Origin of the sequence: Paraburkholderia sp. RL18-085-BIA-A (genome assembly GCF_046027075.1) — a bacterium.
Lineage (GTDB): Bacteria > Pseudomonadota > Gammaproteobacteria > Burkholderiales > Burkholderiaceae > Paraburkholderia.
The window spans coordinates 1-57,671 of sequence record NZ_JARESU010000016.1 but is presented as its reverse complement, the minus strand read 5'-3'; the positions used below and the strand labels follow the sequence as shown (position 1 = coordinate 57,671).

Sequence of the window (57,671 nt, the reverse complement as noted above, 5' to 3'; positions counted from 1 at the left end):
CGGTCGAGGGCTTGCCGCCACTGGAGACCAGCGAAGAAGTGGAAGCCGCGTTGCGCGCGAATCCGGCCACGCGGCGCGACCTTGTGATCGACGGCGACGTGGACGCGGCGCTCGCGCAAGACCCGGCTCGCACGCTCGAACGCACTTACGTGTGGCCGTTCCAGATGCATGCGTCGATCGGGCCGTCGTGCGCGGTGGCCGACTATCGCGACGGCGCGTTGAAGGTCTGGTCGGGCACGCAGAATCCGCATTCGCTGCGCGCCGACCTCGCGTTGCTGATGGCGATGGACGAGGCTTGCATCGAGATCGTGAGGATGGATGCGGCGGGCTGCTACGGCCGCAATTGCGCGGACGACGTCGCCGCCGACGCCGCGCTGCTGTCGCGTGCGAGCGGCGCGCCGGTGCGCGTGCAGCTTTCGCGCGAGGACGAACACGCGTGGGAGCCGAAGGGCGCCGCGCAGTTAATGGACGTGCGCGGCGCGTTGAGCGCTGAAGGCGAGTTGGCCGCGTATGACTTCGCGACGCGCTATCCATCGAACGACGCGCCCACGTTGGCGCTGCTGTTGACCGGCACGATCTCCGCGCAGCCGCAAGTGTTCGAGATGGGCGACCGCACGGCCGTGCCGCCTTACGACTACCGCAGCATGCGCATCGTCTGCGACGACACGCCGCCGATCGTGCGGGCGTCGTGGCTGCGCGGCGTATCCGCGTTGCCGAACACGTTTGCGCACGAGTCCTTCATCGACGAACTCGCGGCGCAAGCGGGCGTCGACCCGGTCGAGTTCCGGCTGAAGCATCTGACCGACCCGCGCGCGATCGAACTGGTGAAGGCCGTCGCCGACAAGGGCGGCTGGCAACCGCGCGAAGTTGCACAACCCGCGCAACCCGCGCCCCAGCAGGAAGGCGACATCGCGCGCGGCCGAGGCATCGCTTACGCGCGCTACGTGCACAGCAAATTCCCCGGCTTCGGCGCCGCGTGGTCCGCGTGGATCGCCGATATCGAAGTGAATCGCAAGAGCGGCGAACTCGCGGTGACGCGCGTGGTCGTCGGCCAGGATAGCGGCACGATGGTGAACCCCGATGGCGTGCGTCATCAGATTCACGGCAACGTGATCCAGGCGACCAGCCGCGTGTTGAAAGAGCGCGTGACGTTCGGCGGCAACGCGGTGACGAGCCAGGAGTGGGGCGCGTATCCGATCCTGACCTTCCGCGAAGTGCCGGTGATCGACGTGGTGATGATGCCGCGTCACGGCGAGCCGCCGATGGGCGTCGGCGAATCCGCGTCGCTGCCCGGCGCGGCGGCCATCGCTAACGCGCTGTTCGATGCGACCGGCGTGCGCTTTCGGCGGCCGCCGTTCACGCCGGAAACGATCCGCGCCGCGCTTGCCGATGCGCAGGCCGAGGACGCGGCGGCGCGCAAGAAGAAGCGCTGGCGTCTCGGTTTGCTCGGTGCGTTCGCGGCGGGCGCGGCCGGCTGGCTCGGCGCGCTGTCGTTCGCGCCGCAGCCCATCGCGCCGATCACCCCGCCGCTCGCGAGCGCGTTCGCGCCCGACCTGGTGGCGCGCGGCAAACTGCTCGCGTCGCTGGGCAATTGCGCGGTTTGCCATACCGCGCGCAACGGCGTGCCGAACGCCGGCGGCAAGCCGCTCGATACGCCGTTCGGCACCGTCTACAGCTCCAACATCACGCCGGACGGCCAGACGGGGATCGGCAACTGGTCGCTGGAAGCCTTCATGCGCGCGATGCGGCAAGGCATCAGCCGCGATGGTCATCGGCTGTATCCGGCGTTTCCGTACACGTCGTTCAAGAACACGTCCGACGACGACCTCAAAGCGCTCTACGCGTACCTGATGTCGCAAACGCCGGTCCGCTCCCGCGCGCCGGAAACGCAGTTGCGGTTTCCATTCAACGTGCGTCCGCTGATGGCCGCGTGGAACGGCCTCTTTCTCGGCCGCAACACGTTCACGCCCAGCGCGACGCAAAGCGCGCAATGGAATCGCGGCGCGTATCTGGTGAACGGCCTCGGCCATTGCAGCGCGTGCCATACGCCGCGCAACGCATTCGGCGCCGAGAAAACCGGCGCGGCGTTCATGGGCGGCGGCAGCGCGGAAGGCTGGGAAGCGCCCGCGCTTTCCACGCTGTCGACTGCGCCCGTGCCCTGGAGCGAGGACGAACTGTTCAGCTATCTGCGCTTCGGTCACGCGACGCTGCATGGCGTGGCGGCTGGGCCGATGGCGCCGGTAATCGGCGATCTGGCGGCGCTGCCCGACAGCGATATCCGTGCTATGGCCATGTATCTGGCGTCGCTCAATCCGCTGGAGCCCAATGCCGATCCGGCCGCGACGGCGCGTCAATACGAGCAGGCCAGCACGATCACCGGCGCGCCGGCGGGGCTCGGCGCGCGGCTCTTCGACGGCGCGTGCGCGGCCTGTCATCACACCGGCAGCGGGCCGCAACTGTTCGGCGCGCATCCGTCGCTCGCGCTCAACACGAATCTGCACAGCGCGAGCCCGGACAACCTGATTCGCGTGATTCTCGACGGCATCGGCTCGCCTGCGCGGCCCGAACTCGGTACGATGCCGGCTTACCGCGACAGTTTCAACGACGCCCAGGTCGCCGAACTCGTGTCGTATCTGCGTCAGCAATTCGCGGGCGGCAAGCCGGCATGGCAGGACGTCACGGCGAGCGTGGCCCGAATCCGCGCGATGCCAGCGACGCAATGAGCCGTCCGCTGCCCAATTACAAGCCCGATTAAAAACCCCGGCATTCACGCAATCCTTCTGATAACGGAGAAACGCATGACCACGCGCGCAGGATGGATCTCTCGCCTCACGGTGTCGACGGTGTGCTCGCTCGCCGCGCTCGGCGCGAGCGCACAGCAGACCATCAAGATCGGCGAGATCAACAGCTACAAGGCGCAGCCCGCCTTTCTCGGGCCTTACAAGAATGGCTGGAACCTCGCGCTCGAACAGGTGAACGCGGCGGGCGGCGTGCTCGGCAAGCAGCTCGAAGTGGTGTCGCGCGACGACAACGGCAACCCCGGCGACACGATCCGCGTCGCGCAGGAACTGATCGCTCGCGAGCAGGTGCAGTTGCTGTTCGGCGGCTTCCTGTCGAACACCGGTCTCGCGCTGACCGACTTCGCCAAGCAGAAGAAAATCTTCTTCCTCGCCGCCGAACCGTTGACCGACAAGATCGTCTGGGCCGATGGCAACAAATACACGTATCGTCTGCGTCCTTCCACGTACATGCAGGTGGCGATGCTGGTGCCGGAAGCGGCCAAGCTGAAGAAGAAGCGCTGGGCGCTGGTGTACCCGAACTACGAGTACGGGCAATCCGCGGTGGCGACCTTCAAGAAGCTGCTGACGGCGGCGCAGCCGGACGTGCAGTTCGTCGTCGAACAGGCGACGCCGCTCGGTAACGTCGACGCGGGCGCCGTGACCCAGGCGATCGCGGATGCGAAGCCCGATGCGATCTTCAACGTGCTGTTCGGCGCGGACCTCGGCAAGTTCGTGCGCGAAGGCAATACGCGCGGACTCTTCAAGGATCGCAGCGTGGTGTCGTTGCTGACCGGCGAGCCGGATTACCTCGATCCGCTGGGCGCGGAAGCCCCGACTGGCTGGATCGTGACCGGCTACCCGTGGTATTCGATCGATACGGCGGCGAACAGGAAATTCGTCGATGCGTATCAGGCCAAGTATCACGACTATCCGCGGCTCGGCTCAGTGGTCGGCTACTCGGCGCTGATGTCGATCGCGGACGGCATCAAGAAGGCCGGCTCGGTCGATTCGGACAAGCTCGCCGCCGCCTTCAAGGGCCTCAATGTAGAGACGCCGTTCGGGCCGATCATGTATCGCGCGCAAGACAATCAGTCGACCATGGGCGCGTATGTCGGCGTGACCGGGTTGAAGGACGGCAAGGGTGTGATGACGTCGTACCGGTATATCGACGGTGCGAGCGTTCAGCCGTCGGATGCCGAGATCAGGAAGCTGCGGCCCGCTGACTGAAGGCGTTACGAAGGCGGCACGTTATCCTCGTGTTATCGACGTGTCTCGTGCCGCCAGCGCTACGAAAAACGAACCAGTCGCGCAAGACGCAAACAAACCGCGCCCGGCTACTCTTCCGCGTCGTGCTCGATGACAAAGCGCCTCAGATAAGCGAGCACCGCGGCTTCGACCGCGCGGTGATCGGCGGTGCTCTTCGAGCCCGCATTCTCCTCATCGCCGAACAGAGTGGATGGCGCATTGTGCACATCCACCTCCTGGCCTTCGCGAAACACGCGAATCTCGTGAACGTCTTCCGCGTATTCGGCGACCCAGTGCACGCCTTCGATATGCGCACCTGCGCGAACGGTAGGTATCTTCATGGACGTCTCCCGTCGGGCCGGACTACGGCGCCAACCCTTCCTAACACCATACGCCGTCCCGCTGACGGGCGCGAGTCCCGCCAGGCGTTTTTGCCGGAGTTTGGCGGCGATTCGCGCGCTGGCGTGAATTTATAGCGGCTGCCGGGGGCCCGCGGCAATTCCGTGCCGAGGCGTGAAAAGACGCGGACCCGCCCGGCGCACTGTGCTTCGCGGTGAAGCTCACGCGTGCCGGACCGCTCCGGCATAGCTGTTGCTGCATCACAGAGGCCACAGTCAAACTGGAGAACCGTCATGCCCGAACAGAAAACCCTCAAGCGCGCCGCAGCCGACAAGCGTGCCGGCAAGTCAGCGAGTACTCAGGCAGGAGAGTTCGTCAAGGAGCAGGTCGACAAGGTGCGTGCCGGCAAGCACGGCGTCAGGTCGGCGAAGCAGGCGATCGCGATCGGCCTGTCGGAGGCGCGCCGCGCGGGCGTCGCCGTGAAGTCCCCGAAGAAGGGCACGACGAGCGAAGCGACGCGCAAGAAAGCAGAGAAGGACAGCGCCGCCGGACAGCACAAGAGCACCGCGCGAAAGAGCGCGAGCACGGAGTCGACGGCGAAACGCTCGCGAGCTTCGAGCAATGCGCTGAAGCGCGAGAGCAGCGCCGGTGCGTCGCCCTCGGCGATGTCGAAGCAGGCGAAGTCGGCGGCCGCCAGGCGCCCGGCGGCCAGCCGCTCGGCGGCGGCGAAGAAGGCCGCCGCGACGAAGGGTGCGGCGGGTCGCTCTGCGGCGGCAAAAAAGGCGGCCCAGACGCGGGCGTCGCGCACGCATCACTGATGCTTGCCGGCATGGGTGCGCCGCGTGCGTGCCCTCCGGCAAACCTGCGTGCCGCAGCTCCCAAAAGAAAAGCGGCGCATGCAAATGCATACGCCGCTTTCATTCCTGCCCTGCTGGGCGGTCGTTACTGGACGGTATCCAGCACCTCGCCCACAGTCTTGAAGATGTGCGCGATCTGCTCTTCGTTGATGATGAGCGGCGGCGAGAACGCGAGGATGTCGCCCGTGAAGCGCACCAGCACGCCGGCCTCGAAGCACTTGACGAACGCTTCATAAGCCCGCGCGCCGGGCGCGCCGTCGCGCGATTCGAGTTCGATGCCCGCGATCATGCCGAGGTTGCGCACGTCCTTCACGTGCTTCGCGCCGCGCAGCGAATGGGCCGCGGCTTCGAACGTCGGGGCCAGCGTGGCCGCGCGCTCGAACAGGCCTTCGCGGCGATACAGATCGAGCGTCGCCACCGCGGCGGCGGCCGCTGCCGGGTGCGCCGAATACGTGTAGCCGTGGAACAACTCGATCGCGCCTTGCGCGCCGCTGTTGACGATCGTGTCGTGGATCGTGCGGCTGGCCGCGACCGCGCCCATCGGGATCGACGCGTTGTTGATCGCCTTCGCCATCGTGATGAGATCCGGCGTCACGCCGAAGTATTCGCTCGCGGTCGCCTTGCCGACTCGACCGAAACCGGTGATCACTTCGTCGAAAATCAGCAGGATGCCGTGCTTCGTGCAGATTTCGCGCAGCTTCTGCAGATAGCCTTGCGGCGGAATCAGCACGCCCGTCGAGCCGGCCACCGGTTCGACGATCACAGCGGCGATCGTCGACGCGTCGTGCAGCGTGACGATGCGCTCGAGTTCGTCAGCCAGATGCGCGCCCCACGCGGGCTGGCCCTTCGAGAACGCGTTGTGTTCGAGGTTGTGCGTGTGCGGCAGATGATCGACCGCCGGTAAGAGCGCGCCGGAGAAGGCCTTGCGATTGGGCGCGATGCCGCCGACCGAGATGCCGCCGAAGCCCACGCCGTGATAGCCGCGCTCGCGGCCGATCAGCCGGGTGCGCTGCCCTTCGCCGCGCGAGCGATGGTACGCGAGCGCGATCTTCAGCGCGGTGTCGACCGATTCGGAACCGGAGTTCGTGAAGAAGATGCGGTCGAGACCGGCCGGCATCAGCTCGGCGACTTTGGTGGCCGCTTCGAAGGCGAGCGGGTGTCCCATCTGGAAGGTCGGCGCGAAGTCGAGCGTCGAAAGTTGCTGGGTGATCGCGGCAACGATTTCTTCGCGGCCGTGGCCGGCGTTCACGCACCACAGACCCGCGCAGCCGTCGAGCAACTCGCGCCCGTCCGTGCTGCGGTAGTACATGCCCTTGGCCGATTCCAGCAGGCGCGGCGCGGCCTTGAACTGACGGTTGGCGGTGAAGGGCATCCAGAAAGACGACAGGTCATCGATGACGGGGCGCGAAGTCATGACTATCTCCTCGAAGTGGTGGGGCGTCCCCCAAGGGGACTTCTGTTGGGCGTGACGAAACTGTAGCGTTCGCGGTTTAATGGCGGCATAAACAGTTGACGTAGTGTGGCGCTAACTGTGCTGGTGGATTGGCGCCAACTGTGTCGATGGATGCGACGCGCCGTCTGGTGCTGATCAGCGCCGATTCGTGTTGCGCTCCTGGCCGCTCGCTGCCGACTTCATTTTTTTCCCGGATTTTGCCGTGACCATGATCGAACTGGAACTTGAGCGCGACCGCCGCGCCGCTCCTACGCTCGTCGAGCAGGTGGTGCAAGGCTTCGCGCGCGCCATCGAGGCGCAGACGCTGCGCGCGGGCGCGCTGCTGCCATCGGTGCGGCAACTCGCGCACAGCCATGAACTGAGCACCTTCACCGTGACCGAGGCATATAACCGGCTGGTGTCGATGGGCCTCGTGGTCGCGCGACGCGGCTCCGGCTACCGCGTGGCCGCGCGCGCTCCGTCCCCGCGCGCCGCCGTCACCGAGTGGCAGCCGCCCAGCCTCACCGCGACCTGGCTGCTGTCCGACGTGTTCGCCGACCATTCGGTGCCGATCAAGGCGGGCGGCGGCTGGCTGCCGAACGAGTGGATCAACGAGACCGGCTTGCAGCACGCGTTGCGCGCAACCAGCCGGGTGCCGGCCGCGCGCCTGGGCGACTATGGACATCCGTACGGGTTCGCGCCGCTGCGCGAGCGGATCGCCGAGCAACTCGACCGGCGCGGCTTGCCCGTCGACGTCTCCAATGTCCTGCTCACGCAGGGCGCGACCCAGGGGTTGGATCTGATCGTGCGCACGCTGCTGCGCGCGGGCGATGTCGTGATCGTCGAGGACCCCGGCTACTGCAACCTGCTGCAGATTCTCAAGCTGGCGGGACTCGTCGTGCATGGCGTGCCGCGCACGCCGGCGGGCGTCGATACGGACGTGCTCGAAGCGCTCGTCGCGGAGCACAAGCCGAAGGCGATCTTCGTCAACACCACGCTGCAGAATCCGACCGGCGCGACCTTCGGCATGTCGGCGGCGTTCCGCTTGCTGCAGATCGCCGAGCGTCAGCGCATGTGGGTGATCGAGGACGACGTGAGCCGCGAACTCGCGCCGCCCGGCGCGCCGCTGTTCGCCGCGATGGAAGGCTTGCAGCGCGTGCTGTACGTCGGCGGCTTTTCGAAGACGGTGACGCCCGGGCTGCGCTGCGGCTACGTGGTCGCCGAGCAGGCGGTGTTGCGCGAACTGGCGCGCACGAAGATGGCGGTGGGCTTGACGTCGTCGGAGGCGATCGAGCGGATCGTCGACAAGGTGTTGCTCGAAGGGCGCTACGCGCGCCACGTCGACGAGGTGAACGAGCGACTGAAACTCGCGCACGCGACCGTTGAAGAACGGCTCGATGCGCTTGGCCTCGAAGTGTTTCACCGGCCGCGCGCCGGACTCTTTCTGTGGGCGCGTTTGCCGGTCGAAGCCGAGCGGGCCGGCGAAGTGGCGACCGCGGCGCTCACGCACGGCATCTGGCTCGCGCCGGGTTCGTACTTCCGCGCCGACGACGCGCCGAGCGCATGGTTCCGCTTCAACGCCCCGTACTCGACCGACGACGCGCTGTGGCGCTTCATCGAGCGAGTCGGGCAGGGCGCGCTCTAGGTTTGCCTGTTCAGGTGGCGAGCCCGAGCAGCCGCATCGCGATCGGATACAGCGAGAACACGAGCAGCAGCGCCATCGCCACATTGAAGATGCGCAAGCGCTTCGGGTCCGACAGCACCTGGCGCATCGCGGTGCCGAAGCCGGCCCACAGACAGATGCACGGAAAGCCGATCACGTAGAAGATCACCGCCATCGCGACGGCGTTCATGCTGTAGCTCTCGCTGAGGTGGATGGTCGTGGCGGCGGTCAGCACCATCATCCATGCCTTCGGATTGACCCACTGGAACGCGATGGCTTCATGAAAGCGCATGGGCCGGCGCTCGCCTTTTTTCACCTTCAATTCGCCCGAGGTGCCGATTTTCCATGCGAGATACAGCAGATACGCCACGCTCGCGACTTCGAGCACCGTGTAGAGCACGGGGAAATGGACGAAGGCTTCGCCGAGACCGATGCCGACCGACAACATCAACAGCACGACCCCGAGGCTGATGCCGGAAAGATGCGGCAGCGTGCGGCGAAAGCCGAAGTTCACGCCCGAGGCGAGCAGCATGGTGTTGTTCGGACCCGGCGTGATGGTGGTGACGAGCGCGAACAGAATGCCGGCCGGCAGCGCGCTGAGAGTGAGGTAAGACATGATGGCTCCGGGGTCGGCGGGAAGACAGTGGAGCCTATTCTAGCGAGGGTGGCCGGTACAGTACCGGTACGGTTCTGGGGATGATGGCCGGTACGGGCTTGGCGGGTGGGCGTTCCGCGGTTCTAAATGCTCCCGTAAAACGACAGTAATAGTGAGATTCGCGACACTATTAGTGAGGCTGGGGACGCCAGGCCGGCTTTATGTCAGCATGCCTCTCCTCGCCGAACTCGTCGTAAGACGACACTAATAGTGAGATCGGCGCCACGATTAACGAGATTTCCGACACCATAAATGAGATTGGATGAGAAAGAGTCTCGGGGCTATGGCGATTGATGCCGCAGGAAGCTAGACGGTGTGGGGAGACGGGAGACTAGGCGGGATGCTGGACTGGAGCTAAGGCAGTTCCGAAGCGCTGCAGTCGCGCAATCGTGATGGCAAATCGGATGGGTGAGGGACTGCGAAGAGCGACAGGCGCAAACGTGGCGATCGGGTTGCTCGTCCTGGAACGGGCGCGCTGATGGCTGGCCTCGACGCGTGGGCGGTGCCCGAATCTGCGCCAAGGATATCGATGACGATCGTCGGCGCGCCGCAGTGGAAACGGATGAAGGCGGGTCGCCTTTCGGTGGCGGTTGCCTCATTCGCAGCAACTGCGCAACTGACCTCTCATCCACCGCCAGAGTCGGGCCGGCGCCCCATACCGGGCGAGCGGTTTCTGTTTATCGGCCATTGCGGTCGTTGGTTCATCAACGCGTCAACGGCCGGTATAAGTTCCTCAGCTGACAACGGTCGACCAATCCGGCCGGACGGCCGCTTTGACCGTCGCAGAGCGGCAGTGCAGCCCCGAAACAGACGGCCAGCCGCTATTGGAGGACCGTTCCGCATCCGAACCAATATGAGTTCTTGGGATTCGCCCGGAAACATCGAACCGACGCCCTTCAACTGTGGCAGACTAACTTGTTACAGTTCTGACCTGCCGACGCGGATGACGCACTTTCTCCACTTGGCGTGGCAACCGGCTCGACGGCGGAGACCAGCAGTCGAACCTGACTTATGAGGTCGGTGCAGTCGTGGTTAGCACCTTCGAGGTCTTGGGAAAGGACGGCGACCATGCCTTCGTCAGGACATGGCAGGTAAAGGTCGACGGCACGCGAACTTCCGTGCTATCCAAGTGGTCCACCGGCGAGCCTCCGACGGCTGCCGGCCAGGATCGCCTGTCCCACGAATACGCCTTAAAGGACCAGCTGGATAGTGCATGGGCGGTGCGGCCGCTGGAGCTCGTGCGTCAAGGCGATCGGACCGTCCTGGTATTCGAGGACCCAGGCGGTGAGCCACTCGAGCGGCTGCTGGGCACGCCGTTCGAAACGGACCGATTCGTGCGGCTGGCGGTCAGCATTGCCGCGGCGCTCGGCGAAGTCCATCTGCACGGCCTTGTCCACAAGGACGTCAAGCCGGCCCATATCCTTGTCGACGAATCAACCGGATCAGTGCGGCTCACGGGGTTTGGCCTCGCCACACTCCTGCCGCGCGAGCGCCAATCGCCCGCACCGCCCGAGACCATTGCCGGCACGCTCGCCTACATGGCGCCGGAGCAGACTGGCCGGATGAATCGCTCAATCGATGCGCGCAGCGACCTTTACTCGCTCGGCATCACGTTCTACCAGATGCTCACTGGCTCGCTGCCGTTTTCTGCATCTGAGCCGATGGAGTGGATCCATTGCCATATTGCGCGAAAGCCAGTACCACCGGGCGAGCGGGTTAAGCGCGTTCCGGCGCAAGTCTCGCGCATCGTCATGAAGCTGCTCGCCAAGACGGCCGAGGAACGCTATCAAACGGCGGTTGGCCTCCAGCATGATCTTCGCCGTTGTTTGGCTGCATGGGAAGCGGTTCGCCAGGTCAATCCATTTCCGCTGGGCGAACGCGACATCCCCGACCGGCTGCTGATCCCCGAAAAGCTGTATGGGAGAGAGCGCGAAATCGCGACCTTGCTCACCGCCTTCGATCGTGTTGTCGACGAAGGTACCCCGGCGTTGGTGCTGGTTTCCGGCTATTCCGGTGTCGGCAAGTCCTCCGTCGTCAATGAACTGCATAAGGTGCTCGTGCCGCGCCGCGGGCTCTTCGCATCAGGCAAGTTCGACCAGTACAAACGAAATATCCCTTATGCGACGCTGGCTCAGGCCTTCCGGAGCCTTGTCTCACAGATTCTCGGCAAGAGCGACACGGAGATGGGCCAATGGCGCGCCGCATTACAGGAGGCGCTGGGTCCGAATGGCCAGCTCATCGTCTCTCTCGTCCCCCAGCTGGCTCTCATCATCGGTGAGCCGCCACCGCCCCCTGACCTTCCGCTACAGGACCAGCAGGCCCGGTTCCAGATGGTATTCCGGCGTTTCCTCTGCGTGTTTGCCAGGCCGGAGCACCCTCTAACGCTGTTCCTCGATGATCTGCAGTGGATGGACCCGGCAACCCTTGATTTGATCGAGCATCTGATTGCGCACCCGGACGTGCGCCACTTGCTGCTGGTCGGGGCCTACCGTGACAACGAGGTCGGTCCCGCGCACCCGCTAGCGCGAACGCTGGCGAGACTCCGCGGCGCCGGCGGGCGGGTGCGGGAGATCGTGCTGGCGGCCCTCCGTCCGGAGGATGTGGCGAGGCTGCTGGCGGATGCGCTGCACATGGAGCCAGGGCGCGTACGACCATTGGCTGAACTGATGTTCGAGAAGACGGCTGGCAATCCCTTCTTTACGATCCAGTTCCTGCTCGCCCTGGCCGAGCAGGAACTACTGACATTCGATTCCGGCATGGCGGCCTGGACGTGGGACCTGCCCCACATCCGCCTCAAGGGATTCACCGACAACGTCGCGGATCTCATGGCGGCGAAGCTGCGCCGCCTGCCCCGAGCGACTCGGAAAGCCCTGGGACAGCTGGCCTGCCTGGGGAATGTCGCAAACGCGGACACACTCGCTCTGGTGCACGCGGAGGGCGAGGAGGCGACGCGCGCAGCGCTGTGGGACGCCGTGCGTTCCGGCCTCGTCGTGCGCTCGGATCGCACCTATACATTCCTTCACGACCGTATCCGGGAGGCGGCGTATGAGCTCATCCGAGAAGGCGCGCGGGCGATGGCGCATCTCCGGATTGGCCGCGTTCTCGCGACCCGGACGCCCGCGGAGGACCTCGAGGAAAACATCTTCGATATTGTGAACCAGTTCGCACGCGGCGCGGCACTGATCAACACGCAGGAGGAGCGTGAACAGGTCGCCCAGCTCAACCTTATGGCTGGCAAGCGTGCCAAGGGGGCAACCGCTTATGATGCGGCCCTGCAGTATTTCACCGCCGGCCGCGCGTTGCTGGCAGAGACCGGATGGGAACAGTGCTACCGGTTCACCTTCGACCTCGAGCTCAGTTGCGGCGAGTGCGAATATCTGATCGGAGAGTCCGCATCGGCGGAAGAACGGCTCGCCATGCTTTCGATTCGCGCACAGACCACGGTTGATGCTGCGGCTGTCACCTGCTTGCGCATTAATCTCTACACTACCTTGGACCAGAGTGACAGCGCTGTCGAGGTCGGTGTGGAGTATCTCCGCCGGGTTGACGACCGGTGGTCGCCGCACCCAATGGCGGAGAACGTTCGCCAGGCCTACGATCGATTATGGCAACAGTTGGGGGAGGGCTCGATCGAAGCACTGCTTGACCTGCCGCTGATGAGAGATCCAGAGCGATGCGCGACCATGGATGTGCTCACGGTGCTCACTTCGCCGGCCTTGTTCACCGACTTGAATCTGTTCAGGCTTGTCGTCAGTCAGATGGCGACCCTCAGCCTGGAGCATGGCAACACCGACGGATCATGCCTCGCCTATGCATGGCTGGGCGGCGTCCTGGGGACGTACTTCGGCGAATATCATGCCGGGTTCCGCTTCGGCAGGCTTGGCCTGGACCTGGTGGAGAAGCGTGGGCTGGAGCGTTTCAGGGCTCGCGTCTACCTGGTCTTCGCCGTCCATGTTGCTCACTGGACTCAGCCCTTGCAGACGTCTCTCGCCTTCCTGAGGCGTGCGTTTGAGGCGGCGCTGGAAGCCGGTGACCTGTCTTATGCAGCGTATAGCTGCATCGACGTGATCACAAACCGGATTGCCACCGGAGATTCGCTTAGCGACGTCGAGCGAGAGGCCGAGCATGGGCTCGAATTTGCGCGGAAAGTAGGGTTTGGTCTTGTGTGTGACTGCATCACTGGGCAGCTCAGGCTCATCCGGATGCTCCGTGGACAGACACCGGACTTCACCTCCTTCAATGACGCGGAGTTCGACGAGCACCGCTTCGAGCAACGCCTGGAAAACAATCCCCAGCTGGCCATTGGCGCGTCCTACTATTGGATTCGCAGGCTGCAAGCGAGCATCTACGGCAGCGACGAGGCATCTGCCATGGCGGCTGTATCGAAAGCGGCTCCGCTGCTTTGGACGACTCCGACCCAATTTGAATCGGCTGAATACCATTTCTATGGGGCACTTGCCTGGGCGGCGCATTGCGATTTGAACGGGGCAGAGCAGCGACCTCAGCACCTGGAGGCGCTGGCAAGTCATCACAAGCAGCTCGCGGTCTGGGCAAAGAACTGTCCCGCAACGTTCGCGAACCGCGAGGCATTGGTTGCCGCCGAGATTGCACGGCTCGAAGGCCGGGATCCGGACGCGATACGCCTCTATGAAGAAGCCATCAGACTGGCGCGTTCGGATGGTTTCATCCAGAACGAGGCCTTGGCCCACGAACGCGCCGCAAGGTTTTGTACGGCGCGCGGCTTTCCGACGATGGCTGACGCGTTTCTGCGAAACGCCCGGCGTTGCTACCTGAGCTGGGGCGCCGATGGGAAGGTGCGGCAACTTGATCAGCTCCATCCCCAACTGAGCGAGAAAGAGCCTGCAGCCGGGCCGACGAGCACGATCCGGGCACCGGTCGAACATCTGGATCTCGCGACCGTGCTCAAAGTGTCGCAAGCCGTCTCAGGCGAGATCCTGCTGGACAAGCTGCTCGACACGCTCATGCGTACGGCTATCGAGCATGCTGGAGCCGAACGAGGCCTGTTGATTCTTTCACACGGGATTGAGCAGCGAATCGCGGCGGAAGCCATAACGAGTGGCGATACAATTGTCGTACGGCTGCGCGACCAGGCCTTGAGCGCAACGGCGCTGTCCGAGGCGATCGTCCAGACTGTCCTTCGCACGCAGGAGGCCATGATCCTCGACGACGCCGCGGCCGAACCCGCATTTGCCGCGGATCCTTACATCCGGCAGCGGCACGCCCGGTCCATCCTCTGCCTGCCCCTGGTCAACCAGAGCAAGCTCATCGGCGTGCTCTACCTCGAAAACAACCTGGCTGCGCGTGTGTTCACGCCGACCCGGATCTCGGTGCTGCGGCTGGTTGCCTCTCAGGCGGCGATCGCGCTGGAGAACACCCGTCTGTACCACGACCTCGCGGAGCGCGAAGCGAAGATTCAGCGCCTGGTCGATGCCAACATCATCGGGATCTTCTTCTGGGACCTTGAAGGTCTCATTCTCGGGGCCAATGACGCGTTTCTCCAGATCGTGGGATACGACCGCGAGGATCTCGTCGCGGGTCGCCTGCGCTGGACTCAACTGACGCCCCCAGAGTGGCGCGATCGGCATGAACGCAGGTGGACTCCAGAACTCAAGATGACTGGGCGCGTGGCACCCTATGAGAAGGAGTACTTCCGGAAAGACGGCAGTCGTGTGCCCGTGTTCGTCGGCTCGACGAGCTTTGATGAAGCCCGCAACCAGGGTGTCGCCTTCGTCCTCGATCTGACCGAGCGCAAGCGGGCCGAAGAGGCCCTGCGCGTGGTGCAGATGGAATTGGCGCACGCGAACCGTGTCGCCACCATGGGGCAACTCACGGCCTCGATTGCCCATGAAGTCAAGCAGCCCATCGCCGCGACGGTCGGCAACGCCGAGGCGGCGATACGCTGGCTCGGCCATCGACCGCCGGATCTGGATGAAGTGCGCGACGCGCTTTTGCGCATCGTCAAGGAGGGTCGGCGCGCGAGCGAGGTCATTAGCCGGATCCGTGCCCTTGTCGAGAAGGCGCCGCCTCTGACGGATTGTCTGGACATCAACGAGGCGATCCGCGAGGTGATTGAACTCACCCGTGGCGAAACCGTGAAGAACGATGTCACGGTGCGCACGGACCTCGCGGATGGTTTAGCGCTCATTCACGGCGACCGGGTCCAGCTGCAACAGGTGCTCCTGAATCTGATCATCAATGCCGTCGAGGCCATGACCGAAGTCAGCGAGGGAGCGCGAGAGCTATTGATCAGGACCGGGGAAGTCGAGGCGGGCTACGTGCTCGTTGCGGTTCGAGATTCGGGCCCGGGCCTGGACCCGAAGCATGTGGAACGCCTGTTCGAGACCTTCTACACGACCAAGGCCAGCGGGATGGGCATGGGCCTGACGATTTGCCGTTCGATCATCGAGGCTCACGGGGGGCGGCTGTGGGCCTCCACGAATGAACCACGGGGTGCCGCCTTTCACTTCACCCTGCCTGTAGGACGGGACGAGGTCGTTCGCACCGAGCACCACCGGCCAGATGCTGCGGTATGACGTTGAGGGTCCGGAGAGCGAGCCCGGTCCGTTGTTCTTGGCGACCGTCAACGTGACTCGTGTGATCGCCTCTTCGGACTGTCGGCTTGGATCGATGGTGTTCGAAAGGGTTTCCCCCTGAAAGTCATGATCAAGCAGGCGCTAGTTGTACGAGGTACCGAAGCTGTTCAACGGCTACCTGGTTCGTCGTGCTGCCGCACCGGAAGCGTGCCCAGCATGACCGGCGCGTTTGCCAGCAGGAGTGAAGGGAAACGTGTTGCCTGCCGCTCGACGGCGGGCAAAGCGGCCGTTCATCGAGATTGCTCGACCGTCGTCGGGTGAGGAACCTATACCGGCCGTTGACGCGTTGATGAACCAACGACCGCAATGGCCGATGACTTGTCGGCCGGGAAGCGGGTGGAATGACCGTTGGGCCCAGGGAAGCGACCGTCGCGGTAATGCCAATAGCAGGGGGTGAGGGCGGTTTGAACAACGGCCCGAAACGCTTCTATCTGTTTGAACTTCATCCGACAACCTCGGAGCCAAGCGCGGCCGCCGCTCGCCTTCGACGGCGCAAACCCCGCAATGCCGCAGCGTTTGCGCGCCGTAAATTCCGGCTGTTCTGAAAGTTCCCGCAGTCGCTATTCTGCGCTGACCTGCGCAAGCGCCGCGATCAAGTCGCCGAAACGTTCGCCTTGCACGAGGATATGGCCTCTAAGCGCGGCGGCAGCAGCGTCACCGTCGCCAGCCGCCAACGCATCCACGACCGCCTGATGTTCGTCGAACGACGCGGCGACGCGTCCTTTCACGCGCAACTGCAAGCGCCGGTAGGGGCGCAGAAGTTTATGCAGCGCCTTCGCCTCGTCATGCAGGAAGCTGTTGTGGCTGCCCTGATAGATCAGGCAGTGAAAGCGCTCGTTCAGGTGGTAGTACTCGTCAGGACTGTCGGAGTCGCGTGCGGCCTGACATGCGACATGCGCTTCGCGCAGCGTCTCCAGCTCCTGCTTGCTCATGCGCCGCGCGGCAAGACGGCTGCACATCGCCTCGAGTTCAGCCATGACCTCAAACATTTCGATCAGCCGGTGCAGGCTGATCTTCGCGACCACCGCACCGTGGCGCGGCCTCATCTCGACCATTCCGGCCGCGGCCAGCTGAAGCAGCGCTTCGCGCACCGGCGTTCTCGATACCTCGAAACGCGCGATCAGCTCCGCTTCGTCAAGCCGTGCGCCGGGCGGCAGATCGCCTGTTGCAATAGCTTCCTCGATGGATTCACGAAGCCGGTCTGCAAGTGTGAGCCTGTTTGTCATGTCTGGACTCTGCAAGGAACCGAATGACCACAACACCGAGCTTTATCGTACGCGCGAATCATGTCATGGATGTACGCGTAAACCATAGTTGAGAATACGGTCAGGCGACTTATAAATATTCATATCAGTTATAAATATAAAAAGTGGTCCTTACAAAATATATACAGAATAACGAGGCACAACGCAACGCACCACAACGACGATCCGCTCATTTCATACGCCCGAATTTTCCCTTGACCGTTATTCGGAGGCCAGACCATGAAGGTGCAGTCAGTAGCTGTATCGGTGGGAGTGGGTATGGGGATCGCGCTGCTTGGCGGCTGCGGACATGGCGACAACATTTCCCCGCCCGCGCCCGCTCCTGTGTCGCATGGCGCAGGCTTCATCAAGAGCTTCCAGGTCATTTCGAGTGCGCCCGCTTTCAGCGGAGCTACGCCGGCAGGCGCGGCGGGACCTTACCAGGTCATCACCGCGGTCGTGCATGGCGAGCTCGATCCGAACGATCCGCTCAATGCGGGCATCGTGAACATCAAGAACGCGCCGGTCGGCAGCGACGGTTACGTCGCCTATTCGACCGACGTCGTGATCCTGCGCCCGCAGAGCGCATCGACCGCCAAACGCGTGCTGTTCTACGACGTCGTGAATCGCGGCAGCAAGATCGGCGCGGCGTCGTTCGTCGGCGGCGGCGCGCTGGATACCGGTGCGGCGCCGTCGTCGAGTTTTCCGTCGTTGCTACGTAATGGCTACACGATCCTGTGGAGCGGCTGGCAAGGCGACATTCCGGTCACGGGCAACAGTACAACCGCCGGCGCCGGGCTGCTCGGCGTGAACTTTCCGGTGGCGACCAACAAGGACGGCTCGCCGATGACCGGCTTGAGCCGCGAGGAGTTCATTCCGGACTATGCAGGCGGTCCGCCGACCACCATTCCGCTGACCTACGCGCCGGCCAATCTGTCCGACAAGTCATCGGTCACGTTCACCGCGCGTCAGTCGTGGCTTACCGCGTATGGCAGCATTCCGGGCGGCTTCGAAACCTACACGGCGCCTTCGCAGCCAGTGACGACCTGGAGCTATGTCAGTACTCCGAATAATGTCTATGAGGGCAATTATTCGGTGACGTTCACGCCGCCCGCCACCGTGCCTGGGCCGAACGGCACGCAGGTTCCTCCCGATGCGGGGACCATCTACAGCTTCGTCTATCAGGCAGCGGCGCCGACCGTCGACGGCATCGGCTTTGCCGCATTGCGCGACCTTGTTTCGTTCCTTCGCTACGAGAACGCTGACGCGCAAGGCGCGGCGAATCCGTTGAACGATCTGAAGAGCGCCGGATGCGTCGCGTCGACGTGCTCGACCAGCACGAACTTCGATATCGCGATCGGCGAAGGCATTTCGCAATCGGGCCGCTTCATCAAGGACTTCCTCTATCAGGGCTTCAACGAGGACAAGAACGGCAAGATCGTGTTCGATGGCCTGTTCCCGATCATCTCGGCGGGCCGCCGCACCTGGACCAATGCGGCGTTCGCCCAGCCGGGGCGTTGGTCGAAGCAGCATGAAGACCACTTCATGCCTGGCTTCCAGTTCCCGTTCACGTACGCGACGACGACCGACCCGGTGAGCGGCGCCACTGACGGCATCCTGAAACGGTGCACGACGAGCAACACGTGCCCGAAGATCATGCAGCTCGACGGCTCGTTCGAATGGTGGGGCGGCGCCGCGTCGCTCGTCGTCACCGACGGCCGCGGCAACGACATCCAGCTGCCGGCCAATGTCCGCTACTACCTCGTCGCGGGAACCCAGCATGGGGGCGGCAGCGGTGTGACGACCGGCAACTTCACGGTGCCCGCGGCGGGAAGCCAGTGCCAGTTGCCGGGCTCACCGGTCGAAGAAACGCCGGTTGAACGCGCGCTGATTCCGGAACTCGTCAACTGGGTTGGCAAGGGCACGCTGCCGCCTCCGTCGCAATACCCGACGGTCGCGGCCGGCACGCTGGTCGCGCCGACCCAGACCGCGCTCGGTTTCCCGTCGCTGACCAACGTCACAGTGCCAAGCGGCCCCGCCGCGACGCCGACCTCGCTGCAACTGACGTTCAACGGCGAATACAACCAGTTGTTCGTGACCGACTACAGCAATGCTGTCCCGGTGGTCAATACGGCGCAGGCCTATACGATCCTCGTGCCGAAGGTCGATGCGAACGGCAACGAGACGTCTGGTGTACTGGTGCCTGACGTCAGCGCGCCGCTCGCGACTTACACCGGCTGGAATTATCGCGGCGCGGGGCATGCGATCGGTGACGGCTGTATTTCGAACGGCGCGGCGATCCCGTTCGCGGTGAACGCCGCCGCGCAGGCGGGCGGTACGGATTCACGCACGACGCTCGACTCGCGATACGGTGGCAGCCGCTCGAAGTATCAGGCGGCGGTCGCAGCCGCGGCGAACGCGCTCGTCACTCAAGGCTATCTGTTGCAGGACGACGCCACCAACGTGTTCATCGCGAATGCGAGCAGCGTGTCCGCGACGTTGTTGCCGCAGCCGTGAATCACACTCGTCGCATGCCGGGGGGGGCGATCCCGATGAGGGGGGCAGCGAAACGGGCAGTCGCAGCGCTGCTCGCCGGCGGCGTGATCGGCGGATGCGGAGGGGGCGGAGGCGATGGCGGCAGCGCTGCGAGCACGCCGACGGCTGGCCCTCCGCCGCCCGCCTCGCAGAATGCCACGGTCTATCAGAACAGCCTGACGCTCGGCAGCACGAGTGCGGTTTCGCTGTCGGTCGTTGCCGGGACGTCGACCACCAATGCAATGCTGGTGAGTCCAGTGGCCGCGCCGCTGCTGAGCCCGGGCAACAACCCGCTGCTCTCGACGCATCTGGCGGCCAACGTGCCGGGCGCCGGTATTGCGTGCGTGTCGGCGGTTTCGAACAGTATCGGCACGGTAACGGGTGTCAACGCGGGCGTCGATGTGAAGAGCGTGGCGGTGCTGCTCGACAACGGCTGGAGCGTCTCGGCTGCACCGTTTGCGGACTGGGCCGCGTTCAGCGCGAGCGGCGCTGTGTTCAACGGCTGGGAAAACTGCGGCGCAAAGGCGGAGGGCGCGCCATCGCCTTCTTCAACGTTGAACGTCAACGCGGACGGCAGCTTCTCCGACAATGTATTCGACGGCAATCCATCCACCACAGTCACGACGATTAACCAGAGCTTTACCGCGGCGCAAGCCGCGTCGCTATTGTCCGACGCCGGCTATCTCGACAGCAGTCAGTCACCTGTTCCGCAGACCATCCGGCTGAAGCTTTTTCACAATGCCGCGCAGCAAACGGTGCTGGTTGAAGAGGGCATCCCTGTGAGCGGCGCGACGGACCAGAATCCCGGCTTCATCGCTATCTACTTCCAGCGGTGATCCGATTGGCGGGAGAGTGGCGATCTGGGCTCGGGCCACAACCGTCCGTTCAACGAGCGGAGAAACCTGCCGCTGGAACGGCTCTACGAGTCCGGAATTTGACGGCCGGGTTACGTGCACAATTCGGCCATTGCGGACGTTCGACGGGGCTAACTGTGACGTCAGCAATATGGCGGATTGCCGACGTTAACGGCTTCGCGCAGCCGCACGGCCACTTCCTGCATTTGCCAACTCATAGTTTCGACCCCTTGCACTCATTCGGGCTTTGGCTGTCGAGGTTTGTTTCGCGGCGGTCCTCGACAAAGATCCGCGGGTAGTTCACCTTCGATCATTCGATAGCCACTCGGCGCTTCTTGTTCAATGGCCAGTATCATGGAGGGGCCGAAGGCGAGCTCATTCATGTCCGAAAATATCAAGAACACCGCAATCACTGCCGCTGGCTACATCTAAAAAAAAGCGGCGGGGCCTCAGAGTCCTGTGCGACTGGCTTGACGCGCCGTCTCGCTACACCCGAGTGAAGTTTGAATGTGACGACGAGACGGTTGCGCCGACGGGGCTAGATGACATCGTCGTCGAGCGTGCAGACGGGCTGCTCGACCTTCATCAGGTCAAGTTCACGCCAGCCCCAGACGCTCATCCGCTCTGCTGGGATTGGATGCTCGAAAAAACTGGCAAGACGGCGCGATCGCGGTCGTTGCTGCGCAAATGGTTCGACGCCTTTAAGGCACTGGATCCCCCCCGGCTGGCGAGCTCACGTTGACGACCAACCGCCGGCCGGATGCCAATATCGAAGCTTGCCTTGAGGCGGGCAAGATTTCGTTCGCCAAGATCCCGGAGCCGAAGCGTTCTGAGGTCATCGCCGAACTTGGTGGCAAGCAAGACTGTGAGGCGTTTTTCAGCCAGCGGCAAATTCTTCACAGCGACAAAGGGTTCGAAACGCTCGAGCAAGGGGTCGATGCGCGACTTCGCAGGCATGGCACTCTGGAAGGCATTGCCACTCTCAAGAGCGCAGCGTTGAACTGGGCGACGCGGAAGAACTTCCCGCCCTCGGACGGTTGGATCGCGCTGGAACAGGTCCGCACCGTCCTGCGGTCAACGCCACCAACGCCCTTGCCCGAGGACTTCGTGGTCCCCTTGGGCTACGAGGTCCCCGACGAGACATTCCATCGGGAGTTCGTCCAAGACGCGATGGCCGCCACCGGGGCGGCCATCGTGCTCACTGGGCCGCCTGGCCGTGGAAAGAGCACCTACCTGAGCGCACTGTGCGACACGCTGGCCGAGTTGGGCATTCCGACGGTCCGCCACCACTACTTTCTTTCCACAACAGAGCGAGGGCGTGATCGGGTCAACAGCTATGTGGTCGAGCAATCCATCGAGGCGCAGGTCAAGCGGTTTCATCCCGATGCCTGCGCGCCATCTGGCAACCTGCGCACGCCCCTGGAAGCGTGCGCTTCACACTACAAGGCACTGGGCAAGCCACCCTCCTGTCGGATCTGGTTTATCGGCCATGGTCTCTGGAAAGCAACCGCATCAGCCGGCGCGATCTGAGCGTCTTCATTCCCACCTTGGACGTCGCGTCGTCTGGCGGCAAAGCGGGGCCATCTCTACCCAAGCCAAGGCGTTGCTCGAGCTTTTCCATTCCCGGAAACGTTCGTCCTTGTCATTCCGCCGCCCAGCGTTGCTCACTCAAAAATCCACAATTGCAACAAAACCAACATTTTTCACTTGACGACGTGTTTTTGTCTTGTGGAAATGACAGCACTGCACAACCGAAACGGACCTCGATTTTTCCTATGTCAAGTCATAAGAATGCGTGTGCCGTGCCAACTGTCCTCGATGCTGCCGAGCAGATTCGCGCCAACACGCTGACGCCGGCTGAATTGCTGGAGGCGAGCCTCGACGCGATTGAAACCCTCAATCCCACATTGAATGCATTCGGCGACGTGTATCAGGACGCGGCCCGCGCAAACGCCGAAGGCTTGACCCGCGAAGCCGCAGCCGGCGGTTTACGTGGGCCGCTGCACGGCATCCCGTTCGGCGTCAAGGATCTCTTTTCAACCGCGAACCTGCGCACCACGCGCGGCTCGCTCACCTCGCTCGATTACGTTCCAGATGAAGACGCGCCGATCATCGAGCGACTGAAGGCGGCGGGCGCGATCATCATCGGCAAGACCGCCACCACCGAATTCGGCTGGACCGGTGCCAGCTATTCGCGCGTGTTCGGGCATGGCCGCAACCCCTGGAATCCGCAACTGACGAGCGGTGGCTCCAGTTCAGGGTCGGCAATCGCGGTTGCCGCCCGCATGGTGCCCGCCACGCTGGGTTCCGACGGTGGCGGCTCGGTGCGCATCCCCGGTTCTTTTTGCGGTGTATTCGCGTTGAAGGGGACGCTGGGGCGCATCCCCACATGGCCGTGGTCCGCCACCGAAATGCTCAGCCACGCTGGCCCCATCACGCGTACGGTGCGCGATAGTGCGCTGCTGTTCGATATTCTCTCGGGACCGGATCCGCGCGATCATCAGGCTCTACCCGCCCCTACCGAATCGTTTCTAGCGCGTTGTGACCGGCCGTTGCAGCCGCTTCGGATCGCCTATTGCCCGACCCTGTTTGACGTGAGCGTCGATGCGGCGATCGCAAAAGCGGTCGACGATGCCGTCAATCTGATCGCCGATGCGCTTCCGGTCACCATTGAACGCAAGGTGCTGGCGTGGCAAGACCCGCTGGCCGTATTCGAAACCTTATGGGTTGGCGGCCGCGGCAATGTCTATGGAAAATCGCTTAGGGACAAGCTGGATCATCTCGATCCCGGGTTTGCGGCGCTCATTGAGCGCTCCCGCGATTGCACGCTCGCGAGCTATCTGAGCGCCGTGCAACAACGCGCGGCCTTCGCGAATCAGGTGCATGCGCTATTTGCGCGCTACGACCTACTGATTACGCCGACACTTCCTATCCTGCCGTTCGCTGCCGAAAAGACGGGCCCCGAGGACGCCCCCGATGCGGACGACAGCGGCGTGCCGTGGGCACGCTGGACACCGTTTACGTACCCGTTCAACCTCTCGGGCAATCCGGCCGCGAGCATCCCGTGCGGCTGGAGCGAGGGTGGGTTGCCAATTGGCATGCAAGTGATCGGGCCGCGCTTTGCAGACGCGGACGTCCTGCAATTCTGCGCAGCCTTCGAGGCCCTGTTGCCATGGGACGACCGTCTGCCGCAGATCGCCATCGGCACACACCGTGCCGAGGAGTCCTGACCGTATGCTCAATCAACCCCGGCTCGACGAAATTATGCGGCTTCTGAGCCAGCAGCAGCGCGTCAAGTCCATCGATCTCGCGAACTCTTTTGGCGTCTCCGAAGAAACCATCCGCCGCGATTTCAAGTTTCTCGAGGGCCTCGGGAAATTGCGCCGCGTGCACGGTGGCGCGATCCTTCCCCGTCTCAACGAAGAGCAGCCGCTTCAGGTTCGCAATCGCATCAAGACGCAGGCGAAAGTGGCGCTTGCCGCCTGCGCAACGCAGCTCGTACAGGACGGCATGGCGGTATTTCTCGATACCGGCACCACTACGCTTGCGCTCGCGCAACGGCTCACCGAGTTCAGCAAACTGCGGGTCGTCACCAATTCGCTCGATATCGCCCAGCTTATCGCGCATCACAGTGACAACGACGTGGTGGTCACGCCCGGAGATCTGCGCCGCAACGACAACGCACTGATCGGGCCGCATACGCTCCAATTTGCCCGCCAGTTTCATTACGACATTGCCTTCATGGGCATCGGCGGAATCGATCTGGAGCTCGGTCTGATGGACTATGAAGAATCGGAAGCCTTGCTGCGCCGCACGCTTGTAAGACATTGCGTGCGCAGCGTGATCCTCGCGGACGATGGAAAATTCGGTCACCGAACTTTCGTCAATACACTGCCCTTTAGCGCGATTTCCACGCTCGTCACCAATCGCGCCCTATCGAACGATTTTGCTGCCCGGATGGAACATGACCGAGTCGACGTACTTCACCCCTGAACTGGCCGCGCCTAGCGAAGAGGATTTCGCCGAGTTCACCTCGCTCTTCGCGCGGACCTCGTCAATCGGCGCAACGCCGGCTGGCGGCCTGCATCGCCTCGCGGCGTCCGTCGAAGACGGCCGCGTGCGCGATTTGTTCCGTCTCTGGCTGACCGAGCGGGGATTCGATGTACACGTCGACCCAGTTGGCAATATTTTTGGCCTGTTAACCTTCGATCCAGAAGCGCCCTACGTCGTGTCCGGATCGCACCTCGATAGCCAGCCGAACGCGGGGCGCTTCGACGGGGTCTACGGTGTCGTGACCGCAGCAGTTGCGGCGGCGAGCGTTGCGCGCCATTTGAGGGCACGCGGCGAAGGACCTGTACGTAATCTGTGTGTGGTGGATTGGACCAATGAGGAAGGCGCGCGCTTCCAGCCAAGCCTCACCGGCAGCAGCGTATTTACAGGGGCGATGCCGCTTGAGGCTGCGCTTGAGTGCCGCGACGAACTGGGCATTTCGTTGCGCGCGGCGCTCCAGGAAATTGGTTACCGCGGCGACTGGGCGCCGGACATCCGCGTGGCCGCCTATCTGGAAACGCACGTGGAACAGGCATCGACACTCGAATCCGCGGGAATGGCGATCGGTGTGGTCCGCGAAACGTGGGCGGCGCTGAAGTGGCGTGTGCGGTTCGATGGCGAGCAGAATCACACCGGTCCGACGCCGATGGCGCAACGGCGCGATGCACTGCTTGCCGCCGCCCATGCAATCGTCGCCGTCCATGCCGAGGCGCAACGGCATGGACTGCAAATGCATAGCTCGGTCGGGCGTATGGACATTTACCCGAACTCGCCGAACGTGGTGCCGTCGCGAGCAACGTTGCTGATCGAATTTCGCTCGCGGTCCGTTGAATTGCTTCAGGATGCGGCTGAACGCTTCGATCAGACGCTCCGGCGAATTGCCGCCGCCACCGGGACGCACTTCGAAGTGGAGGACAAACAGTTGCGCTCACCGCTTCAGCTGCATAAGGGTCTCTCCGATCTCGCTTACGAAACGAGCGTGCTACTCGGGCTGCCTGTAGCGAATAGCGTGACCGTTGCAGGTCATGACGCAATCAGTATGAGCCGGGTTCATCCCACCTGCCTCGTCTTTGTACCGAGCGAGAACGGGCTCTCGCACAACGAGGCGGAATACACATCGGAGCGGGATTTGCATCACGGCTTGCGGCTGCTGACCGCAGTGCTTTACCGGCTCTGTACTCAACCCGCTGACCTCAGTTAAGGATTCGTTTGTGGACACCAACACTGCCGAGTCAAATCGACTGCTCGAGGCGCTCCGCGAAGGAGACTTTGATGGTGCGCCGACGCTTGACGATGGCGTGGCTGGCGTTGCATCGCCGATGCGGCTCGCCACGGAATGGGCCGGCTTTCGGGTTCACGTGGGTCACAACGAATACTACGCAAAAGTGCTGCACGAAGATGTGCGACCGCTGATCGACGTTCGCAAGAGCGCAGATGCGAGCCGGTGCGCAGCAGAGACCGGTGTTGCGCCGCGTGTCCGGGTGGTCGATGTCACGCGCGGCGTGCTGCTGTTTGACGCACTGCCGGCGTCCGGATGGCGCTGGGCACGGGTCGACGATCTGATGCCGCCGCAACGTTTGCCGGCTTTGTGGGCGCTGAAGAAAGCGGTTCATCAAGGGCCAAAGCCGGACTTCTCGCGTTCGCTCACCGGCGAGTTGCGGCTCTTGCGTAATCTGTGCCGGCAGGCCGAAGTTGCGCTTCCGTCCGGGGCGCCATGGATCGACGAGTGCGTGGACCAGGCGTGCGAGACACTGCACGCTGCACAAACCGACAGCGTGCCGGTTCATGGCGACGGCGCCGCTAGCAACGTGATGATCGACGCGGATGGGCAGATGAAGCTGATCGATTTCGATCGCGGCGGCTGTTTCGATCCCTGGTACGACGTGGCGGTCACGTTAAATGAGTTGTACCCGTTCGAGGAAGACTGGCGCGCAGGTATCGCCGCGTGGGCCGGGCACTGCGAGGAACGCGATTACGCGCGCTGCCGCCTGTATGCGCTCGTCGATGACTGGCTTTGGACCCTGTCGGCGAGCTGGTCGGGCGCCACGTCAGCGCGCCCGCTCGAATTTACGAAGTTGGGACAATGGACCTATTTGCGTTGCCGCCAAAGCGTGCAAGACCCGCGCTTCGAAGGCTGGCTGCGTCAACTGCGAGGGGTTGCGGCATGAAGAGGCTGGGCGAAGCGGACAACGCGCAGGAACAACAGATCGAGGCGGCGATTCACGCTATCGACGCTTGGCGGGGCATGAAGATCGACTACGCACCGGTGGGTGGCGGAATTTCCAACACGAACTGGAAAGTGCGCGTGGACGGGGAACCTACCGCATATTTCTTCAAGGTGCCGGGCCGAGGGACCGAGATGTTCATCGATCGCCGGACCGCTCATGACGCCAGCGTGAAGGCCGCGCAAACTGGCTATGGCGCGCCGGTCTTTGCCTTCATTGAAGAGCTGGGCGTCGAGGTGTTTGAATTCATGGAGGGCTGGCGAGCGTCGTCCAACCGGGACTTTCTGGACCGCGATGTACGCCATAACGCGTTGCATGCGCTTAAGGCATTCAACACGCAGCCGCTACTCAGTCAGACAAAGACAGTGTTCGACATGATCGACGAACACCAGAGTCAGGTCAGTACCTTGAACGGCATGACGCCGCCGGATCATGCATGGCTCTGCAAGCAGTATGAGCGCGCTCGCGCGGCGCTGTCCGCTTCAGGCATGGATCTGAGGCCGTGCATGAACGACACGCTCGCCGGGAACTTCATGTTGAACGACGAACGGGCAATCCGGCTTGTCGACTTTGAGTATGCGTCGAACAACGATCCACACTATGAAGTGGGACTATGGTTCGGCGAAATGTTCTTTACGCCTGAAATGGAACTCGCGTTGATCGAGGACTACTTCGGTGAGGTGAGCGCGAAGACGGTAGCGCGCGTCACAATCAACAAGGCGCTGGCAGACCTTAAGTGGTCCACGTGGGCCATGGTTCAGCGCGCGGTCTCAAGGATCGACTTCGATTTCTACAAATACGGCGCCTGGAAGCACATGCGCGCCCGCTCGATCATGCACGATCCTCGCTGGGAAACCTGGCTGAGGCAGGTCTGAGCTGGAAATGCGGTCGCAAGATGAATCGGTTTGCCGTAAATCAGACGTTAGTTAGCCGTTAGGTTGCATTCCTCGATCGAACTTTGAATTCACGGAATCGGAAAATCATGAATGATAAGGCATCCAAATTAATGTGCATATGGAGGTGGAATCCATGAAGGCAGATAGCGGTACCTTTCCTCGACCCGTCCGCTCGGTCGTATTTGGGTTGTATTTTCTCCTCTTGCTGGCGATGGCGCTGTTTCCGCCGTTTTATCTCAGCGTGAGCGGTGAGCAAACGCTGATCGCCGGAATTCCATTGCCGATCTTCTACTGGATGAGTAACGCCGTTCTGGCAGGGCTCGGCGTCTGGGCGCTCTACGTCGTCGAAAGCATCAATGGTGAATTACCCGAAGAGGGAGAAGCGAAATGATCAAGTCTGCTACCGGTAGCGATCTCTACGTGACCTTCGGGATGATCGGCCTCTTTCTTGCCATGATGATCGCAGTGCTTTACGCGACGAATCGCAAGAGCACCAGCTTCTCGGATTACGCCGTCGGTGGCCGCTCCTATGGACCGTGGTTTGTCGCCATGAGCTACACCAATTCCTGGTGGCCGGGTTCGACGTTCACCGCGTTCTTCGCGTTGTCGGTTGGCGGCGTGCTCGGCTTTTACGGCATGGTGTACTCCACGCTCGGCGTAACCGCGATGTACCTGATGGCGAATCGCGCATGGACGTGGGGGCGCCGATTCAACCTGACGACGCAGCCCGATCTGCTGGGTATGCGCTACAACAGCCCGGCGGTCAAACGGATCGCTTCGATCATCGGCATCATCTCGGTGTTTCCGTGGGTCGTGATGGGCATTCAGGCGCTGGCTACGCTGTTCCAGTTCGCAAGCTTCGGCCAATGGGGCGTCACGACGTGCCTGATTGCAGGCGTCGCCGTGGTCCTGATCCGTCAGTACTGGACGGTGAGCATGGGGATGCGCGGGCTGATCATGACCGACATGTACCAGGGCCTGATCGCCTATGTATTGTGTGCGGCGCTGTGCGTGTTTCTGCTGCTGGGCGCGCATGCCTCCTTTTCGAACCTGTCGCAGTTACCGGAAAAAATGCTGATCATCCCGGGTGCAATGCACTCCACGTATGGTCCGTGGTACATGTTCAGTCTGATTTTCACCGGTGTAATCGGTTCGATGTGCTGGCCCATGAGCTTCCAGCGCATCTACACGGCAAGCGGCGTGCGGGCCGTGAAGAAAGGCACACTGCTGACTATGCTGCTGGTGGGAGGCTTTTACGGCATCCTGATGCTGTTCGCGGCAGCAGTGAGCCATGATCCGAACGTGGCGGCAAATCCCCAGCATGGCTGGTTCGTAGCACTCTCCGACATCGGCGGTCCGTGGCTGCTTGCGATCTCGATTGTCATCGTGCTGGCGGCGAGCATCGGCCACGTGGATGGCTGCGTTCAGGTGTGCGGCACCCAGTTTGCGAACGATCTTGCCACGTGGAACCGGCCGCGCACCGATCGTCAGCTGACGGTGCTCGCTAAAACCGGCATGATCGTGTTCATCGTCGCGGCTGCGGTGCTTGCTTATCTGACCTTCAACTACAGCCGGCTGCAGTTGCTTGCGCAGATTTCGTATCAGGGGATCATCCAGCTCGCGGTGCCGCTTTTCTTTGGCATCTTCATGAGTCGCGGCAACAAGCAAGGTGCGATTGCCGGCATGCTGGTGGGCATCGTTATTGCAATTGTCCTCACCAGCCTCTATCCGGACGACATTCCCTGGCTCGGTTCGCTGACGAGCGGCATCGTCGGCCTGTTCGCCAATCTCGTGGTGTTTGTCGCGTGTGCCTATGCGATCAAGCCGTCCACCGCGGAATCGGCACGCGTCGAAGCGCTGTTCGAATCGGCGGGAGCGGTCAAAGCTCCGGTACAGCCTATGGGTCCTATTACTACCTGACCGCCCTCCGGGTTCAGTAACGTGTTTAACCAACGGGCGCCTGAGTTCAGGCGCCCCTCTTTAGCGGAAAGGAAGCAGGCAATGGCGTTGGCAATTTTCGATCTCGACGAAACACTCATCAACGGCGACTGCGCGAGTCTCTGGAGCAGTCGGATGGGTTTGCTTGGATGGGTCGATCCTGAAGCGTTCATGCGCGAGAACGATGCATTGATGAATGCGTATAGCGAAGGCCGGCTGGCGATGGAAGATTACATGACCTTCAGCCTCGCGCCGATGAAAGGACGCAGACGAAGCGAAGTCGCGCCGCTGGTCGAGAGGTTCATTGATGAAGTCATCGAACCGCTGATTTATGACGACGCGCGCGAGGCCGTCGAACAGCACCGGAAGGCAAATGACCGGGTGCTGGTCATTTCAGCGTCCGGCGATCATCTGGCGCGCCCCATTGCGGCGCGGCTCGGCATTGCGGACGTGCTCGCCATTGACCTGGATATCTTCGATGGTTGTTACACCGGTCAGACGCGGGGCGTGTTAACCTACCGCGAAGGCAAAGTTGTGCGCCTCGAAGACTGGATGCGCGATCATCAGGAGAGCTTCGCGGGTTCCAGCTTCTATTCGGATTCACGCAACGATCTGCCGCTGTTGAGCAAAGTGGAGCGCGCGCGGGCCGTCAATCCTGATCCCGCGCTATTGCGGCACGCCGTTGAGGCAGCGTGGCCTGTGCTGATGTGGCGCTGATTGCGCTGCTCCGCTGGCGCCGCTACGTTCGCTGAGTGCAATTGACACGCGTGCGAATGAGCAAAACGGAATTGCTGAAGCTGTACCGCGACGTCATTGAGGCAGCAGCGCGTAGCCCGGCACTGTCATGTTGCCGAATTGGTGACGCAGTAGCTGACAGAGCGCACCGCTCATTCAGAAATCGGACGGATCTTGGGCAAGCCCAGTAAAGCGATGCCATGCGGCAAAGCGTGTGGCGAGCTGTTTGCGATAGAGTGATGCACGCAGTAAATGTCGCTTGAGGGCGAAGTGCTGGCGAATCGGTCCGAAGCTCGAGAGGAATGCTTGCGTGCGATCGGGATCGCGGAAGCCACGCATCCGGCGCTCGCGCTCACGCGTGGGTTGATGGCTATTTTCGACACGGTTGTTCGCCCGTGCACTGGCTTTGACGAAGACGTGTTTGACGTTTGCCAGTTCGGGAATTTCCGCCTTCGCGGCCGGATAACTGCGCAACTGATGGGTGACAATCTTCGCGGTGCGTCGGGACAGGCGGCCAGCACGCGTTTGAAGAAGCGCTTTGCTGCAGCCTTATCACGACGTGTCTGCAGCAGAATGTCGAGTTCGGCACCATGCTGGTCGACTGCCCGCCAGAGAAGGTAGGGCTCACCGCGTAACGTCACGAAAACTTCGTCAAGATGCCATGTGCTGCCAGGTTTGCGGCGAGCAGCCTTGACCCGATGTGCGAAGCCCGAGCCGAATTTGTCGCACCAGCGGCGGATCGTCTCGTAACTGACAATGGCACCGCGCTCGAACAATAGATCCTCAATATCACGCAGGCTGAGCTGGAACCGGAAGTACCACGCGTACCGCGTGGCTGATGACCGTCGCCGGGAACCGGTGACCGTGATAAAGCGATTTTGTCTTCTTCATCGCGCAATCATACGTGACTACCTCACCAATGTGACAGAGCCATCTCGTGGGCGCCTTGAAGCGCTACGCGATCCGCTGCATGAAGCCTGGTAGATCGGGTTCCGGCAACACGGCGAGCACCTTCAGACGTTGCAGCGTGCGCTTCTGTCCTGCTTGCAGATGAATGCGCAACGCGTCCGCCGCTGCATTCGCATCGCCGTCCAGCAAGTGCCTTAGCACGGTGCGATGTTCGATCAACGTCGCCGTATCGGGATGCAGATCGAACGCGTTATAGAACGCGTAATTTACGGTCAGCGGCATATGCGCGTGCCCGATCGTCTCAAGCAGCTTCTTGTTCGGCGCACAACGCAGGCAGTCGACATGCAGGCTGTTTTCAAGCCGCTGCAATGCCTCCGAATCTACGCGCTCGGGGTTAGCAATTGCGTGCTCCACTTCCCTGAGCGCCGCGTTCAAGGTGTCGCGCGACAGCAGCGGCGCGCTTGCTGCCAACGCGGCCGGTTCCAGCAGCGAGCGCAATTCATAATCGTGTCGCACGGCGCGCGCGGTCAGCGGTCCGCACATCCAGTGCGAGTAAGCCGATTTCTCGACCAGGCCGAGATCGCGCAAACGGCTCAGTGCTTCGCGAACCGCGCCGCGACTCACGCCGAAAGTCTCGGCGGCCTCGGATTCGTCGATACGAAAATGGCCGAACACAATCCCGATCGACACCGTGGCTTCGAGATCGTGATAAATGCGTTCGCTGATAGAGGGCAGGGCGAGTGGCGCAGGCGCTTCGTCGAAGCCGAGCGCCGCTTCAGAGAGCGGCACGCGCAGTGGCTGTGGATCGGGGCCGTCCGGTCCATGGGGTCCGGCCACCAGATAGCCACGCCCCTCGAACGTGCGCAACAGTCCACCTTCGTGCAGCAACTCGAACGCCTTTCTGACCGGCACTCGACTCGTGCCAAAGATCCGCGCAACCGGCCCTTCGAGCAGTACGAGTCCGGCCGCGATCCGCCCACGCAAAATCGCGTTCTTCAACTGATCGTGAATCAGCCGATAACGCAGGCGCGTCTCGCCTTCGACAGCGATAATCTCGCTATTGGATTCAGCGGTCTCGCGGGTCGCCGCTTTGTTCGCGGAAGCACTCGGCGCTGCGGTTGGCCCTGCACGTCTTGTCATCGTTGGATAGAGTACGCCGTCACGCGCGCCTGAATTCGGCCCAGCGGCGCACCAGATAATTATGCTCGTCCATCACCGAGTCCCATACCGCGATGCGGCCCATGCGCGCCACGTAGCTGCCGCCGTCGCGGCGCTGACCGGCGGCCACCAGAGGCTCGCCGATGGGGCCCGGTAACGCGTCCGCCGCAGCCTTGCCATCGTACCAGTAAGCCCACTCGGCGTCGCTCATGTAGTCACGCGAACGTTCATGGTTGGCGATGTAGAAGCCTTGCCGCGCCATCGTCGCACCGGCCCAGCCATCGAGCCACCAGTTCAGATAGGCGTAGGCGGCGTCGAGCACGCGGCCGCTGGTCGCGCGTGATAGAGACAGGCCTCCGAACCACGCGCGATAGCCTTCGCGCGGACTCGCAAGCCTGAACTTTAGCCCGGCCTTTTCCAGTTCGACGGTAGCGGGCGACCAGATGCTCTGGATCGCCACCTTGTTGGAGATCATCAGTTGTGCGGCTTCGGCGAAGCTTGACCAGAAGCCCGCGAAATGGCCGCGTCGTTTGTAGTCGATCAGGGTGGCGATCAACGCATCGATTTCTTCGATGCTCAGATTTCCGATGTCCGCGAACTGCATCAAGCCGCTTGCTTCGACGGCGAGCGCGGCGTCGATGGCGCCGATCGCGGCGTCGGCCTGTAATGCGACGCGTCCGGCGAGTTCGGGCGCGAGCAGCCACGACCAGCTTTCGCCGCGCTCGATCAGCGCGGCGGGCAGCGTGTCGTCGAGATAGACGAAGCTGTCCGCGTTATGCGTGAGCGGCAGCATGCTGATGCGCTCACTGGACTGGCGGCCGAGTGAGTTGTCCGGCTGCACGTAAAGGCGGTCAACCGGCACCGAGCCCGCGCCGGTGCACACGCGTTTGCCGAGCCGTCCGGCGCGCGGCAGCGAGTTGATCTCGTCCCAGCGCGTGATGCGCGTGAGGTCGATGGGTTGCAGCGCGTGCGCGGGCCACAGGCAATCGATGCTGTGAAACCACTGGTCGTACAGATCGTAGCTTTGCGGATGCATCACGCCGTTGCGTTGCACAGCCGAGCCATCTTCGACGATGAAACGCAGCTTGATGCCGAGGTCCTGTTCCGCCTGCTCGCGGATATGGTCCTGCAAGGTCACCGACGTGCCGAGCACGCGCAGTTCAATCTTGCCGCGATGGACAGCGGGTGCTTCGGGAGAGGTGCGCACGGGTTGGGTTGAACAGGTTCTTAAAACGTGAAGGTGGAGCGCGCAGCATCAGGCCGCTTGTTCGAGCGCGGCGCAAAAGCGCTGGTACGAGTTTTCGATTGCATGAGCGTCGATGCCTTCTGTGATGAATACGAGCCGCGAGGCGCGTGATCCTTGCGGCTCGTCGGGCCACGCGTCGAGATGCAGAACGGGATGAACCAGATGCTGTACCGCGTGCAACACGGTCGGTCGGTCCGAGCCTTCGAGCGAGAGCAGTCCTTTCACGCGCAAAATCTTATCACCGTGGCGGTTCAGCAGCAGGGTGAACCAGAGGGTGAAGACCTGCCAGTCGATGGGGGTGTCGATGGTGAGACAGGTAGAGGTGATGGCGTTGCTAAGGGTTTGAGGTTGCGTGTGTGGTTGCGGTCGCGTTTCCGCGCGATGCGAAAGACGTGTGCCGCCACCTTCACCAAGACGCAGCGTACCCGCCCCGATCTTATTCATGCTCTGAACAGCATCGGGTACAAAACGCGCTGGTATGAACAGCAAATCTCTTAACGCAGAAGACGCGCGCGTAACGATTTCCGCCAACGGATTCAACGCAGCCAACGCAGTGCGCAATGCGTCGACCTGCTGCGCGCCCACCAGATCGGCCTTGCTGATCACGATACGATCCGTCGCACTAATTTGCGCGAGCCACTCGGGATAGCGCTCGCGTTGCAGCTCGGCATTCACCGCATCGACGACGGTAACGGTCACGTTCAACGCATAGTGACTGCGTATCACCGGATCGGCGAGCAGAGTCGCGATAATCGGCGCGGGCGTCGCGAGACCGGTGGTTTCGATCACCACGCGCGAAAATGCGGGCACGTCCCCCCGCGCGCGCTTCGAAAACAGTGCGGCCAGCGCGTCCTTCAGTTCGCCGCGTATCGAGCAGCACACGCAACCGTTCTCGAGCAGCACGGTTTGCGCATCCACCTCGCCCATCAGCAGATGATCCAGTCCGACCTCGCCGAATTCGTTGACGAGCACGGCGGTGTCGCGCGCGGCTTCGCCGGTCAGCACGTCGGCGAGCAAGGTGGATTTGCCGCTGCCCAGAAAGCCGGTCACGAGCGTGACCGGAATAATGTCGTAGGCGAGGCTCATGCGGGCTCCTGATCCAAAGTGGCGGCGATCATGCTTCAGCGAACATGGTCAGCGGATCGAGCGGACGGCCGAGCATACGCTCTGCCGCTTTCCACACCTGCGCGAAATCACCGACTAATTCGCTCGCACCGGTCGGTGAAGACAGCACGAACGATCGCCCGTGAAAGTCGTCGAGACGCAGCCGCAGCGGCACCAGAATCCGATTGGCCAACGAGGCCTGCAACAGTCGCTGGCGTCGCGCATTGGAGCTGCCGCCAGTACCCGAGCCCGCAGTTGAAGAGGCGGGCGCCGTCGTATTCGACCAGTGATTGCCGCCGCCGAGCAGGCCACACATTCCGCACATGGTGCTTGTCCAGGGGTTGTTAGCGAACGCCGCTCAGGGCATCACATCGCCGGAATTCGGGCCTAGCGTCTGGCCGACGAACAGATTCCCGCCAGGGTCCGAAGCAAGCAGCACAGCAGCAGGAGCAACTTCTTCGGCGCGACCAAAACGCCGCAACGGCAACTCCGCCGACTTCGCCGTTTTCCACGCAGTGCTGATCCCATCGACCAGCGCGGTTTCGATCGGACCCGGCGCGATGGCGTTGACCAGCACGTTGTCGGGCGCGACTTCGAGCGCGAGCGATTTGGTGAAGCCGATCACGCCCGCCTTCGCCGCGGAGTAGTGGGATAATTCCGCGCCACCTTTGATCCCGAGTTGCGACGCGACGTTGATTATGCGGCCCCAGCGTTGCGCGATCATCGAGGTTAGCGCGCGACGCGTACACAAAAACACGCTGCGCAGATCGACGCGCATCATCTCGTCCCACATGTCGGTGGTGAGATCGACGCAACGCGCCTGGGTCAGCATGCCCGCGTTGTTGACCAGAATATCGATGCCGCCGAGCGCCTCGATGCAGGTATCCACGATACGATTCGCGTCCGCTTCGACGCCGACATCGGCTTGCACGGTATGCACCGTTGCGCCCAGCTTGCGGCAGGCGTCGGCCTGCTGTTCGAGACGTGTAACATCGCGGTCCGCCAGTACGAGCCGCGCGCCCGTCGACGCATACGCCCGTGCAATCGCCGCGCCAATGCCGCTCGCCGCGCCCGTGACGACGGCACGGCGGCCGTCGAGTGAAAATGTGTCGCTCATGGTTCGACTCTCCTTGACTGGATGTGCGACTCAACCGGGCCAGCGGACCGTCAAGCCACCGTCCGCGATGATCGCCTGGCCGGTGATATACGACGCGTCCTCGCTGGTCAGAAAACGGATTAGCGTGGCGATTTCGGAAGGGCGTCCGACCCGTTGCAGCGGAATGCCGCGCGCCGCTTCGAGCAGGCCTTGCGGGCCGAGCGAGTTGACCGCGTCGAGCGATTGCGGTGTTTCGATCAGGCCGGGAATCACTGCGTTGCAGCGAATCTTTCGCGGCGCGAGTTCCATCGCAACCGCGCGACACAACCCGGGCACGCCCGCTTTCGCTGCGGAGTAGTGCGTATGATTTTCCCAGCCATACACGCCGCCCGCAATCGACGACACCGCGACCATCGCGCCACCTTCCGACATATGCCGGCTGGCGGCGCGGAAGGTGCGCATCACGCCGGACAGATCGACATCGATCATCTCGAACCATTGCTCGTCGCGCATCTCGGTGAGCGGCGCGGCACGCAGCAGGCCGGCATTCGCGATGGCGAAGTCGACCCGTCCGAAGCGTTCCAGTGCGACGGCAGCGAACGCGTCGACCTGGTCGGCGGATCTCACGTCGACGGGATGCATCACGCACAGGCCGCCCGCTTCGGAAACAAGACATTCGGTGTCGCGTGGGTCGTGCGGATCGCCCGAAAAGTATCCTCCGACAACCGCGACGCCGATTTGCGCATACGCAAGCGCGAGCGCCTGGCCGATGCCGCTCGCCGCGCCGGTGATCAGCGCGACTTTAGTGCGTTGTGATTCGCTCATGACTTGTCTGCTCGATAAGGGCGATAAATTAATGAATACGTTCCGGGTTGACGTGTTTCGCGAAGAAGATCAACAGGCCGGACAGGAAGCAGGGCAGCGCACCGAACCACAGCGCCGCATGCAACCAGTCCACGCCGTGATTCAGCATCGAGGTCACACCGACACCCGCGAGGATGGCGCCGACCGGACCCATCGCGTGAACGATCGAGCTACCTGTACCGCGAATCGCAGTGGGATAGCTTTCGCCGATAAAAAACAGCGCCGCCGAATACGGCCCGATCAGAAAGAACAGACCCAGGCTGTACAGCGCGACCACCACCGCATAGCTGCTCGGACCCATCAACATCCCGGCGAATGCGAGGCCACCGCACATCCAGCCGATTGCGAGCGTGTTGCGTCGGCCGATCTTGTCGCCGATCCAGCCGTGGCTCAGATAGCCGCAATAGCCGATCACGTTCGAGAGGACGAGAATCAGCAGCGAGTTTTCGAACGACACGTTATGCACGCGCGTCAGCACGGTAGTGCCGAGCACGCTGAATACCTGAATCGCCGACCAGTTCAGCAGGATGCCGCCGCCGAGCACTAGCGTCGCGCGCAGCGCGTCGCCGCGAAACGCTTCGCGCAGGCCCGCGCGGCTGTGTTGTTCGTAGTCGACCCGATGTTCGCTGGCGAGCGAGCGCGCGTCCTGGTCCTGACCTTCTTCGCGCAGTTGCTTGATGCGTTTGTGCAGCAGGAATTGCGGGCTTTCCTTCAGGCGTCGCGTCATGAAGAAGATGACGATGGCGGGGAACGTCGCGAAGATAAAGCAGCCTTGCCAGCCGATGCGCGGCAGCAGCAGCGCGGTCAGACCCGAGGCGATCAGCGCGCCGATCGGCCACCCGCCCTGCACGAGACTGTAGATAAAGCCTTTGTTGCGGTTCAGGCGCGGGTCGTCGGCGGCCGAGTACAGTTCGTTCAGATAGGTCGCGTTGACGGTTTCCTCGGCGTATCCGAGGCCCGACAGCGAACGGATCAGCACCAGCGGCCACTGGCCCATCGCACCGCCGAGAACAGTGAGACCCGAGCACAGCGCCGCGCCCGCGACGGTCCACAACAACGCGGCCTTTCGTCCCACGCGGTCGAGCAGGGGGCCAATGCCGAACGCGATGATCGCCGTGCCGATCGCCACGAAGGTCGCGATCTCGGCCTGGGTCGCTGCGTCCCAGTTGTAGTGCTTGCCGATTTCCGGCAGCAGCGTGCCGAACAGAATGAAGTCGTACACCGCGAACACCCACGCGAAAAACGCGACCACGGTGGCGCGCTTCACGTCGACCGGGAGGATCTTTTCGAGCCTGAAGCCGGCGCGGGTCAAGGCACTTTCTTTCATCTCAATGCTCCGATAAGGACGCTACACATAGCGCTTTGAATCGCGCCGGGTTCAGGTTGGTTTGACGCGTGGCTGGCGGCGCAGGAAGTCGTCGGCGATTTCATCGCAGGTGCAAAAGCGAACTCCGTCGTGCGACTTGAAATGCGCGATCAGACGTTCGAGCATCAGCAGCACTTGCGGACGGCCGGATACGTCGGGATGGATCGTGATCGGGAACACCGCGTAGTCGTGCTCGCGATACACCCAGTCGAACTGGTCGCGCCACATCGTTTCGATTTCGCGCGGATTCACGAAACCGTGGCTGTTCGGCGCTTTCTTGATGAACATCATCGGCGGCAGATCGTCGAGATACCAGTTGGCCGGAATTTCGACGAGATCGGTTTCCGCGCCCCGTACCAGCGGCTTCATCCACGTATCGGGGTGCTTGCTGTAGTCGATCCTGGTCCAGCTATCGCCGACCCGCACGTAGTACGGATGGAAGTCGTTGTGCATCAGACTGTGATCGTACTTGATGCCCTTTTTCACGAGCAGTTCGTTCGACACGTTGCTGAATTCCCACCACGGCGCGACATAGCCGGTCGGGCGGCGGCCCGACAGTTGCGTGACGAGTTCGATGCTGCGGTCGAGCACGGCTTCTTCCTGCTCGGGCGTCATTGCAATCGGGTTTTCGTGGCTATAGCCGTGAATGCCGATTTCGTGGCCCGCGTCCGCGACCGCTTTCATCTGCTCGGGAAAGGTCTCGATTGAATGACCCGGAATGAACCAGGTTGTTTTGAGTTTTTCGCGTTCGAACAGCTTGAGGAGACGCATCGAGCCGACCTCGCCCGCGAACAGGCCCCGCGAGATGTCGTCCGGCGAGTCTTCGCCGCCATACGAACCGAGCCAGCCGGCCACCGCGTCGACATCGATACCGAAGGTGATCAGGATTTCCTTGGCCATCTGTACTTCCTCCTTGTTTCAGATTTCAGAACTGCAGCTTGCGTGGTGTTGCACCGACAGCGCGATGCGCAGCAACGCGTCGTCGTCGTTTTGCGCGCGCATCAGTTGCACGCTGGTGGGCAGGCCGTCGGCGTCGGTGCCGGAGGGTAGCGCGACGGTGGGCGTGTCGAGAAAACTGCCGGGCATCGTCATCGACAGGGTTTGCAGATTGACGCGCGCGAACAGTTCGGGATCGGCTTCGAGCGGTGCGCGCAACGGAGCGACGTGCGGCACGGTGGGAGCGATCAGGGTGGTGTCGGCGAGTTCGTCGCGAAACGACGCGATCATCGCGAGACGTTGCTCGCGCAGGAACGCCCGGCGCTCGGCGGGCACGACCCGGCTCGCTTCGAGACGCGTGCGCACGCGTTGATCGATGCGTTCGGCGTCGGGCGAATCGAGCAACGCGCGATGCACATTGAAGGCTTCGAGACCGCCGAGCCAACCGTGCATGCGGATCAGTTCGTGCAACTGGTCGAGCGTCGCGAAGCGGCGCGCGTCGACTTGCGCGCCCGCGTCGCGCAGACGTTCGACGACCGCGTGGAGTTGCCCGAGCACCGGCGGGCTGACCGCGTGTCGTTCGCTGAACGTAGGGTCGATCACGAAGCGCTGGCCTTTGAGCGACGCCGGCCTGATTGGCGCGGGCGTGGTGATGCCGCGTACCGCCGAGTCGAACGCGATGCAGTCGGCGACGGTGCGGGCCAGCGGCCCTGTTGTGTCGAGCGTGCGGGACAGTGCGAAGGTGCCGTCTTTCGGATAGCGCGCGGTGCTCGCGCGATAGCCGACGATGCCGTTGAAGGCGGCGGGCACGCGCACCGAGCCGCCGGTGTCGGTGCCGATGGCAAGCGGCACGACCCCGGCCGCGACCGCAATCGCCGCGCCTGACGACGAGCCGCCCGGCACGCGCGCGCCGCCGTCGAGCGCGCGGTTCACCGGCGTGCCGAAGTGCGGGTTGAGGCCGAGGCCGGAATAGGCGAACTCGGAGAGGTTGGTTTTGCCGATGCAGATCATGCCGGCGCGGGCGGCGTGGGCGACGAGCCGAGAGTCGGTGTGCGTGGCGACGTGCTTCGCGTAGACCGCCGACGCGGCCGTGGTGACAGTGCCCGCGACATCGAACAGGTCTTTCCATGCGACCGGCACGCCGTCCAGCGGACTCAAAGGCGCGCCGCTTTTCCAGCGCGCGGCCGATTGCGCGGCTTCAGCGCGTGCGCGTTCCGGGGTCAGGACGATGAACGCTTCCGGGACGCTGGCGGCGCGTCCAAGCGCGCACTCCGTCACGCTGACGGGGTCGGCGCAGCCGAGCGCATAGTCGTTCGACAGGCTGAGAGCGGTCGGCAAGTCTGCTGGCATGTGCGCGGTGTCCGTTTTCCATTTAAATGTATGTCGTCAACAAGATACGTTTATATTGAATGAATTCAAAATAGTGAACGATAGGGGGGATTACCCTTATTTGCATATCCGGGTGAAATGGACGGGGGGCCGTTTGAGGTTTTGTACTTTGTGGAACCGCCGCCGATGTTTTGGCACGTCGCATGCTGCATCTTTGTGTGGCTCATTCAGGCAGTGGCCCGTCATGTCGGAAAACAGGAATCCCGCAAATGCGGTGTCGCGCAACATCAGCATCAAGACGCGACAGGGCAAACTGAGGTCGGCCGGAAATGGTGGACGCCAATGCGTTAAGCAGCGAGCTGCTTCAGACTGAATCGCACTGGGTTTTCCGGAGGCTCCAACGTTTGAGAGAATGGAGTTATGGAAAACGTAAAGAAGAAGTCACCGAGGTACTCGCCGGAAGTGCGTGAGCGGGCCGTGCGGATGGTGCTGGAGCATCAGGGCGCCCGCGAGTCGCCATGGAAAGTGATTGCGTCGATAGCGGCGAAGATCGGCTGCCCGGGAGAGACGCTGCGAAGCTGGGTGCGGCAGGCTGAACGGGATCGTGGCTTGCGCCCAGCGACGAGCACGTAGGAGCAGGATCGGCTTAAGGAACTTGAGCGGGAAGTTCGTGAGTTACGGCAGGTCAACGAGATCGCGATTGCTGTGGGAAACAACGCTTGCGCGCGCCACTTCAGTGCTTCAGCTGCTACCGGTGAACGCCCGAGGTTCCATGAACGTATGCCGGAAGTACTCGCGCACCGCATGCATCGCCGGACTCAGTTCGGCGCTTCTGCGCCATGCGAGACCCACGCTCATCGGCGGCACCGGATCGCGTAGCTGCACGGTCTCGATGCGCCTGCCCTCCAGCGACCAAGGGCGATACACCATGTCCGACAGGATCGCCACGGCGCTTCCATTTGCCACCATGCTGCGCACCGCTTCAACGGACGATGTGCGTAGCTTCACGTTCGGTCGGTACGGCGTCTCGTTCCAGTAACGCGAAGCCGTAAAAGCCGCTTCGTCGACGGTCAACATCACGAACGGTTCGGCAGCGACATCGGCGAGCGTAACGTTCTCGCGCTTTAACAATGGGTGCTGCGCACACAGCCACAGGCGCCGCACCGAATGAATGACCGGCTCAAGTACCAACTCCGGATTCGCAACGTTCGATGTGAGCAGCACAGCCATGTCGTATCGGTCTGCGATCAACCCCTCTTCTATCGACTCGCGATTCAACTCGTGCAGCTGGATGGTGAGCTGCGGATAGAGCGTGTTCAGGCGCTGCAAATGATGCGGCAGGAAATAGCCGAGCACGGTATAGCTTGCGGCAAGCGTTAGGGTGCCCGTCAGCGTACTTTCGAGATTCGGAATGCGCATGGCCTCATCCACCGACGACAGGATCGTATACGCCTGGTTGAGAAAACGTCGCCCGGTATTGGTCAATGTCATGCCGGAAGCGGTGCGCATGAACAGTTGCGTGCCGAGACTGTCCTCTAGCTCCTTGATGGCATTGGTCACTGCCGACTGCGAAATCGTCAGTTGAATGGCGGCCTGTGAAATTTGACCGAGTTCAGCCGTGGCGACGAAGTACTTCAGTTGCCGGAGGGTCAGCGCCATGAGGTCCACCTGAAAAAATGATATTGCGTTGCGCAATATCTTGCGCCTGCAAGTGTTCAGAAACGACTCCTGCTCCACCACCCTTGAGTAGTCCGCGACAAGCCTGATTTGCGCACCTCCTTGCACCGCTGAGGCTATCGAAAAAACAGATAACGTGCCATATAAAAATAGAACTATTTTGGCGGCCAGCGTGCATATAACGTTCACCTCAACCGGTCTGGCGCGCGTCCTTCAATCTGACCAGGCTGTTGACCCCGGAGAGATTTGGCATGAAAAAGCACAGCGTCGACTTGAATTCCGACATGGGGGAAGGTTTCGGCTCATGGAAGATCGGTGATGGCGTCGATGAGGACATCATGCCCCTCATCAGCTCGGCCAACATCGCGACCGGGTTTCACGCAGGCGACCCCAACATCATGGCGCGTACCGTGCAACTCGCGAAACAGGCAGGTGTCGGTGTCGGCGCGCATCCGGGATTTCGCGATCTGGTGGGCTTCGGACGCCGCAACATCGCCGAGACGCCGCAGGCGCTCGTCAACGACATCATTTATCAGCTTGGTGCACTGCGCGAATTCGCACGCCTTTACAACGTCAGCGTGCAACACGTGAAGCCGCACGGGGCGCTTTACATGCTCGCCGCGCGCGACGAGGACCTGTCGCGCCTCCTGATCGGGACGCTTCAGACGCTGGATCCGACGCTCCTGCTGTATTGCATGGAAGCGTCGGTGACGTATCGGATTGCGCGCGAACTCGGCCAGCCGGTGATCCGCGAATTTTACGCCGACCGCGACTACGATCGCGCCGGCTCGATCGTCTTTACCCGGCGCGTCGGGCGGCTCGATCCGGCTCAGGTGGCGGCGAAGGTGTTGCGAGCCTGCGTGGAAGGACGGGTGGCCACAGTCGACGGCGACGACATCGACATTGATTTCGACTCGGTCTGCATTCATAGCGACACGCCGGGCGCCCTCAAACTCGTCGAGGCCACTCGCGCAGTGCTGACCAATCATGATATCCGTGTGGCAGCCCCCTTAAATGCGGTCGCCCGCTAATTCCCGTTACCCCAAAGAGATTTGAGGAGCATACCCATGGCACTACACGATATTGTCAGCCCCCTGCCTGGCACCTTCTATCGGCGCGCGTCGCCGGAGGCCGCGCCCTACGTCGAAACAGGCGTATCTATCGAAAGCGGCGCCGTGGTTGGACTCGTCGAGGTGATGAAGCAGTTCAACGATGTCGAAACAAGCATGGCTGGCCGCGTCGTCGAAATTTTTGTTGACGACGGCGAGCCGGTCGATGCAGGACAAGTGTTGATGCGGATCGAGGGGTGAACACGATGAACACGTCGAACACGGGCGGCTCCACAGGCATTTTCTATCAGCCGAAGCGAATCCGTACGGTGTTGGTTGCCAATCGCGGCGAGATCGCGGTGCGGGTGATCCGCGCGGCACACGAACTGGGTATGCGGGCGGTGGCGGTGGTCAGCGATGCAGATCGCGACAGCCTTGCCGCGCGCATGGCCGATGAGGCAATTCACATCGGCTCGGCGCATGCGGCGAAAAGCTACCTGAACCCCGCGGTGATTCTCGCTGCCGCACAGCAGTGCGGGGCGGATGCCATCCACCCGGGATACGGCTTCCTCTCCGAAAACGCGGCATTCGCAGCGCAGGTAGAGAACGCCGGGATGATCTTTGTTGGCCCGTCGTCGAGCGTCATTGCAACCATGGGCGACAAAGCAAAAGCGCGAGAAACTGCGCAGCTTGCTGATGTACCGACGGTCCCGGGCAGCAACGGCGTCGTCCTGTCTCTCGACGAAGCGCGCGAGATCGCAGCAGGAATTGGCTACCCGGTGATGATCAAGGCGGCAGCAGGCGGCGGTGGGCGCGGCATCCGGGTGGCGCACGACGCGGTGCAACTCGACGCTGAATTGCCCCTTGCGCAACGCGAGGCCCATGCAGCGTTTGGCAACGGCGGGGTGTATCTCGAACGATTCATCGCGCGCGCCCGGCATATCGAAGTGCAGGTACTCGGCGACGGCAACGACGTGGTCCATCTGTTCGAACGCGAGTGCTCGCTGCAGCGGCGCCGTCAGAAGATTCTGGAAGAAGCGCCGTCACCCTCGCTCACGCCGGTACTGCGCAATGCGCTGTGCGCATCTGCGACGCGGCTTGCAAAGCAAGTGGGCTATCGCAGTGCCGGGACCTTGGAATACCTGTTCGATGAAACACGCGACGAGTTCTACTTCATTGAAATGAATACACGCATCCAGGTTGAGCATCCGGTGACTGAGGCCATCACCGGAATCGATCTGGTGCGCGAGACGCTGCGTATCGCGGACGGCGAACCGTTGCGCTTCAGCCAGAGTGACATCGTGATGCGCGGCGCCGCGCTCGAATGCCGGATCAACGCGGAAGATCCCGAGCAGGATTTTCGTCCAAACCCCGGCCGCATCAATGAACTGGTCTGGCCCACGGGCCCAGGCGTGCGCGTCGATTCGATGCTCTACCAGGGTTACATCGTCCCGCCGTTCTACGACTCGCTACTCGCCAAGCTGATTGTTTTTGACGAAAGCCGGCCTGCAGCGCTCGCCCGGCTCAGGCGTGCGTTGAGCGAACTGCGCATCGTGGGCATCAAGACCACCGCGACCCTGCACCACGCATTGCTCGAAGACGACGACATTCGCGCCGGCCGTTACCACACCAACTATCTGGAAGCGTGGATGACCGACTGGCGCGCCAGACGGGTGGCCTCCACGGACCTGAACGAGGAGGCTGCATGACGATCCGATACACATTCGGTGGCGACGAGTTCATCTTCGTGGAGATCAGCGAAGACATGTCGCTCGAAGCCTTCTTCAAGGGGACCGCGATCACGCGCGAACTGCAGCGCCGCAAGGTGGACGGCGTGACCGAAATCTGCCCCGCTAACGCATCTTACCAGGTTCGTTACGATCCAGGCGTGATCGAGCCGGACACACTCCTCGCGCTGCTCAGGCAGATCGAGGCGGAGGTCGGCGGCTCGACGGAACTGGACATCGCGACACGCATCGTCGAGGTGCCCGTGCTTTACAACGATCCGTGGACGCACGAGACCCTGATGCGTTTTCGCGAACGCCATCAGGACCCGGCTTCGACGGACCTGGAATACGCGGCGCGGATCAACGGGAAGAAGGATGTCGAAGACTTCATCGCGGCGCACTCCGAGTCCCCATGGTTTGTCTCCATGGTGGGTTTCGTGGCCGGCCTGCCGTTCATGTTCCAGATGGTCGAACGCGCCCGTCAGTTGCAGGTGCCGAAATATTTGCGGCCTCGCACCGATACGCCGAAGCTGACGGTCGGCCATGGTGGTTGCTTCGGCTGCATCTACTCGGTGCGTGGCGCGGGGGGCTATCAGATGTTCGGCCTTACGCCCGCACCGATTTTCGATCCGGCACAGCGTCTGAACTACCTGCGCGACTTCATGGTGTTCTTCCGCCCCGGCGACATCGTCAAGTTCAAGCCAATCGATCGGGACAGGTACGACAAAGCCGTGGCCGCTGTCGATGCGGGGACTTTCTCATTGCGTGTGCGCGATGTGAATTTCTCACTCGGATCATTTATGCGCGACCCCGAAGCTTACAACCGTTCGTTGATCGAGGTGCTCAATGCCGACTAACCCTCTCCACGCCATCGAGGTCGTCAAGCCTGGACTGGCTACATCGGTGCAGGATACCGGCCGGCAAGGGTATTACCATGTCGGCATTCCACCGTCCGGCGCGCTGGATCAGTACGCATTGCGCGCGGCCAATCTTCTGGTGGGCAACCCCGAGAGCGCGGCCGCACTCGAATGCACGCTGCTCGGCCCCCAACTTCTGTTTCATGTCGACGCGCTGATCGCCGTGACGGGCGCTGAAATGCGGCCCAAAATCGACGGCGAAGCACAGGCCTGTAACGTCGCCCTGCGAATCAAGGCAGGCAGCACGCTGACGTTCGATTATGTGAAAGGCGGTGCACGGGCCTGTCTCGCGGTGGCAGGCGGCATTGACGTACCGATGGTGCTCGGAAGCCGCTCCACTTACACGCTCGGTGCTTTGGGCGGCCATGAGGGGCGGCGTCTGCAGAAGGGCGACCGGCTCGGAATCGGGAGCGCCCGGGGGCCGGGTCGTGAGGGCACTGAATTACCCGAGAGGCTGCGTACGCCCCTCGTTCGCGAAGTCGAATTGCGCGTGCTACCTGGTCTCTACCATCACCGTCTGACGGACGAGTCAGCCATTACGTTTTTCGAAGACACATGGACCGTTGCCCCTGAAGCAGACCGTATCGGCTATCGATACAAACAGGGCCGGCCACTTAAGTTCCGCGAGCGCGAGCAGCCGTTCGGCGCAGGCTCCGATCCCTCAAACATTGTCGACGCCTGCTATCCGATTGGCTCGATCCAGGTCCCAGCCGGGCTCGAACCGATCATCCTGCATCGTGATGCGGTGTCGGGCGGCGGCTACGCCACTATCGGCACCGTCATCAGCGCCGACATGGATCTGATCGGGCAAATGCAACCGAACCATCAGGCGCACTTCCTGCCCGTCACCATGACGCAGGCGCTCGCTGCCCGCCGCGATGCCCAACTGCGGCTTGCACGGTTGCGCGAGGTGTTGCTGCGCTAGCGCACAAGCAGCGCATTCTCGGGCCGGTTGAATTAGGCGCCCGGCCCCGTGATCCCTAAGTGCATTTTCGCGAATCAGATCGTGCGGCGCCATGCGCCGCACGCGGACGCACACGTCCGTCATTTTGTGCCGTACCGGTTGTCTTTCTTTCACGCGTCGCCATGGCACCGAACACGGTCGCTATCACGGCGTCGTTCCCAAACCTGCAGGTGCATTGAGGAGCACGATCATGGCCAATCTGGCACAGGAACCCGCCGAAAGCGATCTCGATCTATCGACCATCGCCATACCGGAGAACGCCCGCATGCCGGCGTTTTCGCTCACGATGGCCTGGTGGGCGGTTTGCAGCGCGGTGTTCTACATTGTCGTCGGCGCAACGCTTGCACTCAATTACGGTGCGCGCAACGCGTTGATCGGGATGGCGCTATCGGTGGTGTCGTACGGTATTGTCAATTCCATCATCAGCCGCTACGCGGTTCGCACCGGCCTGTCCGTCGCGCTATTTTCGCGGGTCTTGTTCGGCAGCGTAGGTGCGGCGCTCGCCACGTTGATCTTCTTCGCGACTGCGATCTACTACGCGGTATTCGAAGGGTCCGTGATCGCTGTTGCGGCGCACAGTCTTTTTCCTGTGCTCGACTACCGGTGGGCGGCGCTGATCGTCGTTTGCTACAGCGTGCCACTCGTGTTCGGCAGCGTGCAGCACTGGCTCGACAAGTTCAACGGCGTACTGTTGCCGTTCTATCTGCTCGGGCTGGTCGCTGCCGTCGCGCTGGCTACCCATGAATATGGCTACAACGCAGCGTGGCTCGACTTCGGCCCGAGAGGCAACGCACCGGCCAACGGCTGGTGGAGTTGCTTTGTCTATTACATGGGCGTCTGGGTGCTGATGATGTTCACTTTCGACTACGCCCGTTTTGGTCGCAAGGAGGACGCGGGCTACCACGGCCGCTTCAACTTTGGCATGCCGTTCTATCTGGTCACGTTCCTGCTGAATGGAGCGGTCGGCATCTATCTGGTCAGTACGATTCCAGGCCTCGGCGCACTTTCGGAAGTATCCGTTGTGCTTGCGCTGCTCAAGCTGATGGGGGTCTGGGGTCTGCTGTTCGTGTGGGTAACGCAGTCGCGCATCAATACCGCGAACTACTATCTCGCGGCCATCAATATGCAGGCTTTTTCTCAGAAAGTACTCGGCCTTCGCGCGCCGAAGTTCGTGTGGGCGCTGGTTGTCGGCGTGGCTGTTTATGCCTTGATGATGGCCGATGTATTTTCGAAGATCCTGCAGGCGCTGGCGTATCAGGGAATCTTCGTGGTCGCGTGGGTCGGTGTGGCGCTCGCACACATCCTTTCGACACGCTACGACGAACTGATCGGCGGGGAAGTCGAATGCCGCGATTCGCGCGTGCCTGCTTTCAATCCAGGCGGCCTGACCGCATGGTTTGCAGGTGCGTTCGCCGGTCTTGTGTTGATGAATGTCCCGGGACCTGTGCAGTCGTTCTCCGCGCCAGCAAGCTTTGTCGTCTCCTGGCTTGTGTACCGGGGCATGCTCACTTCGGCCAAACGAACGTGGTTCGTGCGTGGCTAGAGCGCAGGCAGACATCGAAGGCGGTGATCTGCCTTTCAGAATTTTATATCTGCGTCGGTACAGGGGACCTAGTCGCCAGGAGCAGATGATGGCCAGCGGAGTGTCGCTGGTCTAGCGCCGCATTGTGTTTTGGTACGCTGTCAGGAAGACTCTCAGCCGGCGCAGGTCCGAACATCCATTTGTTTCAAACCAAATACCGAAGTCCGCCGTTGTCGCCTGCGATCTGCAATCAGCGACCGACCGCACAGACCAAAAGACTCAACATGAAGGCCTCACTGCCCACCATCTCTCATTGGCCGTGATGTGCCCCGTGGCGGGCAACTCAGCGGAGGTTGAGGTTCTGGTGCAAATAGGCGGTCCGGGTCAATGTGTTTCGTATAACTAAGGAAGTCTTATCGAGCCGTCAGGATGGTATCCCACACAGCGGGCGCAGCGGTATCCTTGAGGCTTGGCTTCACGAGGTTGAAGTGTCCTTTGCAAATGCGATGCATGAACTCTATGCCTGCCAGAGTGATCGCGGCGTTCCTGAAACGTTTGAAGCCGAGCATGACGTTCGTTCTGGACTTGACGTTCCGATGGTCCTGCTCGATCAGATTATTCAAACACTTCGAGGTTCGGACCTTCGTACCCTCGGGCAGCAAGCCGTCAGTCTTCCTCTCGGGGGTAATCGTCCTTTTCGTGCAATTTCTGGCGGTCATCGCCCGCAGAGCCCTGTCCAGCAAGGATCTCCTGTGCTGCAACATTTCCTCGAAACACGGATTCACCAAGCCTCTGATAAATAACCGTTTTTAGACACTAACCGTCAGAAATTGAACGAACAGGACGATTACCTCATTCTCGCGCCGAGGCGTTCCGTACTTGCGTTATTCCGACCGTAGTCATGCATCTAGCCATTGTCCGGCGGAGCGCCGTCCGGTGAATCCGCGAACAGTTTGTGATGCACATTGAGCAGATGCGCGCGCATTGCATTTTTCGCCGCGCGCGCGTCGCGATTCAGGATCGCCTCGCCAATTCGTCTATGGTCCGCGTTCAGCGCGACAGGAATGTTCTCGTCGGCATAAAAGGTCTCGAGATGAGTGAACATGGGGCTGTAGCGCTTGTTCCAGAGAACCGTCATCACCTCGGTCAGCACCGCGTTACCGGTCATTTCGCTGATAAGCAAGTGAAAGCGCTTGTCCTCGTCGAGAAACGCGGCGTTGTTCACCGATTGAGCCTCCAGCATGCCGATGGTTCGCGCCAGCGCTTCTCGCTGCGCATCAGTGCCGTTTTTGGCTGCAAGCGCGGCGATCTCGCCCTCGATCACCGCGCGCGCGGACAGCAAGTCCGCCGCGCTGAACTCCGCGTCCATCAGCGCGGGCTCGATGCGGGCTTCGTCGGGGTGACGGACGAACACGCCGGTGCCGGTGCGGATTTCGACCCAGCCTGCTATTTCGAGTGCGATCAGCGCTTCGCGCACCGACGACCGGCCAACCCCAAGTTGTTTCGACAGTTCGCGCTCGGCCGGCAATGCCTGCCCTTCTTCAAACGTGCCGTCCTTGATAAGTCCGATGAGCAACGTCGAAATCTTCTGGTACAAGCGCTCCGCTTTGAGGCTCGGCAGTTCCATCTCTTCACTCCGTCAACTGAATTGCGCGCCCAAAAGTAAGCCGCTATACTGTTTTTTCGGTCTAGTGGCCTGACCACCCGACCAAAAATTGCTTTTGTAAGCATAGCATCCCCGGAGTTCGGGACGGGTCCTTAAAAGGCAAAGGCATGAAGATGACTTTTCGGTGGTTCGGCCGGGACGACCCCGTCTCGCTGGACTATATCCGTCAGATCCCGGGCATGTACGGCATTGTTTCGGCCATCTACGACGTGCCTGTCGGGGAAGTCTGGCCGCCCGAGAAAATCGTCGAACTGAAGGACACCGTCCACGCGGCGGGCCTGGCAATCGATGTGATCGAGAGCGTGCCGGTTCATGAAGACATCAAGCTTGGCAAGCCCTCGCGGGACGCATTGATTTCGAATTACGCGCGCACGCTGCGCAATCTGGGCGCGGCCGGAATCAAGGTCGTTTGCTACAACTTCATGCCGGTGTTCGACTGGACCCGGACCACGCTTGCGAAGTGCCTGCCCGACGGTTCGACCACGCTTGCGTTCGACGTGGACACGGTCGCGAGCATCAATCCCGACGACGGAATCCAGTTGCCCGGCTGGGATACGAGCTACGACGCAGGCCAATTGCGCGCGCTGCTGGCCGAATACGCGTCCTGCAGTGAAGAGCGCCTCTGGGCAAACCTCGAATACTTCTTACAGCGCGTTATTCCCGTGGCGGAGGAAGCCGGAATCCGCATGGCAATCCATCCCGACGATCCGCCGCGACCCATTTTCGGCTTGCCGCGTATCGTCAAGAATCGCGCGGATCTTGAACGCGTACTTTCCATCGTGGATAGCCCGGCGAACGGGCTCACGTTATGTTCCGGCTCGCTCGGCGCAGATACCGCGAACGACGTCGCCGCGATGGTCCGGGAATTCGCCGCCCGGGGATGCATCCCGTTTGCGCACATGCGCAACGTCAAGGTGAACGATAAAGGCGATTTCCATGAGACCGCGCATCGAACGGCTGATGGTTCGCTCGACATGGCGGCGATCATGCAGGCCTACAGCGATGCGGATTACACCGGGTATATCCGTCCGGACCACGGCCGCATGATATGGGGCGAGACGGGCAAGCCAGGTTATGGCCTCTACGATCGCGCCCTCGGCGCGGTCTATCTGAACGGGCTCTGGGAAGGCATCCGCAAGGCAAGGGAGCTGGCCTAGCCCCAACTCAGCAGCAAAATCAGAAACGCTGTCATAACAGGAGACAAATGGATGATCGGTTCAGGAAAGCAGGTGTGCGCCGTGCTCGCGCTGGCGTCGTGCATGGTGGCGTCTTCGGCGCACGCACAGGTGGCGGCTGGCGATACGTCGCAAAAGAAGATCGCACTGTCCAATAGCTTCGCGGGCAACGCCTGGCGACAATCGATGCTCAAGAGCTGGGCCGCGGTATCGACTGTTGCGGTGCAGGACAAGAAAATTGCCGCCGCGCCTGCGTTTACGACCGCCGAGAACCAGGTGACGGAGCAGGCCCAGCAGGTCCAGAACCTGATTCTGCAAGGCTATAACGCGATCGTGATCGACGCCGTCTCGCCCACCGCGCTCAACGGTACGATCAAGAAGGCTTGCGCCGCCGGCGTCGTCGTGGTGTCGTTCGACGGCATTGTCGATGAACCGTGCGCGTATCGTGTTAATTTCGATTTCCGCGGCTGGGGCGAGGCGGGCGTCGACTATCTCGCCAAGCGTCTGAACGGCAGGGGCAATATTCTCGAAGTGCGAGGCGTGGCGGGGATCTCCGTCGATAACCTCATGCACGAGGGCGTGCTCGCGGGACTGAAGAAGTACCCGGGCCTGAAGCTCGTCGGTTCGGTGAACGGCGACTGGACGCAATCGGTGGCGCAGAAGGCGGTGGCCGGCATCCTGCCGACGCTGCCGCAAGTCGATGGTGTGGCGACCGAAGGCGAGATGTCGTTCGGCATTGCGCAGGCCTTCAAGGCGGCCAACCGGCCGGTGCCGCCGATGATTATCGGCAGCACGTATGCGGAGCTCAACTGGTGGAACGAGCAGTCGAAAAACGGCTATCAGTCGCGTTCACTGTCGAATCCCCCGGGCGCGGTATCGTTTGCATTCTGGGTGGCACAGCAGGTGTTGGCCGGCAAGAATATCCCGAAGGACGTGACCATCAATGTGCCGCTCCTCGATATTTCGCAGGAACAGTTGCAGGCGAAGCTCTCGGCGACGCCGCAGGGCGGCATCAGCGACGTGACCTACACGTTGCCGCAAACGGTCGCGCTGCTCAGCAAGAAGTAAGCTGAATGCGCCCGCCCGCGGCGGGCGCGTGAGCCCGACCCAGGCGGTTATGTGATGTCGGAACCAGACATGCGGAGCATGTGAATGGGCGAAATAAAAAATACGCCAGAGACGGAAGAGACAGGGCGCGAGGCGCTGATCCGGTTCCATGGCATCGGCAAGACATTCGGCCGCGTGCGCGCGCTGACTGACATCAACTTCAGCTTCCTGCGGGGCGAGTGCGTAGGCATCGCCGGGCATAACGGCGCCGGAAAATCGACGCTCATGGCCGTGCTCGCGGGCGTCTTCGAACCTACGCAAGGGCACATCGAGGTCGATGGCGAGTCGTTGCCGGGCTACGACGCCAACGCCGCGCGCCATGCCGGCGTGCGCTGCGTGTTCCAGGAGTTGTCGCTCTGCGCGAACTTGAGCATCGCCGAGAACATGTGCATCGTGCATCCGCAACTGCGTGGGCGCGGTTGGCGGCGGCGGGCGACCGCTCTCATGCGTGAGAAGCTGGAAGAAATCTTTCCCGGCAACGGATTGAGCGGCAACGAACTGGTCTCCGACCTCACGCTCACGCAGCGGCAGATGGTCGAGATCGCCCGGGGTTTTACTATCACCGATACCCCCGTGCGTCTCGTGATTCTCGACGAACCCACCTCGTCGCTCGATGCGCATACCGCGGAACAGTTGCTTGCCTTCGTGCGCAAGGCTGCGCAGGGCGGCATCACGTGCCTGCTTATCACTCACATGCTCGGCGAGATACAGCGTGTGGCGGACCGCGTGATGGTGATGCGCGACGGGAGCATTGTCAGCGTGCTCGCGCGGGACAATCTCAGCCGCAAAGCGATCATCCTTGCGATGGGCCAGCACCTCGAGGTCGACAAGGCGTCGGCCGACCAGCGTGCGCGCCTTCAACGCGCCGACGGCCCGGAGTACCAATGGGCGCTCGGCGCGGGACGGCGAACGAAGATCGATGCTTCGCGCGGCGAGGTGATCGGCTTTGCGGGGCTCGCGGGACAAGGGCAGACGGAGGCGCTGCTAGCCATTTACGAAGCCGCGACCAGCCGCGGAGCTGGTCGCGCGAAAGTGGCTTTCGTGGCAGGCGATCGCGGGCGCGACGGTGTGTTTCCCGTTTGGTCGATCGCGCAGAACCTCGACCTCCGCTGGTTGAGCGGCGGTATGGCTGAAGCGGGCAGGGCCGGGGCGAAGCGCTTGCCGATTCGAGGGCTCGTGGATTTTGCGGCGGCGCGCGCGGTCGTCGAGGCGTGGCGCGTGAAGATCGGGATTCGCGGTGCATCGATGAACGCGGGTATTCTCTCGCTGTCCGGCGGTAACCAGCAAAAGGTGCTGTTCGCACGCGCGCTCGCTTCGGATGCCGATCTGATCCTGATGGACGATCCCACTCGCGGTGTCGATGTCGGCACCAAACGAGACATCTATCAACTCGTGCGCGACGAAGCGGCGAAGGGCCGCACCTTCATTTGGTATACGACCGAGAACGAAGAACTGACGTATTGCGACCGCACCTATGTGTTTCGTTCGGCATCTGTCACGCGCCTGCTGCACGCCGACGAATGCACGGAGGAAGCACTCCTGGCCGCCAGTTTCGAGGAGCATGCCGCATGACGTTTGCGATTACCCAGGCGCGATTGCGCGCGTTGCTTCCGGCCATCTCGCTGGTCGCCGTGCTCGTGCCGATCCTGTGCCTGCAGCCAGCAACGATGAGCTATTTCGGTTCGAGCCTGTTGCTGAACCTTGCTGTGCCTATCGTGCTCGCGACGCTCGCTCAACTCGCGATCATCACGGTCAACGACCTGGATTTATCGATCGGGCCATTTGTGAGCCTCGTGGCCTGCATTGGCGCGACCCTGCTGGTGAAGCAGCCGTGGCTCGGCGTACTGGCGCTGGTGGGCTGCGTGCTGGCGTACGCAGCGGTCGGGGCGCTGATCGAGCTGCGGCAGATTCCATCGATTGTGGTGACCCTTGGCCTGGCGTTCGTCTGGAGCGGGCTCGCGATCGTGTTGCTGCCCTCACCGGGCGGCACGAGCCCTGAGTGGCTCGGCACGGCGATGAACTACCAGACACCGTGGATCGCAGCACCTATCGTCTGGTCCGCCCTGATCGCAGTGCTTGGGCATCTGTTACTGATGCGCACGTCGGCGGGCGTCCGGATTCGCGGAGCCGGGGGAAATCCACGCGCGATGCGTCGTTTCGGCTGGTCGCTCGTGCGCAGCAAGGCGACGCTTTACGGCATCGCGGGTTTGTTCGGCGTTTTGTCGGGTTTGTCGCTTCTGGGCCTGACCACCTCTGCCGATGCCAATCTCGCTTTGCGTTATACGCTGCTGTCGATTGCGGCCGTGATCCTGGGCGGCGGGGAATTCGCCGGCGGGCGCGTGTCGGTGATCGGTGCGGTGCTGGGCGCGATCACGCTGACGCTTGCCGCGTCGTTTCTCGCATTCCTGAATATTTCGTCGGACTGGCAAGTCGGCATGCAAGGGGCGATCCTGATCGTCGTGCTGTCGTTGCGCGTGATGCTGCAACGCGGAGACCACCAATGAGCCCGCAAACATCCAGCGAAGTGCGCAGCGATAAAGAAGCGACCGTTGCGCTGGCGCCCAGATCCGGCTGGTTGGCCCGGCTCAAAAGCGTTCAGGCGCCGTGGGCCTGGTCGTTCGCGGGTGCGGTTCTGGTCTGGCTGGCCATCGCCTTGATCTTCGGGTTTTCGATTGCGACCAACGTGGCCCAGACGGCGCTGGTGTACGGCGTTTTCATGGTGCTGGTGGGTCTCGGGCAGATGCTTGTCATCACGTCCGGCGTGGGCAACATCGACTTGTCGGTGCCGTCCACGATCGCACTCGCGGGCGTCGTCAGCATGCACGTGATGAACGGGTTGAACGGCCAGATCGTGCTGGGCTTCGCGGCGGTGCTCGGCGTGGGTATCGCGGTCGGGCTCGCCAATTACGCGCTGATCCGGCTGCTGCGCATTCCGCCGATCATCGCGACGCTGTCGTCCAGCTTCATCATCCAGTCGCTGGCAATCACGCAGGGGCGTCAATTGCCGCCGCCGCCTGCTGCGCTCGGGGCGTTTGCAGCCGGTCGCCTCGCGCAGATCCCGTACATTGCACTGGCGGCGTTTGTGTTGTCGCTTGCGCTCGCGTTGCTGCTGCATCGTTCCATCTACGGCCGCCGGCTTTCCGCCATCGGACAGAACTCGCGCGCTGCATGGCTCGCAGGCGTCGATGTGCATTGGACGCGTTGCATTGCCTACGTGCTGTCGTCGGTGATTGCGGCGGTCACCGCGCTGCTGCTCGCGGCGGTCTCCGGCGGCGCGTCACTCGACATGGGCGTGGAGTACATGTTGATATCGATCGCCGTTGTCGTGATCGGCGGCACGCTCGTCACAGGCGGCAAGCCGACCATCGTCGGGGTCTGGGGTGCATCGATGTTCCTGTTTCTCACGAATGCCGTACTCAATGCGGTCGGCGCCGATTCGGGCGTGCGCTCGGTGGTGTACGGTTTGCTGATCATTGTCGTAACGGTCGCGGCCGGCGGCAAGGCATTGCGATAAAAGCGCGTTCAAAAGGACAAGATAGTGAAATCTGACGAACTTGAAGTACACGATCCCCGTTTTCGCACGCTGGTCCAGCCTAATGCGCCACTGCAAAAGCTCACCGGCGAATGCCTGTGGGCCGAGGGGCCGGTGTACTTTCCGGCGACCGACTTGCTGATCTGGAGTGATATCCCCAACAACCGCATGTTGCGATGGGCGCCGGGCATGGGCGTGGGCGTCTACCGGTCCAACTCCAATTACAGCAACGGCAATACGCGCGACCGCGAAGGACGCCTGTTAAGCTGCGAGCACGGCGGCCGTCAAGTCACGCGCACGGAGCACGATGGCAGCGTTGTCGTGCTCGCGTCGCATTACGAAGGCCGGCGACTGAATTCCCCAAACGATCTTGTTGTTGATTCGCACGGCGCGATCTGGTTCACCGATCCTGACTATGGAATCCTGAGCGATTACGAAGGCTTTCGCGCATCGAGCGAAATCGGTAGTTGCAATGTGTATTGTGTTTCGCCAGACGATGGACGTGTGCGCCTCGTTGCCAACGACTTCGTTAAGCCTAACGGACTCGCGTTTTCGCCGGACGAAGCACGTCTGTACATTGCGGACTCCGGTGCGTCGCATGATGTGGATGGGCCGCGCCATATCCGCGTCTTCGACGTCGCCAGCGGCGGCGCGTTGCGCAACGGACGCATATTCGTGGAGATGGAAAGCGGCGTGCCGGATGGCCTGAGGACGGACGAACACGGCAATGTATGGACGAGTGCGGAAGACGGTGTGCACTGCTATGCGCCAGATGGCACCTTGCTCGGCAAGATCCTGATTCTCGAAACGGTGGCCAACCTGACCTTTGGCGGCTTGAACCGCAACCGGCTGTTCATTACAGCGAGTTCATCGGTGTATGCGCTGCATGTTGGTGTTCGGGGCGCCGCACGCTGAAGCAGAAACAACGTACAGCGCCGGCCAATCAAGCCGGCCGGCGCTTGTGGATTCGTTACTTGCCTGCCACGACTGCAACCACTTCCTCGCGCGTGTATTCCTTGTTCGCGAGCGAGCCCGGCGGCGTTTTTGCCAGCACGGCGTCGAGCTCTTCCGGCTTCACTTGGAGCACGGGCATACGGATGTCGTGCGGCATCTTCTTGCCTGCCAGCAATTGCTGCGTCACCCAGAATGCAAACGTCGACGCACCCGGCGGAATGGTTACCGACATGGTTTCATAGCCGCTCTTCTTCTGATCGGCCCACCACGCGAGTTCTTCCTGGCGATTGCCGAGGATGATGATCGGTGTCGGCCTGCCGGCTGCCTTCAGCGCCTGTGCTGTGCCGAAACCATCGCCGCCTTGCGTGAGGACGCCGTCGATTTTCGGCAACGTCGGCAAGATGCTCGCCACTTCTTTCTGCGCGACTGTTTGTGTCCAGTCGCCATGTACCGATCCGACTACCTTCAGACCCGGATACTTTTTGAGCTCGTCGACCATGCCTTGATGAATCTCGTCATCGACCGACACGCCGGCCAGTCCGCGGATCTCGAGCAGGTCGCCCTTGCCATTGAGTCGCTTCGCCAGATAATCCACCTGCATTCTGCCCACGCCCTGGAAGTCGACGGCGATTCGGTATGCGCAAGGCTCGGTTGCGATGCCGTCGAACGACACGACCGTCACGCCCGCGGCGCACGCCTGCTTGATCACGCCGTTAAGCGCGGTGGGGGACACAGCGTCGACCGTTATTGCCTTGAAGCCCTGGAGAATCAGGTTCTGGATTTGCTGGACTTGCTCGGTCGCCTGGCTTTCGGCCGTGGTAAATGTGGGCGCGGCTGCCACCACTTTCTGTTTGACTGCGACGTCCGCGACGTCGGACCAACTCTTGAGCATCATCTGACGCCAGCTGTTGCCGGCGTAGTTATTCGATAGCGCGATTTTCAGTGACGATGTATCGCCTGTTGCCACTTGGGCTGACGCCGACATCGCGAACCCGGCAAAAAACGCGACGCTGAAAATCTTGCAAGCCAGTCTGCTTGATCGCACGTGCTGTCTCCTTTCGTATGTAATGTGATTCAAGCGCCGACGACGGTTCGAGCCGCGCTCGTCACTGCATCATTTTGCCGGATTTGAGGGCATACGTGCTATGACTGTCGAGGTATTTCGGACACCAGCACAAAGAGGGCGATGAAAGAAAACCCACGCACTCACCGAGAGCGCGCAAAAGTTGGGGAGGCTCGCAACAAGGGCCGCGTGTGCTTCCGGTCGCAGTGCCGGTTTCTTATGGAATAGGCTGACAAGTCTCGCAATGC

At 62.2% G+C, this 57,671-nt stretch carries 45 protein-coding genes and 3 pseudogenes (1 of these 48 running past the window's edge); 30 read left to right on the top strand and 18 right to left on the bottom strand.

Annotated features, from left to right (window positions below; genetic code table 11):
• Both P0D89_RS13960 and P0D89_RS13955 read left to right on the top strand, forming a co-directional pair.
• A protein-coding gene (locus P0D89_RS13960) for a molybdopterin cofactor-binding domain-containing protein (RefSeq protein ID WP_408358484.1) crosses the window boundary here: on the top strand, positions 1-2,723 show its 3' portion. It extends 898 nt beyond the left edge of the window; only the last 2,723 of its 3,621 coding nucleotides appear in the window; the start codon falls outside the window, past its left edge; it ends in the stop codon at positions 2,721-2,723.
• Between the two features lie 75 nt (positions 2,724-2,798).
• A complete protein-coding gene (locus P0D89_RS13955) occupies positions 2,799-4,007 on the top strand; it encodes an ABC transporter substrate-binding protein (RefSeq protein ID WP_408358483.1) in 1,209 nt (402 codons plus the stop codon).
• 107 nt (positions 4,008-4,114) lie between these two features.
• Here P0D89_RS13955 and P0D89_RS13950 read toward each other — a convergent pair whose 3' ends face one another.
• A complete protein-coding gene (locus P0D89_RS13950) occupies positions 4,115-4,366 on the bottom strand; it encodes a hypothetical protein (protein ID WP_042326185.1) in 252 nt (83 codons plus the stop codon).
• 291 nt (positions 4,367-4,657) lie between these two features.
• Between P0D89_RS13950 and P0D89_RS13945 the strand changes: the two genes are divergently transcribed.
• Positions 4,658-5,182, top strand: coding sequence for a DUF6496 domain-containing protein (locus P0D89_RS13945; protein WP_408358482.1), 525 nt, complete (start codon positions 4,658-4,660; stop codon positions 5,180-5,182).
• Positions 5,183-5,306: 124 nt separating this feature from the next.
• Here the strand turns inward: P0D89_RS13945 and aptA are convergent, their stop codons facing one another.
• Positions 5,307-6,635, bottom strand: a complete 1,329-nt coding sequence (aptA, locus tag P0D89_RS13940; RefSeq protein WP_408358481.1) for an omega-aminotransferase AptA — start codon at positions 6,633-6,635, stop codon at positions 5,307-5,309.
• Between the two features lie 247 nt (positions 6,636-6,882).
• On the opposite strand from aptA, the gene P0D89_RS13935 reads away from it, so the two are divergent.
• A complete protein-coding gene (locus P0D89_RS13935; RefSeq protein ID WP_408358552.1) occupies positions 6,883-8,298 on the top strand; it encodes an aminotransferase-like domain-containing protein in 1,416 nt (471 codons plus the stop codon).
• Positions 8,299-8,308: 10 nt separating this feature from the next.
• Here P0D89_RS13935 and P0D89_RS13930 read toward each other — a convergent pair whose 3' ends face one another.
• Complete coding sequence (locus P0D89_RS13930) at positions 8,309-8,932, bottom strand: LysE family translocator (protein WP_408358480.1); 624 nt, start codon at positions 8,930-8,932, stop codon at positions 8,309-8,311.
• Positions 8,933-9,999: 1,067 nt separating this feature from the next.
• On the opposite strand from P0D89_RS13930, the gene P0D89_RS13925 reads away from it, so the two are divergent.
• Positions 10,000-15,525, top strand: a complete 5,526-nt coding sequence (locus P0D89_RS13925) for an AAA family ATPase (protein WP_408358479.1) — start codon at positions 10,000-10,002, stop codon at positions 15,523-15,525.
• Between the two features lie 620 nt (positions 15,526-16,145).
• Here P0D89_RS13925 and P0D89_RS13920 read toward each other — a convergent pair.
• Positions 16,146-16,811, bottom strand: a complete 666-nt coding sequence (locus tag P0D89_RS13920) for a GntR family transcriptional regulator (protein WP_408358478.1) — start codon at positions 16,809-16,811, stop codon at positions 16,146-16,148.
• 258 nt (positions 16,812-17,069) lie between these two features.
• Here P0D89_RS13920 and P0D89_RS13915 point away from each other — a divergent pair, with 258 nt between their 5' ends.
• From P0D89_RS13915 to P0D89_RS13860, 12 genes are all read left to right on the top strand, one after another.
• Positions 17,070-19,346: an alpha/beta hydrolase domain-containing protein gene (locus tag P0D89_RS13915; RefSeq protein WP_408358477.1), complete on the top strand. Its 2,277-nt coding sequence runs from the start codon at positions 17,070-17,072 to the stop codon at positions 19,344-19,346.
• A gap of 35 nt (positions 19,347-19,381) precedes the next feature.
• A complete protein-coding gene (locus tag P0D89_RS13910) occupies positions 19,382-20,200 on the top strand; it encodes a hypothetical protein (RefSeq protein ID WP_408358476.1) in 819 nt (272 codons plus the stop codon).
• A gap of 514 nt (positions 20,201-20,714) precedes the next feature.
• Positions 20,715-20,960 carry a hypothetical protein gene (locus P0D89_RS13905; RefSeq protein WP_408358475.1) on the top strand — a complete coding sequence of 82 codons (246 nt, stop codon included), beginning with the start codon at positions 20,715-20,717 and terminating at the stop codon, positions 20,958-20,960.
• Positions 20,957-21,748, top strand: a complete 792-nt coding sequence (locus P0D89_RS13900; RefSeq protein WP_408358474.1) for a hypothetical protein — start codon at positions 20,957-20,959, stop codon at positions 21,746-21,748. The genes P0D89_RS13905 and P0D89_RS13900 overlap by 4 nt, the downstream gene beginning before the upstream one ends.
• A gap of 17 nt (positions 21,749-21,765) precedes the next feature.
• A complete protein-coding gene (locus P0D89_RS13895; RefSeq protein ID WP_408358473.1) occupies positions 21,766-23,448 on the top strand; it encodes an amidase in 1,683 nt (560 codons plus the stop codon).
• Complete coding sequence (locus P0D89_RS13890; RefSeq protein ID WP_408376781.1) at positions 23,339-24,211, top strand: DeoR/GlpR family DNA-binding transcription regulator; 873 nt, start codon at positions 23,339-23,341, stop codon at positions 24,209-24,211. Before P0D89_RS13895 ends, P0D89_RS13890 begins: the two co-directional genes overlap by 110 nt.
• Positions 24,183-25,469 (top strand): Zn-dependent hydrolase, encoded by a 1,287-nt coding sequence (locus P0D89_RS13885; RefSeq protein ID WP_408358471.1) that lies wholly within the window; start codon positions 24,183-24,185, stop codon positions 25,467-25,469. The genes P0D89_RS13890 and P0D89_RS13885 overlap by 29 nt, the downstream gene beginning before the upstream one ends.
• A gap of 10 nt (positions 25,470-25,479) precedes the next feature.
• The gene (locus P0D89_RS13880; RefSeq protein ID WP_408358470.1) at positions 25,480-26,436 is read left to right on the top strand and encodes a phosphotransferase; all 957 of its coding nucleotides are present in this window, start codon (positions 25,480-25,482) and stop codon (positions 26,434-26,436) included.
• Positions 26,433-27,368 carry a phosphotransferase gene (locus tag P0D89_RS13875; RefSeq protein WP_408358469.1) on the top strand — a complete coding sequence of 312 codons (936 nt, stop codon included), beginning with the start codon at positions 26,433-26,435 and terminating at the stop codon, positions 27,366-27,368. Before P0D89_RS13880 ends, P0D89_RS13875 begins: the two co-directional genes overlap by 4 nt.
• A 154-nt stretch (positions 27,369-27,522) precedes the next feature.
• Positions 27,523-27,780, top strand: coding sequence for a hypothetical protein (locus tag P0D89_RS13870; protein ID WP_408358468.1), 258 nt, complete (start codon positions 27,523-27,525; stop codon positions 27,778-27,780).
• Positions 27,777-29,309 carry a sodium:solute symporter family protein gene (locus tag P0D89_RS13865; RefSeq protein WP_408358467.1) on the top strand — a complete coding sequence of 511 codons (1,533 nt, stop codon included), beginning with the start codon at positions 27,777-27,779 and terminating at the stop codon, positions 29,307-29,309. The genes P0D89_RS13870 and P0D89_RS13865 overlap by 4 nt, the downstream gene beginning before the upstream one ends.
• Positions 29,310-29,390: 81 nt before the next feature.
• A complete protein-coding gene (locus P0D89_RS13860) occupies positions 29,391-30,044 on the top strand; it encodes an HAD family hydrolase (protein WP_408358466.1) in 654 nt (217 codons plus the stop codon).
• Positions 30,045-30,218: 174 nt separating this feature from the next.
• On the opposite strand, the pseudogene P0D89_RS13855 reads toward P0D89_RS13860, so the two are convergent.
• The 10 genes and pseudogenes from P0D89_RS13855 to P0D89_RS13810 all read right to left on the bottom strand — a co-directional run bounded on the left by P0D89_RS13855 (position 30,219) and on the right by P0D89_RS13810 (position 40,091).
• Positions 30,219-30,703, bottom strand: a pseudogene (locus P0D89_RS13855) (DDE-type integrase/transposase/recombinase).
• Between the two features lie 313 nt (positions 30,704-31,016).
• Positions 31,017-32,111: a GntR family transcriptional regulator gene (locus P0D89_RS13850; protein ID WP_408358465.1), complete on the bottom strand. Its 1,095-nt coding sequence runs from the start codon at positions 32,109-32,111 to the stop codon at positions 31,017-31,019.
• Positions 32,112-32,130: 19 nt separating this feature from the next.
• On the bottom strand, positions 32,131-33,336 hold the full coding sequence (locus P0D89_RS13845; RefSeq protein ID WP_408358464.1) for an ABC transporter substrate-binding protein: 1,206 nt from the start codon (positions 33,334-33,336) through the stop codon (positions 32,131-32,133).
• A 48-nt stretch (positions 33,337-33,384) separates the two neighbouring features.
• Positions 33,385-34,461: a CobW family GTP-binding protein gene (locus P0D89_RS13840; protein ID WP_408358463.1), complete on the bottom strand. Its 1,077-nt coding sequence runs from the start codon at positions 34,459-34,461 to the stop codon at positions 33,385-33,387.
• Positions 34,462-34,489: 28 nt separating this feature from the next.
• Positions 34,490-34,804 (bottom strand): hypothetical protein, encoded by a 315-nt coding sequence (locus P0D89_RS13835; RefSeq protein ID WP_408358462.1) that lies wholly within the window; start codon positions 34,802-34,804, stop codon positions 34,490-34,492.
• A gap of 33 nt (positions 34,805-34,837) precedes the next feature.
• Entirely contained in the window at positions 34,838-35,596 is a 759-nt protein-coding gene (locus P0D89_RS13830) for an SDR family NAD(P)-dependent oxidoreductase (RefSeq protein WP_408358461.1), read from the bottom strand.
• 30 nt (positions 35,597-35,626) lie between these two features.
• Entirely contained in the window at positions 35,627-36,400 is a 774-nt protein-coding gene (locus tag P0D89_RS13825; protein ID WP_408358460.1) for an SDR family NAD(P)-dependent oxidoreductase, read from the bottom strand.
• A 28-nt stretch (positions 36,401-36,428) separates the two neighbouring features.
• Entirely contained in the window at positions 36,429-37,766 is a 1,338-nt protein-coding gene (locus P0D89_RS13820; protein WP_408358459.1) for an MFS transporter, read from the bottom strand.
• A gap of 51 nt (positions 37,767-37,817) precedes the next feature.
• Positions 37,818-38,705 carry a polysaccharide deacetylase family protein gene (locus P0D89_RS13815; RefSeq protein ID WP_408358458.1) on the bottom strand — a complete coding sequence of 296 codons (888 nt, stop codon included), beginning with the start codon at positions 38,703-38,705 and terminating at the stop codon, positions 37,818-37,820.
• A gap of 18 nt (positions 38,706-38,723) precedes the next feature.
• Positions 38,724-40,091, bottom strand: coding sequence for an amidase (locus tag P0D89_RS13810; RefSeq protein ID WP_408358457.1), 1,368 nt, complete (start codon positions 40,089-40,091; stop codon positions 38,724-38,726).
• Between the two features lie 399 nt (positions 40,092-40,490).
• Between P0D89_RS13810 and P0D89_RS13805 the strand changes: the two are divergent.
• Positions 40,491-40,766 (top strand): annotated as a pseudogene (locus P0D89_RS13805) (transposase); the annotation flags it as partial.
• Positions 40,767-40,811: 45 nt separating this feature from the next.
• Here the strand turns inward: P0D89_RS13805 and P0D89_RS13800 are convergent.
• Entirely contained in the window at positions 40,812-41,729 is a 918-nt protein-coding gene (locus tag P0D89_RS13800; protein ID WP_408358456.1) for a LysR family transcriptional regulator, read from the bottom strand.
• 269 nt (positions 41,730-41,998) lie between these two features.
• On the opposite strand from P0D89_RS13800, the gene P0D89_RS13795 reads away from it, so the two are divergent.
• The 6 genes from P0D89_RS13795 to P0D89_RS13770 all read left to right on the top strand — a co-directional run bounded on the left by P0D89_RS13795 (position 41,999) and on the right by P0D89_RS13770 (position 47,947).
• Positions 41,999-42,778 (top strand): 5-oxoprolinase subunit PxpA, encoded by a 780-nt coding sequence (locus P0D89_RS13795; protein WP_408358455.1) that lies wholly within the window; start codon positions 41,999-42,001, stop codon positions 42,776-42,778.
• Between the two features lie 36 nt (positions 42,779-42,814).
• A complete protein-coding gene (locus P0D89_RS13790; RefSeq protein WP_408358454.1) occupies positions 42,815-43,057 on the top strand; it encodes an acetyl-CoA carboxylase in 243 nt (80 codons plus the stop codon).
• A gap of 5 nt (positions 43,058-43,062) precedes the next feature.
• The gene (locus P0D89_RS13785) at positions 43,063-44,505 is read left to right on the top strand and encodes an acetyl-CoA carboxylase biotin carboxylase subunit (RefSeq protein WP_408376783.1); all 1,443 of its coding nucleotides are present in this window, start codon (positions 43,063-43,065) and stop codon (positions 44,503-44,505) included.
• A complete protein-coding gene (locus P0D89_RS13780) occupies positions 44,502-45,380 on the top strand; it encodes a 5-oxoprolinase subunit B family protein (RefSeq protein ID WP_408358453.1) in 879 nt (292 codons plus the stop codon). Before P0D89_RS13785 ends, P0D89_RS13780 begins: the two co-directional genes overlap by 4 nt.
• Positions 45,370-46,365, top strand: a complete 996-nt coding sequence (locus tag P0D89_RS13775; protein ID WP_408358452.1) for a 5-oxoprolinase subunit C family protein — start codon at positions 45,370-45,372, stop codon at positions 46,363-46,365. Before P0D89_RS13780 ends, P0D89_RS13775 begins: the two co-directional genes overlap by 11 nt.
• Positions 46,366-46,594: 229 nt before the next feature.
• Positions 46,595-47,947, top strand: coding sequence for a purine-cytosine permease family protein (locus P0D89_RS13770; RefSeq protein WP_408358451.1), 1,353 nt, complete (start codon positions 46,595-46,597; stop codon positions 47,945-47,947).
• A gap of 392 nt (positions 47,948-48,339) precedes the next feature.
• Here the strand turns inward: P0D89_RS13770 and P0D89_RS13765 are convergent.
• Together P0D89_RS13765 and P0D89_RS13760 are read right to left on the bottom strand one after the other, a co-directional pair.
• Positions 48,340-48,582 (bottom strand): annotated as a pseudogene (locus tag P0D89_RS13765) (DDE-type integrase/transposase/recombinase); the annotation flags it as partial.
• Between the two features lie 251 nt (positions 48,583-48,833).
• Complete coding sequence (locus tag P0D89_RS13760; RefSeq protein WP_408358450.1) at positions 48,834-49,553, bottom strand: FadR/GntR family transcriptional regulator; 720 nt, start codon at positions 49,551-49,553, stop codon at positions 48,834-48,836.
• Between the two features lie 146 nt (positions 49,554-49,699).
• Between P0D89_RS13760 and uxuA the strand changes: the two genes are divergently transcribed.
• The 6 genes from uxuA (at position 49,700) to P0D89_RS13730 (ending at position 56,321) form a co-directional block, all read left to right on the top strand.
• On the top strand, positions 49,700-50,749 hold the full coding sequence (uxuA, locus tag P0D89_RS13755) for a mannonate dehydratase (RefSeq protein ID WP_408358449.1): 1,050 nt from the start codon (positions 49,700-49,702) through the stop codon (positions 50,747-50,749).
• 51 nt (positions 50,750-50,800) lie between these two features.
• The gene (locus P0D89_RS13750; protein ID WP_408358448.1) at positions 50,801-51,835 is read left to right on the top strand and encodes an ABC transporter substrate-binding protein; all 1,035 of its coding nucleotides are present in this window, start codon (positions 50,801-50,803) and stop codon (positions 51,833-51,835) included.
• 84 nt (positions 51,836-51,919) lie between these two features.
• On the top strand, positions 51,920-53,446 hold the full coding sequence (locus P0D89_RS13745; RefSeq protein WP_408376779.1) for an ATP-binding cassette domain-containing protein: 1,527 nt from the start codon (positions 51,920-51,922) through the stop codon (positions 53,444-53,446).
• The gene (locus P0D89_RS13740) at positions 53,443-54,378 is read left to right on the top strand and encodes an ABC transporter permease (RefSeq protein ID WP_408358446.1); all 936 of its coding nucleotides are present in this window, start codon (positions 53,443-53,445) and stop codon (positions 54,376-54,378) included. The genes P0D89_RS13745 and P0D89_RS13740 overlap by 4 nt, the downstream gene beginning before the upstream one ends.
• A complete protein-coding gene (locus P0D89_RS13735; RefSeq protein ID WP_408358445.1) occupies positions 54,375-55,388 on the top strand; it encodes an ABC transporter permease in 1,014 nt (337 codons plus the stop codon). Before P0D89_RS13740 ends, P0D89_RS13735 begins: the two co-directional genes overlap by 4 nt.
• A 24-nt stretch (positions 55,389-55,412) precedes the next feature.
• On the top strand, positions 55,413-56,321 hold the full coding sequence (locus P0D89_RS13730) for an SMP-30/gluconolactonase/LRE family protein (RefSeq protein ID WP_408358444.1): 909 nt from the start codon (positions 55,413-55,415) through the stop codon (positions 56,319-56,321).
• A 55-nt stretch (positions 56,322-56,376) separates the two neighbouring features.
• Here P0D89_RS13730 and P0D89_RS13725 read toward each other — a convergent pair whose 3' ends face one another.
• Positions 56,377-57,345, bottom strand: coding sequence for an ABC transporter substrate-binding protein (locus tag P0D89_RS13725; protein WP_408259756.1), 969 nt, complete (start codon positions 57,343-57,345; stop codon positions 56,377-56,379).
• Between the last annotated feature and the right edge of the window lie 326 nt (positions 57,346-57,671).

Coding starts and splice junctions, on each gene's coding strand:
- P0D89_RS13725 (WP_408259756.1), bottom strand. CDS start 57,345: ATGTCGGCGTCAGCCCAAGTGGCAACAGGCGATACATCGTCACTGAAA.
- P0D89_RS13835 (WP_408358462.1), bottom strand. CDS start 34,804: ATGTGCGGAATGTGTGGCCTGCTCGGCGGCGGCAATCACTGGTCGAAT.
- P0D89_RS13735 (WP_408358445.1), top strand. CDS start 54,375: ATGAGCCCGCAAACATCCAGCGAAGTGCGCAGCGATAAAGAAGCGACC.
- P0D89_RS13950 (WP_042326185.1), bottom strand. CDS start 4,366: ATGAAGATACCTACCGTTCGCGCAGGTGCGCATATCGAAGGCGTGCAC.
- P0D89_RS13910 (WP_408358476.1), top strand. CDS start 19,382: ATGAGGGGGGCAGCGAAACGGGCAGTCGCAGCGCTGCTCGCCGGCGGC.
- P0D89_RS13795 (WP_408358455.1), top strand. CDS start 41,999: ATGAAAAAGCACAGCGTCGACTTGAATTCCGACATGGGGGAAGGTTTC.
- P0D89_RS13930 (WP_408358480.1), bottom strand. CDS start 8,932: ATGTCTTACCTCACTCTCAGCGCGCTGCCGGCCGGCATTCTGTTCGCG.
- P0D89_RS13745 (WP_408376779.1), top strand. CDS start 51,920: ATGGGCGAAATAAAAAATACGCCAGAGACGGAAGAGACAGGGCGCGAG.
- P0D89_RS13840 (WP_408358463.1), bottom strand. CDS start 34,461: ATGAGCCTCGCCTACGACATTATTCCGGTCACGCTCGTGACCGGCTTT.
- P0D89_RS13955 (WP_408358483.1), top strand. CDS start 2,799: ATGACCACGCGCGCAGGATGGATCTCTCGCCTCACGGTGTCGACGGTG.
- P0D89_RS13775 (WP_408358452.1), top strand. CDS start 45,370: ATGCCGACTAACCCTCTCCACGCCATCGAGGTCGTCAAGCCTGGACTG.
- P0D89_RS13920 (WP_408358478.1), bottom strand. CDS start 16,811: ATGACAAACAGGCTCACACTTGCAGACCGGCTTCGTGAATCCATCGAG.
- P0D89_RS13865 (WP_408358467.1), top strand. CDS start 27,777: ATGATCAAGTCTGCTACCGGTAGCGATCTCTACGTGACCTTCGGGATG.
- uxuA (WP_408358449.1), top strand. CDS start 49,700: ATGAAGATGACTTTTCGGTGGTTCGGCCGGGACGACCCCGTCTCGCTG.
- P0D89_RS13875 (WP_408358469.1), top strand. CDS start 26,433: ATGAAGAGGCTGGGCGAAGCGGACAACGCGCAGGAACAACAGATCGAG.
- P0D89_RS13780 (WP_408358453.1), top strand. CDS start 44,502: ATGACGATCCGATACACATTCGGTGGCGACGAGTTCATCTTCGTGGAG.
- P0D89_RS13915 (WP_408358477.1), top strand. CDS start 17,070: ATGAAGGTGCAGTCAGTAGCTGTATCGGTGGGAGTGGGTATGGGGATC.
- P0D89_RS13740 (WP_408358446.1), top strand. CDS start 53,443: ATGACGTTTGCGATTACCCAGGCGCGATTGCGCGCGTTGCTTCCGGCC.
- P0D89_RS13790 (WP_408358454.1), top strand. CDS start 42,815: ATGGCACTACACGATATTGTCAGCCCCCTGCCTGGCACCTTCTATCGG.
- P0D89_RS13760 (WP_408358450.1), bottom strand. CDS start 49,553: ATGGAACTGCCGAGCCTCAAAGCGGAGCGCTTGTACCAGAAGATTTCG.
- P0D89_RS13810 (WP_408358457.1), bottom strand. CDS start 40,091: ATGCCAGCAGACTTGCCGACCGCTCTCAGCCTGTCGAACGACTATGCG.
- P0D89_RS13860 (WP_408358466.1), top strand. CDS start 29,391: ATGGCGTTGGCAATTTTCGATCTCGACGAAACACTCATCAACGGCGAC.
- aptA (WP_408358481.1), bottom strand. CDS start 6,635: ATGACTTCGCGCCCCGTCATCGATGACCTGTCGTCTTTCTGGATGCCC.
- P0D89_RS13815 (WP_408358458.1), bottom strand. CDS start 38,705: ATGGCCAAGGAAATCCTGATCACCTTCGGTATCGATGTCGACGCGGTG.
- P0D89_RS13750 (WP_408358448.1), top strand. CDS start 50,801: ATGATCGGTTCAGGAAAGCAGGTGTGCGCCGTGCTCGCGCTGGCGTCG.
- P0D89_RS13825 (WP_408358460.1), bottom strand. CDS start 36,400: ATGAGCGAATCACAACGCACTAAAGTCGCGCTGATCACCGGCGCGGCG.
- P0D89_RS13785 (WP_408376783.1), top strand. CDS start 43,063: ATGAACACGTCGAACACGGGCGGCTCCACAGGCATTTTCTATCAGCCG.
- P0D89_RS13885 (WP_408358471.1), top strand. CDS start 24,183: ATGACCGAGTCGACGTACTTCACCCCTGAACTGGCCGCGCCTAGCGAA.
- P0D89_RS13770 (WP_408358451.1), top strand. CDS start 46,595: ATGGCCAATCTGGCACAGGAACCCGCCGAAAGCGATCTCGATCTATCG.
- P0D89_RS13850 (WP_408358465.1), bottom strand. CDS start 32,111: ATGACAAGACGTGCAGGGCCAACCGCAGCGCCGAGTGCTTCCGCGAAC.
- P0D89_RS13800 (WP_408358456.1), bottom strand. CDS start 41,729: ATGGCGCTGACCCTCCGGCAACTGAAGTACTTCGTCGCCACGGCTGAA.
- P0D89_RS13945 (WP_408358482.1), top strand. CDS start 4,658: ATGCCCGAACAGAAAACCCTCAAGCGCGCCGCAGCCGACAAGCGTGCC.
- P0D89_RS13830 (WP_408358461.1), bottom strand. CDS start 35,596: ATGAGCGACACATTTTCACTCGACGGCCGCCGTGCCGTCGTCACGGGC.
- P0D89_RS13935 (WP_408358552.1), top strand. CDS start 6,883: ATGATCGAACTGGAACTTGAGCGCGACCGCCGCGCCGCTCCTACGCTC.
- P0D89_RS13820 (WP_408358459.1), bottom strand. CDS start 37,766: ATGAAAGAAAGTGCCTTGACCCGCGCCGGCTTCAGGCTCGAAAAGATC.
- P0D89_RS13870 (WP_408358468.1), top strand. CDS start 27,523: ATGAAGGCAGATAGCGGTACCTTTCCTCGACCCGTCCGCTCGGTCGTA.